Source organism: Pseudomonas sp. BIGb0558 (assembly GCF_024807515.1).
In the GTDB taxonomy this organism is placed as follows: domain Bacteria; phylum Pseudomonadota; class Gammaproteobacteria; order Pseudomonadales; family Pseudomonadaceae; genus Aquipseudomonas; species Aquipseudomonas yamanorum_A.
In genome coordinates, this window is sequence record NZ_JANUEW010000035.1 from 1 (window position 1) to 57,671 (window position 57,671).

The 57,671-nt window shown below is 61.4% G+C and carries 40 protein-coding genes and 3 pseudogenes (1 of these 43 running past the window's edge); 22 read left to right on the top strand and 21 right to left on the bottom strand.

All coding sequences use genetic code 11. From position 1 onward, the window contains the following. Positions 1-103: 103 nt before the first annotated feature. Positions 104-361 carry a TolC family protein gene (locus M2400_RS33670; RefSeq protein ID WP_405046214.1) on the top strand — a complete coding sequence of 86 codons (258 nt, stop codon included), beginning with the start codon at positions 104-106 and terminating at the stop codon, positions 359-361. Between the two features lie 318 nt (positions 362-679). Here M2400_RS33670 and M2400_RS27265 read toward each other — a convergent pair whose 3' ends face one another. Further along, positions 680-1,180: a GNAT family N-acetyltransferase gene (locus tag M2400_RS27265; RefSeq protein ID WP_259199039.1), complete on the bottom strand. Its 501-nt coding sequence runs from the start codon at positions 1,178-1,180 to the stop codon at positions 680-682. A 758-nt stretch (positions 1,181-1,938) separates the two neighbouring features. On the opposite strand from M2400_RS27265, the gene M2400_RS27270 reads away from it, so the two are divergent. Then, the gene (locus M2400_RS27270) at positions 1,939-2,670 is read left to right on the top strand and encodes an SDR family NAD(P)-dependent oxidoreductase (protein ID WP_177130853.1); all 732 of its coding nucleotides are present in this window, start codon (positions 1,939-1,941) and stop codon (positions 2,668-2,670) included. Between the two features lie 321 nt (positions 2,671-2,991). Here M2400_RS27270 and M2400_RS27275 read toward each other — a convergent pair whose 3' ends face one another. Then, complete coding sequence (locus M2400_RS27275; protein WP_259199040.1) at positions 2,992-3,993, bottom strand: GlxA family transcriptional regulator; 1,002 nt, start codon at positions 3,991-3,993, stop codon at positions 2,992-2,994. 68 nt (positions 3,994-4,061) lie between these two features. Here M2400_RS27275 and M2400_RS27280 point away from each other — a divergent pair, with 68 nt between their 5' ends. From M2400_RS27280 to M2400_RS27295, 4 genes are all read left to right on the top strand, one after another. After that, on the top strand, positions 4,062-4,793 hold the full coding sequence (locus tag M2400_RS27280) for a DJ-1/PfpI family protein (RefSeq protein WP_259199041.1): 732 nt from the start codon (positions 4,062-4,064) through the stop codon (positions 4,791-4,793). A 164-nt stretch (positions 4,794-4,957) separates the two neighbouring features. After that, positions 4,958-5,344 (top strand): nuclear transport factor 2 family protein, encoded by a 387-nt coding sequence (locus M2400_RS27285; protein ID WP_177047476.1) that lies wholly within the window; start codon positions 4,958-4,960, stop codon positions 5,342-5,344. A gap of 234 nt (positions 5,345-5,578) precedes the next feature. After that, positions 5,579-7,849, top strand: a complete 2,271-nt coding sequence (gene katG, locus M2400_RS27290) for a catalase/peroxidase HPI (protein WP_259199042.1) — start codon at positions 5,579-5,581, stop codon at positions 7,847-7,849. Between the two features lie 234 nt (positions 7,850-8,083). Continuing rightward, positions 8,084-9,397, top strand: a complete 1,314-nt coding sequence (locus tag M2400_RS27295; RefSeq protein WP_259199043.1) for a chloride channel protein — start codon at positions 8,084-8,086, stop codon at positions 9,395-9,397. A gap of 13 nt (positions 9,398-9,410) precedes the next feature. Here the strand turns inward: M2400_RS27295 and M2400_RS27300 are convergent, their stop codons facing one another. Beyond that, positions 9,411-11,189 carry a sensor domain-containing phosphodiesterase gene (locus M2400_RS27300; protein WP_259199044.1) on the bottom strand — a complete coding sequence of 593 codons (1,779 nt, stop codon included), beginning with the start codon at positions 11,187-11,189 and terminating at the stop codon, positions 9,411-9,413. Between the two features lie 389 nt (positions 11,190-11,578). On the opposite strand from M2400_RS27300, the gene M2400_RS27305 reads away from it, so the two are divergent. The 7 genes from M2400_RS27305 (at position 11,579) to M2400_RS27335 (ending at position 19,876) form a co-directional block, all read left to right on the top strand. Next, on the top strand, positions 11,579-14,512 hold the full coding sequence (locus M2400_RS27305; RefSeq protein ID WP_405046215.1) for a PAS domain-containing protein: 2,934 nt from the start codon (positions 11,579-11,581) through the stop codon (positions 14,510-14,512). 190 nt (positions 14,513-14,702) lie between these two features. Continuing rightward, complete coding sequence (gene pstS, locus M2400_RS27310) at positions 14,703-15,734, top strand: phosphate ABC transporter substrate-binding protein PstS (RefSeq protein ID WP_177047468.1); 1,032 nt, start codon at positions 14,703-14,705, stop codon at positions 15,732-15,734. 77 nt (positions 15,735-15,811) lie between these two features. Then, complete coding sequence (gene pstC / locus M2400_RS27315; protein WP_177047466.1) at positions 15,812-16,780, top strand: phosphate ABC transporter permease subunit PstC; 969 nt, start codon at positions 15,812-15,814, stop codon at positions 16,778-16,780. Continuing rightward, positions 16,777-17,670, top strand: coding sequence for a phosphate ABC transporter permease PstA (gene pstA / locus M2400_RS27320; RefSeq protein ID WP_177047464.1), 894 nt, complete (start codon positions 16,777-16,779; stop codon positions 17,668-17,670). The genes pstC and pstA overlap by 4 nt, the downstream gene beginning before the upstream one ends. 76 nt (positions 17,671-17,746) lie before the next feature. Continuing rightward, positions 17,747-18,508, top strand: coding sequence for a phosphate ABC transporter ATP-binding protein PstB (gene pstB / locus M2400_RS27325; RefSeq protein WP_218171024.1), 762 nt, complete (start codon positions 17,747-17,749; stop codon positions 18,506-18,508). Between the two features lie 31 nt (positions 18,509-18,539). Then, positions 18,540-19,238 carry a hypothetical protein gene (locus M2400_RS27330; protein WP_259199045.1) on the top strand — a complete coding sequence of 233 codons (699 nt, stop codon included), beginning with the start codon at positions 18,540-18,542 and terminating at the stop codon, positions 19,236-19,238. Further along, positions 19,238-19,876 carry a hypothetical protein gene (locus M2400_RS27335; protein ID WP_259199046.1) on the top strand — a complete coding sequence of 213 codons (639 nt, stop codon included), beginning with the start codon at positions 19,238-19,240 and terminating at the stop codon, positions 19,874-19,876. The genes M2400_RS27330 and M2400_RS27335 overlap by 1 nt, the downstream gene beginning before the upstream one ends. 74 nt (positions 19,877-19,950) lie before the next feature. On the opposite strand, the gene M2400_RS27340 is transcribed toward M2400_RS27335, so the two are convergent. From M2400_RS27340 to M2400_RS27355, 4 genes are all read right to left on the bottom strand, one after another. After that, on the bottom strand, positions 19,951-20,175 hold the full coding sequence (locus M2400_RS27340; RefSeq protein ID WP_177078819.1) for a hypothetical protein: 225 nt from the start codon (positions 20,173-20,175) through the stop codon (positions 19,951-19,953). A 108-nt stretch (positions 20,176-20,283) separates the two neighbouring features. Next, the gene (locus M2400_RS27345; RefSeq protein WP_177078818.1) at positions 20,284-22,701 is read right to left on the bottom strand and encodes an ATP-binding protein; all 2,418 of its coding nucleotides are present in this window, start codon (positions 22,699-22,701) and stop codon (positions 20,284-20,286) included. Positions 22,702-22,703: 2 nt separating this feature from the next. Then, a complete protein-coding gene (locus tag M2400_RS27350; RefSeq protein ID WP_259199047.1) occupies positions 22,704-23,363 on the bottom strand; it encodes a response regulator transcription factor in 660 nt (219 codons plus the stop codon). 160 nt (positions 23,364-23,523) lie between these two features. Then, positions 23,524-24,828 carry an EAL domain-containing protein gene (locus tag M2400_RS27355; RefSeq protein WP_177078816.1) on the bottom strand — a complete coding sequence of 435 codons (1,305 nt, stop codon included), beginning with the start codon at positions 24,826-24,828 and terminating at the stop codon, positions 23,524-23,526. 467 nt (positions 24,829-25,295) lie between these two features. Here M2400_RS27355 and M2400_RS27360 point away from each other — a divergent pair, with 467 nt between their 5' ends. Together M2400_RS27360 and M2400_RS27365 are read left to right on the top strand one after the other, a co-directional pair. Continuing rightward, positions 25,296-30,281 carry a YadA-like family protein gene (locus M2400_RS27360; RefSeq protein WP_259199048.1) on the top strand — a complete coding sequence of 1,662 codons (4,986 nt, stop codon included), beginning with the start codon at positions 25,296-25,298 and terminating at the stop codon, positions 30,279-30,281. Between the two features lie 795 nt (positions 30,282-31,076). Next, entirely contained in the window at positions 31,077-35,630 is a 4,554-nt protein-coding gene (locus M2400_RS27365; RefSeq protein WP_259199049.1) for a YadA-like family protein, read from the top strand. Here M2400_RS27365 and M2400_RS27370 read toward each other — a convergent pair whose 3' ends face one another. Then, a complete protein-coding gene (locus M2400_RS27370; RefSeq protein ID WP_259199050.1) occupies positions 35,631-36,470 on the bottom strand; it encodes an EcsC family protein in 840 nt (279 codons plus the stop codon). A gap of 163 nt (positions 36,471-36,633) precedes the next feature. Here M2400_RS27370 and M2400_RS27375 point away from each other — a divergent pair, with 163 nt between their 5' ends. Together M2400_RS27375 and M2400_RS27380 are read left to right on the top strand one after the other, a co-directional pair. After that, positions 36,634-37,761, top strand: a complete 1,128-nt coding sequence (locus M2400_RS27375) for an alpha/beta hydrolase (protein WP_259199051.1) — start codon at positions 36,634-36,636, stop codon at positions 37,759-37,761. Positions 37,762-37,864: 103 nt separating this feature from the next. Beyond that, positions 37,865-38,686 carry a DeoR/GlpR family DNA-binding transcription regulator gene (locus M2400_RS27380; protein WP_177047448.1) on the top strand — a complete coding sequence of 274 codons (822 nt, stop codon included), beginning with the start codon at positions 37,865-37,867 and terminating at the stop codon, positions 38,684-38,686. 88 nt (positions 38,687-38,774) lie between these two features. On the opposite strand, the gene otnI is transcribed toward M2400_RS27380, so the two are convergent. The 5 genes from otnI to ltnD all read right to left on the bottom strand — a co-directional run bounded on the left by otnI (position 38,775) and on the right by ltnD (position 44,149). Beyond that, entirely contained in the window at positions 38,775-39,557 is a 783-nt protein-coding gene (gene otnI / locus M2400_RS27385) for a 2-oxo-tetronate isomerase (protein WP_177130829.1), read from the bottom strand. A gap of 10 nt (positions 39,558-39,567) precedes the next feature. Next, a complete protein-coding gene (locus tag M2400_RS27390; RefSeq protein WP_177047446.1) occupies positions 39,568-41,028 on the bottom strand; it encodes an SLC13 family permease in 1,461 nt (486 codons plus the stop codon). A 184-nt stretch (positions 41,029-41,212) separates the two neighbouring features. Continuing rightward, positions 41,213-41,851, bottom strand: a complete 639-nt coding sequence (locus M2400_RS27395; RefSeq protein ID WP_259199052.1) for an aldolase — start codon at positions 41,849-41,851, stop codon at positions 41,213-41,215. After that, a complete protein-coding gene (gene otnK / locus M2400_RS27400; RefSeq protein WP_259199053.1) occupies positions 41,848-43,140 on the bottom strand; it encodes a 3-oxo-tetronate kinase in 1,293 nt (430 codons plus the stop codon). The genes M2400_RS27395 and otnK overlap by 4 nt, the downstream gene beginning before the upstream one ends. A 10-nt stretch (positions 43,141-43,150) precedes the next feature. Then, positions 43,151-44,149 (bottom strand): L-threonate dehydrogenase, encoded by a 999-nt coding sequence (ltnD, locus tag M2400_RS27405; RefSeq protein ID WP_259199054.1) that lies wholly within the window; start codon positions 44,147-44,149, stop codon positions 43,151-43,153. Between the two features lie 191 nt (positions 44,150-44,340). Between ltnD and M2400_RS33675 the strand changes: the two are divergent. Both M2400_RS33675 and M2400_RS33680 read left to right on the top strand, forming a co-directional pair. Further along, a pseudogene (locus M2400_RS33675) lies at positions 44,341-45,036 on the top strand (PAS domain-containing protein); the annotation flags it as partial. 117 nt (positions 45,037-45,153) lie between these two features. Next, a pseudogene (locus M2400_RS33680) lies at positions 45,154-45,627 on the top strand (methyl-accepting chemotaxis protein); the annotation flags it as partial. 104 nt (positions 45,628-45,731) lie between these two features. Here M2400_RS33680 and M2400_RS27415 read toward each other — a convergent pair. Next, positions 45,732-46,775 carry an LLM class flavin-dependent oxidoreductase gene (locus M2400_RS27415; protein ID WP_177047441.1) on the bottom strand — a complete coding sequence of 348 codons (1,044 nt, stop codon included), beginning with the start codon at positions 46,773-46,775 and terminating at the stop codon, positions 45,732-45,734. A 260-nt stretch (positions 46,776-47,035) separates the two neighbouring features. Here M2400_RS27415 and M2400_RS33685 point away from each other — a divergent pair. Together M2400_RS33685 and M2400_RS33690 are read left to right on the top strand one after the other, a co-directional pair. Continuing rightward, positions 47,036-48,052: pseudogene (locus tag M2400_RS33685) on the top strand (cache domain-containing protein); the annotation flags it as partial. 129 nt (positions 48,053-48,181) lie between these two features. Then, a complete protein-coding gene (locus M2400_RS33690) occupies positions 48,182-48,910 on the top strand; it encodes a methyl-accepting chemotaxis protein (protein WP_405046216.1) in 729 nt (242 codons plus the stop codon). A 42-nt stretch (positions 48,911-48,952) separates the two neighbouring features. Here the strand turns inward: M2400_RS33690 and M2400_RS27425 are convergent, their stop codons facing one another. Further along, entirely contained in the window at positions 48,953-49,438 is a 486-nt protein-coding gene (locus M2400_RS27425) for a flavin reductase family protein (protein WP_177047437.1), read from the bottom strand. A 322-nt stretch (positions 49,439-49,760) separates the two neighbouring features. On the opposite strand from M2400_RS27425, the gene M2400_RS27430 reads away from it, so the two are divergent. After that, a complete protein-coding gene (locus tag M2400_RS27430) occupies positions 49,761-51,167 on the top strand; it encodes a cytosine permease (RefSeq protein ID WP_177078804.1) in 1,407 nt (468 codons plus the stop codon). Here M2400_RS27430 and M2400_RS27435 read toward each other — a convergent pair. The 6 genes in view from M2400_RS27435 to purU are tightly spaced (at most 14 nt apart) and all read right to left on the bottom strand, a layout consistent with a single transcriptional unit that may run on beyond the window. Then, positions 51,155-51,721, bottom strand: a complete 567-nt coding sequence (locus M2400_RS27435) for a sarcosine oxidase subunit gamma (RefSeq protein ID WP_177130814.1) — start codon at positions 51,719-51,721, stop codon at positions 51,155-51,157. The genes M2400_RS27430 and M2400_RS27435 overlap by 13 nt on opposite strands. 3 nt (positions 51,722-51,724) lie before the next feature. Then, a complete protein-coding gene (locus M2400_RS27440) occupies positions 51,725-54,622 on the bottom strand; it encodes a 2Fe-2S iron-sulfur cluster-binding protein (RefSeq protein WP_259199057.1) in 2,898 nt (965 codons plus the stop codon). Beyond that, positions 54,619-54,918, bottom strand: coding sequence for a sarcosine oxidase subunit delta (locus M2400_RS27445; protein ID WP_177047429.1), 300 nt, complete (start codon positions 54,916-54,918; stop codon positions 54,619-54,621). The genes M2400_RS27440 and M2400_RS27445 overlap by 4 nt, the downstream gene beginning before the upstream one ends. 14 nt (positions 54,919-54,932) lie before the next feature. Beyond that, entirely contained in the window at positions 54,933-56,174 is a 1,242-nt protein-coding gene (locus M2400_RS27450; protein WP_259199058.1) for an FAD-dependent oxidoreductase, read from the bottom strand. Then, positions 56,156-57,061 carry a bifunctional methylenetetrahydrofolate dehydrogenase/methenyltetrahydrofolate cyclohydrolase FolD gene (folD, locus tag M2400_RS27455; protein WP_259199059.1) on the bottom strand — a complete coding sequence of 302 codons (906 nt, stop codon included), beginning with the start codon at positions 57,059-57,061 and terminating at the stop codon, positions 56,156-56,158. Before folD ends, M2400_RS27450 begins: the two co-directional genes overlap by 19 nt. After that, positions 57,058-57,671 carry the 3' portion of a formyltetrahydrofolate deformylase gene (purU, locus tag M2400_RS27460; RefSeq protein WP_177047423.1) on the bottom strand. The gene runs 253 nt beyond the window's last position, so the window shows 614 of its 867 coding nt (coding positions 254-867); its start codon lies off the right edge, out of view — the gene reads right to left on this strand; it ends in the stop codon at positions 57,058-57,060. Before purU ends, folD begins: the two co-directional genes overlap by 4 nt.

Below are 57,671 nucleotides of genomic sequence, written 5' to 3' on the forward strand. Positions count from 1 at the left end.
TTGAATTCTTCGGGGTAACGCGGGTTGCTCATGGCACCTCCTAATTGGCCTCAGTTTAAGGCATGGAGGTGTCTACGAAACCCGGGGCGATTCAGATCTGAGGTTGCTCGATGATCAGAAAGGTAATCAAAGCGAAGCTGTTGCAGCATCAATACGGACAGAGCGACTTTCTAAAACTCAGTATGAAGAGGGGCAAATTAGCTATTTGGAAGTTATCGATGCTCAGCGCCAGGTCTTACAAACCGAACTGCAACTGAGCCGTCTGACGGGCACTCAGGCCATTGCAACGGTGAGCCTGATTAGAGCCTTAGGTGGGGGGTGGGACCGAGCCGACGCTAACATTGCCTCCAATGGGCGTTAGCGGTAATCACGCAGCCTGAACGGCTTTGAATTGCTCATAAAAAGCGGGTCAACTTGGCCCGCTTTTTATGCTTCAAACCCAACGGAAATTTCCCGACCAGAGCCAAACCGCAGTAAGCGTCCGCTCAACACACCTTGCCTAATTAGACGGGTGCCTACCTGTCGCAAGATTGCACTCCAGTTGACTACGCGTTTGCATTCGATTTGACCTTTCATTGTGAGCGTCCGGCGACCTGACCTAGGTACTCGGCACCGATCGCCTGAATGCAGGAGTCTCGCAATCTGTTTTCCCGGAACGCTTACGCAAAAAACCGCAACCCTACAGTTCACGTACCATCACCAAGTCTCGGTGGACATCATCGCCGCATTGAAAACTGGTTTCTCCTACTGTCAAAAATCCATTACGCTGGTAGAAGCCTATTGCGCGGGCATTCTGATCATTCACCGTGAGCCGGATACGTTCTGAAATACCAGCAAGCGTCTCAGTTAAGAGGAGCTGTGCGGCACCGGTTCCATGGTGTTTTGAATCGACATAGCATCGTTTCAACTCAGGGATGCCATCCGCCAGTAGGATGTTTAATCGATCTGGTTTGTAGTCGACCAAACTGAAACCCACAATATCTCCGGCTTTCTCCAACACTCGCACCTCTTGGCTTGACGTATCCAGCGCGATTTGAAAACAACGCGCGGTCAGATTTTCGCTGATGTAGCGCTCCAGTTCTTCTGCTGGAGTGTCTGCTGGGCACGCCAGTGAAAAGGTAGCCTTCGCGATTCTACTCATGCTCTCAGAGTCACCCATTATCGCTGGACGCACACGCATTCATCGCTCCTTGGATTGGTAGATATTAGCGCGTACCGACGACTGAGGAGGCAGCTACGCAAATCAAGTGTTACGAAATGAGCCTATGGAATGCAAGCCTGTCGAGAGCCCATGAGCGCGAATAATGACCAAACAAGTAGCCTCGGCGGGACTACAACAGAGCTGTGAGGTCAGTTCGTATGCGTCCGCCGAAGTCACGTTGCATGACTAAGCAGATATGCGCCGCCGATCCTCATCGCTCATATCCCGGGCGAGTAGCTCAACTTCGTACAAGCCGCCAATCGAGTGCAGTGCCTAACAAACCGCAGCCAGCCGGGACCGGTTTTGGACCCTTCGCGAACTTACGATTCTGGGCTAGGGCCCCAGCTCCCCGAAGCAGCGATTCTTGACGGAAGAAACCTGCAGTTTGGTGCCGCCGTAAGTGGACCATCCTGTGACCGGTAATGAGGGAAAAATGTCGTTTCCGCCTCCTGTAGTCAGACGTAGAGTCGAACGTTCGAACGGCAAGATTGACTCATCCTCATCCAGGAGAAGGACGCTCATCACTGTTCAGGCGCTTCAATGCAAGGAAACGAGAAATGGCCAAAAAGGGCTTGGGATCCCAGCGAATCACCCGATGTTTGCAGCGAACAAAAGCGGCTATGAGAGTCATGGCCACTCATGACGCCCTGCCCAAAAGTAGCACATTGAAGATCGCGATTTTTTTGACCTAGACCGCTAAAAAACAAAGCGAAACTTTCTAACAGGTAAATGCATGTATGAGCGAAAAGACATTGTTATTGACCGGTGCCAGTCGTGGCATAGGCCATGCCACCGTCAAACACTTTCAAGCCGCTGGGTGGAGGATTTTCACCGCCTCTCGCCAGGACTGGGTCGCTGAATGCCCATGGGCCGATGGTTTGCTCAACCACATTCATCTTGATCTCGAAGATATTGATAGCGTCAGTGACAGTCTGGCTTCCATCAGGGAAAAGTTGGGCGGGCGCTTGGATGCATTGGTAAACAATGCCGGAGTTTCGCCTAAGGGGCCTGAGGGGACACGTCTTGGTGTTCTGGAGTCCGACTATGCAACCTGGATCAAGGTCTTCAATGTCAATCTGTTTTCTACGGCCCTCCTTGCGCGGGGGCTGTTTGATGAATTGAAAGCTGCAAAAGGCAGCATCATCAACGTTACCTCTATTGCAGGATCCAAGGTGCACCCGTTCGCAGGTGTCGCTTATTCCACATCCAAAGCTGCGCTCTCCGCCCTGACTCGGGAAATGGCTTTTGATTTTGGCCGACATGGCGTAAGGGTCAACGCTATCGCACCTGGAGAAATCGAAACCTCAATACTGTCCGCAGGCACTGCGGAAATCGTTGAACGGCTAGTGCCGATGAACCGGCTGGGCAAACCTGAGGAAGTTGCTTCGCTCGTCTACTTCCTTTGCACCAGTGGCGCTTCTTATGTAAACGGCGCAGAGATTCACGTTAACGGTGGCCAGCATGTCTAACGTTAATGGCCGGATCTGGGCGTTCACCTTACGTATCCGCGTAAGCGTTGACGTAGGGAACTGACGTTTAATGCACAAAGCCGGTAGCGCGGGATTTAGGTGTGTCTCGATGATTCACCTACTGACGATCCTACGCAGTTACCGTCCAAATTTGCTCTTGAAATACCCAAAAAACAAGTCCAGAATTGAGTCTTTTCCTGCCTCGGCAAGAAAAGAAACCCCTTAGATTTCAATGGGTCGGACGCCAGATGCGAGTCTCGTTTCCCGCTCCAAACACAAAGAAAAAGCCACTCTAACGAGTGGCTTTTTTTTGCCTGTGATTTAGTTGGCCGGGCTGAAACGACGACGGTACTCAGTTGGCGTGAGGCCAACGACTTTTCGGAACCGCGACCGGAAGGTCACTGCAGACCCGAATCCGGAAAGAAATGCTGTTTGATCAATCGATGTCTCGCTCTCCTCAAGCAATGCACGCGCTCGATCAATACGAGCGGTGAGAAGCCACTGTAAAGGAGTAGTACCGGTCTGTTCTTGAAATCGCCGAGCAAAGGTGCGGGAGCTCATGTTGGCGCGAGCCGCAAGACTATCGACCGTGTGCGAACTGTTCAAATTGTCCCGTATCCATTCGATCAAGGGCATCAAGCTCGTTGGAGAGCCTGGAAGCTCCTGACGAATAAACTGGGCCTGACCACCATCACGGTACAGTGGCGCGACCGCTAGGCGGGCAGTGTTTGCCGCAACAGACTGACCATAATCGCGTCGCACGAGATGCAAACACATATCCAATCCTGCTGACGCACCCGCCGAAGTCACGATGCTACCTTCATCAACGAATAGAACATTAGGTTCTACTGTTATCTCTGGGTGAAGCCTGGCCAAGTCCTCGGCGAAGCGCCAATGCGTCGTGACGCGCTTTCCGCTTAGAAGACCGCTCGCGGCAAGGATAAAAGCTCCTGTGCAGATTGACGCTAATCTTGCACCACGAGCATGTGCCTCGCGAAGAGCAATTCTTACCGCCTCTGGAACCTCTCCAAACGGGTCTTCACACCCGGGAATAACAATGGTGTGGGCCAGCTCAAGACGGTCGAGGCCGTACCGCACATTCATATCAAAGCCAGTGGCCCGAATTGTCCGCTCGGGTGCGCACACCTCCACCTCGTAAGCTTTGCTCCCATCAACCTGAGAAGCCAAAGCGAAAACCTGATAAGCGATACCAAAGTCCAACGGCACCACGTCATTCAATACCAGAACCGCAATTTTATGCACGGCGTCGACCTCCGCTCTCACAATCAAAATAACTGGCAGAAAACGATCGCTTGATGTCATTTAAGCCACTCACGTGCAGCGTCCGGCAGGAATACTCTTTTAGTCAAGTACGACGAGAGGAGACGGTAATGTCTGATGAGATGAGCAATGAGAGTGAAGGCCGCCAACTGCAGATTGGCATGGTGATTTTTCCTGGTTTCACTCTGCAGGACTTGGCCGGCCCACAGACGGCATTCGGCCTTCATGCCAAAACCCACATAATCTGGAAGACCCTGGAGCCCGTTCCCACGGATATGGGCGTCACCATGAACCCCACGATCACGATTGATGACGTTCCAGATAACCTGGACGTGCTGTTTGTCGCAGGTGGCGGAGGAACGCCTGAGATCATGAAGGACCAGGAGCTGCTCGATTTTATTGCTCGCGCAGGCAAGACTGCCACCTATGTCACCGCTGTATGCACAGGCTCTGTACTTCTTGCTATGGCGGGACTATTGGAGGGCTACCGTGCAGCGACCTATTGGCCTTTCTACGAACCCCTTATCGCACTGGGTATCGAACCGAGCTACGAACGGGTATGCGTCGACAGGAACCGAATCACAGGCGGCGGTGTAACGGCAGGTATCGACTTTGCGCTGCAGGTCATCGCCGAACTCAAAGGTCGGGACGCGGCTGAGTTTACGCAACTCGTGCTCGAGTACGACCCGCAGCCGACAATGAACTCGGGGAATCCACGTACCGCGCGACCAGAGATCGTCGCACAGATAACGGGGCTGTGGGGGCGGACTGACGAAGCGGTGAGAGTCGCGAATGAGCATATGGTGCGTCGAGCGCAATTATCAAAACTGGCTTTCACCTGATCTTGGCTTCGTTGCACTGTTCTCGGCGGACCATGCGGCGGACATATTGCGGTGAATATCCATGCAGCCGAACGAATGCCTGACGCATCCGTCCTGGGTCAGTAAAGCCCACCGCCTGAGCAACTTGCTCGATCGGCTCGCTAAGTAGCTTTCGAGGGTTCAACATGACTTTACATATAAAACCAGTGGACACCACTGAGTACGATGATGTGATTCAGGCAGCACAGGCTTATATCGACGGCTATCGCTCTGGGGATATCGCCGGAATTGAGAAGGCCTTCCACGCAGATGCGATCATGTGGGGCTATAGCGGCGACGAGCTGCTGCAAGGTCCAGCTATTCCGGCATTTGCGGGCTTCTTCAACGCACTGGGTGCCTCACCCGACGCTCGCAGTCGTCTGGATATCCTGGCTATCGCACCCACAGCGGCAGTCGTGCGCGTGGACATGGAGAATGACGTTTTGGGCGCGAGCTTCCATGACTTTCTTTCGCTGCTCAAAATAGAGGGTCAATGGAAAATCATCTCGAAGATTTTTCAACGGTACGACTAAGTCAGCGACGGTGTCGCATCCGATGAAATCGCCTGCCCGATGAGGAGGTCACTCGACACCTTGAGCACCTGCCTCTTTGTTGGGCATTCAGTTAACGTTGCCTATCGAGCGATAACGTTCTGGCTATTAGAGTTTTCTGCGATCAAGGCTAATCTTGAAACTCAGCCATCAATGTCTGAAGTGCTGCAGTGGGCGCGATGGTACGGATGAACATGACGAAAAGGTATATCAAGCATGTCAACTGAATCGAAATGCCCGTTCAATCACGCTGCGGGTGGCGGCACCACCAACCGGGACTGGTGGCCACAGCAACTGAATCTCAAGATCCTGCACCAGCATTCCTCCCTCAGCGACCCCATGGGGGAGGGGTTCGACTACGCCAAGGCGTTCAAGAGCCTTGACTTCGAAGCCGTCAAGCGGGATTTGCGCGATGTCATGACGCACTCCCAGGACTGGTGGCCGGCGGACTTTGGCCACTACGGCCCGCTGTTCATTCGCATGGCCTGGCACAGCGCCGGGACCTATCGTACGGCTGATGGTCGTGGCGGTGCCGGTGCGGGACAGCAGCGCTTTGCACCGCTCAACAGCTGGCCTGACAACGTCAGCCTGGATAAAGCGCGTCGCCTGATCTGGCCGGTCAAGCAAAAGTACGGCCGCCAGATTTCCTGGGCCGATCTGATCGTACTCACCGGTAACGTTGCGCTGGAGTCCATGGGCTTCAAGACTTTCGGGTTCTCTGGCGGTCGCACGGATGTGTGGGAGCCGGACGAAGACGTGTACTGGGGCTCCGAGACCACCTGGCTGGGGGGAGAGGAGCGTTATGGCGCGCAAAAGAAAATGCAGCAGCCGGGCGACGGTACGTTGGTGGCCGAGCCGCAGATTCATGGCAGCGAAGAAAGCCGCACCGGGAGCGGTGAGCGCAATCTGGAAAACCCCCTCGCGGCGGTACAGATGGGCCTGATCTACGTGAACCCGGAAGGGCCGGAAGGTGTTCCGGACCCGGTTGCCTCGGCGAAAGATATTCGTGAGACCTTCGGTCGCATGGCGATGAATGATGAAGAGACCGTTGCGCTGATTGCCGGCGGTCACGCCTTTGGCAAGACCCACGGCGCAGGCCCGGCTGATAACGTCGGCCCGGAACCGGAGGCGGCAGGCCTGGAAGAGCAGGGGCTTGGCTGGAAAAACACATTCGGCAGCGGCAAGGGCGGTGACACCATCACCAGCGGGCTGGAAGTCACCTGGACGTCTACACCGACGAAATGGAGCAATGAGTACCTCGAAAACCTCTTTGGCTTTGAATGGGAGCTGACCAGAAGCCCGGCGGGTGCACATCAGTGGACACCGAAGAACGGGGCGGGCGCCGGCAAGATTCCGGATGCCCATGACGCCGGCAAGCGGCATGCGCCGAGCATGCTCACATCGGACCTGGCGCTGCGTTTCGACCCGGCGTACGAACAGATTTCCCGACGTTTCCTGGCCAACCCTGACCAACTGGCCGACGCGTTTGCTCGCGCCTGGTTCAAGCTGACCCACCGTGACATGGGCCCGCTTGCTCGTTATCTCGGCCCGCAAACCCCGACGGAAGAGTTGCTGTGGCAGGACCCGATTCCCAACGTCGATCATCCGCTGGTGGACGAACAGGACGTCGCTGCGCTCAAGCAAAAGCTGCTCGCATCGGGGCTTACGGTTTCGCAGCTGGTTTCGACGGCATGGGCGGCAGCTTCCACCTTCCGTGGCTCCGATAAACGCGGGGGCGCCAATGGCGGACGCCTGCGCCTGGCGCCGCAGAAGGATTGGGCGGTCAACCAGCCTGAGCAACTGTCGGGCGTGTTGAAGCGTCTGGAAGCTGTTCAGAGCGACTTCAACTCCGCACAGGCGGGGGGCAAAAAGATTTCGCTGGCCGATTTGATCGTGCTGGCGGGCAGTGTGGGTGTTGAGCTGGCGGCAAAAAATGCGGGCCGTCAGATCTCGGTGCCTTTCACGGCCGGGCGTACCGATGCTTCTCAGGAACAGACGGATGTCGAGTCGTTCGGCTTCCTTGAGCCGGTCGCCGATGGCTTTCGGAACTACCAGAAGGGGCACTACAAGGTGTCGGCTGAAGCGCTGCTGGTCGACAAGGCGCAACTGCTGACATTGACCGCACCCGAAATGACTGTGCTGTTGGGCGGTCTGCGGGCCTTGAATATCAATGTCGGGCAGAGCAGGCACGGCGTCTTCACGGATCGCCCGGGGACCCTGAGCAATGACTTCTTCAGGAACCTGCTGGACATGGGGGTTGAATGGAAGCCAGCCCCAGGCTCCCACGATACCTTTGAGGCCCACGACCGCAAGACCGGTGCAGTCAAGTGGACGGGTACACGTGTCGACCTGGTGTTCGGTTCCCATGCCCAGCTGCGGGCGCTGTCGGAGGTTTATGGCAGTGCCGACGCCGAGGACAAATTCGTCGAGGACTTCGTGTCGGCCTGGACCAAAGTGATGAATCTGGACCGTTTCGAACTGGCCTGACATTCACGCGTTTCTTGCGAAGGCCCACGATGTGGGCCTTTTTTCTGCCTGGCCTGGCAGCTATCCCGCCGCGTCATAGCTCCCAAAATCGATCGGCCGTTGCGGGATAAACTCGTGACACCATTGCTGCGCGCACACTAGAGTGGTTGCGCCTGGATATCGGCGCGTCTCAAGCAAGGGCATCCGGGGTTTTTGACGCTGCATGCCATCGAACCTCAACGGGAATCTGCTCGGGTGATCAAGCCGTTATTGTTGCTACGCCGTCGCTTTACCTCTATCCGCTGGCGCACCCGCGTGACGCTCTGGGCGGCGGCTACCTGTGCGGGCCTGCTGGTGGTGATGTTTGCCCGCTTGGCCGACCTGGCACTGATGCAGTTTGCTCAGCAGACGACAGGGCGCCCTTGGCTGCCATTTATCTACACACCGCTGGTCGGCATGCTGGTGGTGTGGCTGACGACCCGGTTTTTTGCCGGGGCCCAGGGCAGTGGTATTCCCCAGGTGATCGCTGCCACGCGGCTGGCCCACCAGAGCAAACCTGTCAGCCAGCTGGTGTCTTTGCGTATTGCGTTTGCCAAGATCGGTCTTGGAACACTGGCGTTGACGGGGGGCTTTTCGGCGGGGCGCGAAGGCCCCTCGGTTCAGGTGGCCGCGTCGATCATGCACTTCTTTCACCGTTACCTGCCCAATGCGCGGATTATCCGCCCCGAAGACCTGATCCTGGCCGGAGGCGCCGCGGGCATTGCTGCCGCATTCAACACGCCGTTGGCCGGTGTGGCCTTTGCGGTAGAGGAGCTGGGGCGAAAGCTGGAAACCCGGACCAGTGGCGTGCTGCTCAGCACGATCATCCTGTCGGGGATGGTCGCGATCGCTTTACAGGGCAACTACAACTATTTCGGCCACCTGGACGTGCAAGATCTCAGCCTGGAGATCATCGTTCCGGCGCTGGCATCCGGAATCGGTTGCGGCCTCCTCGGAGGATTATTCAGCCGGATGCTGCTGTGGCCACAACGGCATCATCGGTTCGTGCTCTGGGAGTGGCGCCGCTTGCACCCGGTGTGGTTCGCCGGTGGCTGCGGGCTGATTGTGGCCGTGCTCGGCTGGCTCAGCGGCGGTATGTCATTTGGCAGCGGCTACGGCATCACTTCACAGATCATCGTGTCCGACATCGGCCTGCCATGGCATGCGCCCATCACGCGTTTTCTTGCCACTGTCGTGACCTATTTTTCCGGTATCCCCGGCGGTATTTTTGCTCCGTCCCTGGCAGTAGGCGCGGCCGTGGGGGCCAATGCCGCCGACTTTTTCCACGTGGCGGCCCAACCGATGATTGCGCTGTGCATGGTGGGTTTCCTGGCGGCGGTCACACAGTCGCCGATCACGTCCGCCATCATCGTCATGGAGATGATCGACAGCCATGGGATGGTGATCAGTCTGATGGCCGTCGCCCTGATTGCCAAAGCGGTCAGCGCGCGGATGGGGCCGGAGTTATACCAGCAGTTGGCGCGGGGCTTTCTGCAAGCGCCCGCCAGTGCAACGCCGAGCAAACGTTAGCGTCTGAGGGTGGCTACTGTGCCGATTCGCGGTCGCTGACTTGATCGATCCAGGTTTCCAGGTGCGTTGCGCTCATGGGCCTTGCTATCAGGTAGCCCTGTGCTTCGGAACATCCCCACTGTATTAAAAGGTCCAGGATTTCCTGATTTTCCACGCCTTCGGCAACGATGCGGTAGCCGAGCCCCTTCGCCAGGCCGATCAGGGTTTTGACCAATTGTTTGTCATTTTGATTGCTGCCCAGCCCGCTGATCAGTGACTGATCAAGCTTGACGGTGGTGGCCGGAAGTTCCTTCAAATACGCCCAGTTACTGTAGCCCGTTCCGAAATCATCCACGGCAACCTCTACGCCAAACCTGCGCACACGCTCCAGCTGCCGGATGACTTCTTCAGGGTTGGTCATCAGCATGCTTTCGGTGAACTCAAGTTCAAAGCCGGCCGGGTCCAGGCCGCAGGTTTGAATTTCATGAATCATGGCGTCCACGAACTCGGCGCTTTCCAGATCGCTGACGGTGATATTCATCGCGATCCGCAGGCGCAGGCCTTGCGCCTTCCAGACAATCGCTTGCCGGATGATTGCGTTGAGCACCCATAACCCAACGGAGGGTATCAGGGCGGTTTTTTCAGCCAAGGGTATGAATTCGGCAGGGCTGATGGGACCAAGCAACGGATGGGTCCACCGCAGCAATGCCTCGACCGAATGACAGGTTCCCGAAGGCAGTTTGATCTTGGGCTGATACACCAGGCTGAACTGTTGGTCGGAGCTGACCGCCTCCGGCAACGAACTCAACAACATGAACGCGCGTTGTTGAGCAGCGTCAAACTGGGGTTCGTAGAGCGACCATCCCAGCTTGCGGTCACGCGCCTCATCTGCCGCGCTCACCAGCAGGCGCAGCCAGTCTTGCTGCCCTGCACCATGAATAGGCAGCACACCAATCCCCACTTGCATGAGTATGGGGATGCCGTGGCATTCAACCGGCATTTTGAAGTCGGTGAGAATACTTTCGCAGATGTGTCCGGTGGTTTGATCCTCCTCAAGGAGGAAGCCAAACCGGGTCGGGCTTATTTTGTAAAGCAGGCACCGCGCGGGTAAGAGTTTTTGCAAGCGTGATTTGATCGCCAGCACCAAGTCTCCCGCAAAGCTATAACCCAGGGCCTTTACAATATCGTTGAGGAATTTTGGCGAGATAATGTCAACGGCATACACCTGGCACCGGTTGTTAAGCTTGACCGCTTGACGGATATCCTCCTCAAGCCTGAGGCGATTAAACAGCCCCGTGGGTTGGTCCACAAAATTGCGCGAGCGCATGCCCTGTATGCGCATCATCACCAGCTCAGCGAAGCCGTTGAGCATTGCACTGTCACGCTCGCTCATGGGCGGGCGGGAGACGGTGTCAATGATGCAAAGACTTCCCAGGGTAAAACCATCCTCGGTGATCAAGGGGGCGCCCGCGTAATAACGAATATGCGGCGGGCCTGTTACCAGGGGATTGTCTTTGAAGCGGGCATCCCGCGTTGCGTCCGACACCTCCAACAGCGAGTTGTCCAGCGTAGAGTAGGCGCAGAAAGACACTTCTCGCGGAGTCTGCGTTTCTTTAAGACCCACCCGTGCCTTGAACCATTGCCGGTGTTTTTCGACGATTGAAATCAGTGCGATGGGGACGTTGTAGTAGGCAGCCGCCATCTCGACGATTTTATCAAACACATCATCTTCATCGCTGTCGGTTGGACAAAATCTTGCGACCTCTTTTAGCCGTTCAATTTCGTTCGGCGGAATAGGAGCGCCTTCGCCCATGACAATCCTCGGAGTGGCTGTATTCGTACGATAAGGTATCAGACAGTGCCATCATTATGATGTTGTTTTTTTCTATGCCCCGAATAGCTCAAGGGGATGCATTCGGGCAATTTCTCCCGGCGAACCTGCGTGCGAGGGAGGGGCAGGCGCCAGGCGGAGTCGCGCTTTTGCAAGCTTCGCAAGAAACTTGCAGCGCTGAGTTCTTGTCACAACGCTGAGCGACGTCACCAGGACGATTGATCATGGGCAATCGGCATCGCCGGGGTTTCAAGCTGCCAATGGCCTTGTGAGTCTATATTTCAAACCTGGCTGTATTCCGTGACGCCTACTGATTCAGGCTTGCCCCCCAAAAAGCCAATAATGAACGAGCGGTGAAAATCTTGAAAAGTATGACCCGCGAGGAGCTTGAGTCAGAGATCAAGCGCTTACGATTGGCTCTCAGTAACGCCGGGATCGAGGCCCCTGACACTCAGGACATGGCGGCTCAACTGAAAGCCAGTCGAGCGGCACTTGCCGGAAGCGAGGCACGCCAGAGGGCGATCTTCGACAGTGCGGTCGATTTCGCGATGGTCGTGATCGACCCGCTCGGGTACATCACCGATTGGAATTCGGGAGCCACTCATGTCATGGGCTGGACCGCCGAAGAGGTGCGCGGTCAGAGCGTTGCGCTGTTCTTCACCCCCGCTGATCGCGAAAGCGGGCAGGTTGAGCGGGAAATGCAAAATGCGCTCCTGGAGGGCCGCGCCTCGGATGAGCGCTGGCACCTTCGCAAGGATGGCCAGCGGTTCTGGGCTTCAGGCGAGTTGCTGCCACTTTATGATGACGCCAGGGCCCACCTTGGTTTCGTGAAAATCCTGCGTGATCGCACCAACGAGCACCTGGCCGGCCGCGCGATTGTCGATGCACAGGAACGCTATCGATTGGCCGTCAAGGCCACCAGCGACGCGGTCTGGGACTGGGACCTGAATACCCACCAGATCATCTGGAACGAAGCACTGCAACAGGCCTACGGATTCCCGCTGGAGACCGTCGATACCACGGCTGAGTGGCGCTTCAGCCAAATTCACCCTCAGGACCGGGAGCGTGTAGAGAGCTCGATCCGCACCGCGCTTGAGGGGCATGGCACCACGTGGAGCGCCGAATATCGCTTTTGCTGCCAGGACGGTTCCTACGCCGAGGTGCTTGACCGAGGACACGTGATCCGTAACACCGACGGCCAGGCCGAGCGAATGATCGGTGCGATGCTGGACATGACCCGTTCCCGCAGCGCCGAAACGGCCTTGCGCCGCAGTGAAGAGCGCTTCAGCACGATCCTGGAAACGATCGAGGCGGCGTTCGCCATCGTCAAAGTCAAATTCGATGCCGACGACCGGCCGGTGGACTACTGCTTCGTCGAAGCCAACCCGGCTTTCGAGCGTCAGGCCGGCGTTAACCTGCGTGGCAAATGGGTCACCGAGTTTGCGCCCAATCTGGAGAGCTTTTGGTTCGAGAAATACGGGCACGTCGCCAAGACCGGAGAGCCGGCCAATTTCGAAAGCTACGCCAATACGTTCGAACGATGGTTCGATGTTCGCGCGGTCCGTGTCGGCGACCCAGCCGACCGGCAGATCGCAATCTTCTTCAGCGACGTCACTGAACGGCGAAATGCCCAGGAACGCCTTCTGGCAAGCGAGGCGGTTGCGCGCGAAAACATTGAGCGCGTCCAGCTCGCCCTCGCAGCGGGTGCCATTTTAGGCACGTGGCACTGGGACCTGCCCACCGACTGCTTCACCGTGGACGAAGCCTTCGCCAGGGTTTTTGACCTGGACCCAACGCTGGGCCTTGAAGGCCTCAGCCTCAATCAGATCGTTAGAAACGTGCACCCTGACGACAGAGAGGGACTTTCGGGGGCCTTGAATGAGGCCATTACGCGAGGAGGCGCGTATTCCCACCAATATCGCGTGCGTCGCGCTGACGGGAAGTACTACTGGATTGAAGCGAACGGACGAATTGAATGCGCCGAGGATGGCAGCCCGCTGCGCTTCCCCGGCGTGCTTATCGACGTAGAAGAACGTCGCGCGATGGAGGCCGAGCGAGATCGGGCGACGGCGGCGTTGAGGACGCTCAACGAAACGCTGGAGCAGCGGGTGTTGGCAAGAACGGCCGAACTGATGCAAACCGAAGAGAAATTGCGCCAGTCTCAAAAAATGGAAGCGGTTGGACAACTGACCGGTGGCATCGCGCATGACTTCAACAACCTGCTGGCCGGGATTTCAGGGGCATTGGAGCTGATGGGCACCCGGATAGCCCAAGGCCGCTTGATGGAGGTCGACAAGTACATGACGACTGCACAGGGCGCCGCCAAGCGAGCGGCGGCCCTCACGCATCGCCTTCTGGCCTTCTCCCGGCGACAGACACTCGACCCGCGGCCCACCGATGTGAATGCGCTGATGGAAGGGATGACTGAGCTGATTCAGCGCACGGTGGGCCCCGGCATTGTGGTGGAAACCGTCGAAGCCACGGGGCTTTGGCCCGCGCTTGTGGACGCAAGCCAACTGGAGAACTCGCTGCTGAATCTCTGCATCAATGCACGCGACGCCATGCCCGATGGCGGGCGCATCACCATCGAGACGGCCAATCGGTTGATGGCCCCTGAGGCTGCAAGCGCCCACGACATGCCCGAAGGCGAATACCTTTCTCTGTGTGTCACCGACACCGGCATGGGCATGACCCCCGATGTCATTGCAAAGGCATTCGACCCGTTCTTCACCACCAAACCCCTCGGCCAGGGCACCGGCCTCGGGCTTTCGATGATCTACGGGTTCGCCAAACAATCCGGCGGTCAGGTCAGAGCCTATTCGCAAGTGGGTCAAGGCACGACGATGTGCATCTACTTGCCACGCTACTTCGGGGAAGCCGGGCAAAACCGCGACGATAAAGAAAAAAGCCTAGCCACGGTCAGCAAAACCGGGGGGACGATCCTGGTGGTGGACGATGAACCCACCGTTCGGCTGCTCCTGACGGAAGTGCTGGGTGAACTGGGCTATACGCTGATAGAGGCGGCCGACAGTATCGCCGGGCTGGAGATATTGCGCTCCAACACACACATCGACTTGCTCATCACCGACGTGGGCTTACCAGGCGGAATGAATGGCCGGCAAATGGCGGATGCGGGCAGGGACGTCCGGCCAAACCTGAAGACGCTGTTCATTACGGGTTATGCGGAAAACGCCGTCATCGGCAACGGCCAGTTAGAAGCAGGGATGCAGGTGCTGACTAAGCCGTTTGCGGTCAAAACCCTGGTTTCCCGTGTCAGTGAACTCATGTCCTTGAGCACTGAATGACCGGCGACGCCCCATGAGTCAAAGGGGCGTGATTGAGCGTTAGTCGCAACTTGTTACAACTACCAGCACGCGCAAACCCTGTCGCTGAGGCGAAAAACAGGGACAAAAGCACGTCGCCACTCAATTTTCATAAAACTGTAACAACCCTATTGCAGAGTGCGGAGGCCAATTATCACAAGGAGTTTCCTTAATGAAGAGCTTGATGAAGTCCGCTGCACTCGCCGTTTCGGTATCTCTTTGTGCCAGCTCCATGGCTTTTGCTGCCGAAAGCGTTCGCCTGACCGGTTCCGGTGCAAGCTTCCCGGCACCGATCTACCTGACCTGGCTCAAGGATTTCAGCAAGAAGACCCCAGGTGTCACGGTGGATTATCAGTCCAAGGGCAGCGGCGCGGGCGTGCAGGACTTCCTGAATAAAACCGTCGATTTCGCCGCCAGCGACTCGGCCATGAAAGACGAAGACATCGCCAAGGTTGCCGAAGGCGTGCAGTTGCTGCCGATGACCGCGGGTGAAATCGTGCTGGCCTATAACCTGCCAGGCAACCCAAAAGGGTTGAAGTTGCCACGTGATGTTTACTCCAACATCTTCCTGGGCAAGATCACCAAGTGGAACGATCCACAGATCGTCGCCGCTAACCCGGACCTGAAGCTGACCGATACGCCAATCACCGTGGTCGTGCGTGCAGACTCCAGCGGTACCACCGCGGTATTCACCAAGCACCTGGCAGCGATCAACCCGACGTTCCAGAAAGAACTGGGTGAAGGCAACACCGTTAACTGGCCAGCCAGTGACAAATTCATCAAATCGCCTAAAAACGACGGTGTGACCGCCACCGTACGCCAGACCCCTGGCGCCATCGGCTACATCGAATACGGCTTCGCCAAGCTGGCCAAGGTTGACTTCGCCCAGTTGCAGAACAAGGCCGGCCATTATGTTGTACCGAACGCCGAAAGCGGTGCCGAGGCACTGGCAGCGGTGAAGATGCCGGAAAGCCTGGTGGCCTGGCTGCCGGACCCGGATGGCGCCAAATCCTACCCGATCACGTCCTATACCTGGATGATCTTCCGCAAGGACAACGGCAACCCGGCCAAGGCCAAGGCCATGCGTGAAATGGTCGAATACAGCCTGACCGAGGGGCAGAAAATCGCCGACTCGATGGGTTACATCCCTCTGCCGCAATCGGTTGTCGATCAGGTTCGCAAAGCGTCCGCCAACATCCAGTAATGCGCGTGAGGCCTCTCCCGGTGTGTGCTGTCATCAGCCACGCCGGGAGAGTTTCCCCCCTGGTCCGGAATTAGCCAATGAACAAACCCTTCGTCGTACCGGTTAACCCGGATTCTGCCTGCCAACCCCCCTCCGCAAAGGATTTCCTGGTTGACCGCACCTTCCGTGCGCTTGCCCGAATCGGGGTGGTACTGATTCTGGCATTGGTCGCCGCCTTGGTATTCGAGGTGGGACGCAAGGCTCTTCCCGGCATGGAGAAGCACGGTTTTGACGTGCTGTTCGGCAGTGTCTGGGACGTTAACCAAGGCAAGTACGGCATTCTGCCGGCCATTTGGGGCACGCTCTACAGCGCCCTGATCGCGCTGCTGATTGCAGGCTTTTTCGGCGTCAGCATGGCGATTTTCCTGACCCAGGATTTTCTGCCGGCAAAGCTGGCAGCTGTGTTTCGCACCATTGTCGAATTGCTCGCAGCCATCCCCAGCGTCGTCTACGGCCTGTGGGGTATCTACGTCGTGATCCCGGCGATTCGTCCATTGACGGCTTGGCTGAACAGCGAGCTGGGCTGGATACCTTTTTTCGGCACGTCCTTGAGCGGGCCAGGGTTACTCCCTGCCGCGCTGGTACTGGCCATCATGATTCTGCCGACCATTGCCGCGGTTTCCCAGGACGCCCTCACCAGCGTCCCGATGAAAACCAAACAGGCCGCCTACGGCATGGGGACCACCCACTGGGAAGCCATTCTCAAGGTGATGGTGCCATCCGCTGCCACCGGTATTTTCGGCTCCCTGGTCCTTGGCCTCGGCCGCGCACTGGGTGAAACCATGGCCCTGGCCATGTTGGTGGGCAACGCCAACAACATTTCGCTTTCCCTGTTTGCGCCGGCCAACACGCTGGCCGCCTTGTTGGCGCTGAACTTCCCCGAAGCCGGGCCCAACGAGATCGAGGTGTTGATGTACGCAGCCCTGGTGCTGATGTTCATCACGCTGCTGGTCAACGTCATCGGTTCGATGATCATGCTCTACGCCCAGCGGGGTACTAAACAATGACAGACCTCACGTCCCCAATCAGCGCTGTGCCCAGCCTGCAGCGCAAATTTGAAGGTCGCGCCCTGCGCAGCCTGGTGCTGACCACACTGGTCTGGCTTGGCGCACTGGTGGCCAGCGTGCCGCTGATCTCCGTGCTCTACATGCTGATCACCCGTGGCGGCGCACGCCTGAGCCTGGAAGTGTTCACCGAACTGCCGCCGACCGGCTTCGAGACCGGCGGCGGTTTCGGCAACGCCATGGCCGGTACCTTTGTGATGGTCGGCATCGCCGCTGCCATCGCGGTGCCGGTGGGCATCATGGCCGCCGTCTTCCTGGCTGAACTGGGGCCGGACAGCAAACTGGCGAACGCCTCGCGCTTTGCCGCCAAAATGCTCACCGGCCTGCCTTCCATCCTGGCCGGGGTATTTGCCTACGCCCTGGTGGTGATGACCACCGGTACCTACTCCGCTCCGGCGGGTGGCGTTGCATTGGCGGTACTGATGCTGCCCATCGTGGTGCTGACCGCCGAAGAGTCGATGCGCATGGTGCCCAAGATCATGAAGGACGCCGCCTACGGCATGGGCTGCACCCGCTCCCAGGTCATCTGGAAAATCATCTTGCCAACCGGCATGCCGGCGATCCTCACGGGCGTCATGCTCGCCGTGGCACGTGCTGCCGGCGAAACCGCGCCGTTGCTGTTTACCGCGCTGTTCAGCAACTACTGGATCTTCCACGACGGCAGCCTGGAGGTGATGAATCCCACGGCATCCCTGGCCGTGCTGATTTACAACTTCTCCGGCATGCCTTTCGACAACCAGCTCGAGCTCGCCTGGGCGGCCTCGCTGGTATTGGTGATGATCGTGCTGGTCGTGAATATTGTCAGCCGGATTTTCGGCAAGCCCAAGTATTGAGAACGGGAGCACCTGAATTTTGAACGTATCAACTGCGCAAATAGCCGCTCCGTTTGTCACCCAGGAGCCTGTGGTCATGGACTGCAAGCTCGACAAGATTTTCTACGGCAACTTCATGGCGGTACGTGACAGCCATGTGCCGATCGAGAAGAACAAGATCACCGGCTTCATCGGTCCTTCCGGCTGCGGCAAAAGTACCGTGCTGCGCAGCCTCAACCGCATGAACGACCTGGTGAAGGGCTTTCGCTTCGAGGGCCATGTGCATTTCCTCGGCCAGGACGTGTATGGCAAGGGTGTCGACCCGGTGGTCGTACGCCGCTACATCGGCATGGTGTTCCAGCAGCCCAACCCGTTTTCCATGAGCATCTTCGACAACGTCGCCTTCGGCCTGCGGCTGAACCGCTACAAAGGCGACCTGGGCGACCGCGTCAAGCACGCCCTGCAAGGTGCTGCGCTGTGGGACGAGGTCAAGGACAAGCTCAAGGTCAGCGGCCTGTCCCTCTCCGGTGGCCAGCAGCAACGGCTGTGTATTGCCCGTGCCATCGCTACCGAGCCCGAAGTACTGCTGCTGGATGAGCCGTGTTCGGCACTCGACCCGATCGCCACCCGCCGGGTTGAAGAGTTGATGGTCGAGTTGAAGAAGGACTACACCATCGCCCTGGTGACCCACAACATGCAGCAGGCCATCCGTGTGGCGGATACCACCGCGTTTTTCTCGGTGGACATCTCCCAGGGCACGCGCACCGGGTACCTGGTTGAAATGGGCCCGACTGCCCAGATTTTCGGCAGCCCGCGTGAACAAATGACCGAGGATTACATCAGCGGCAAGTTCAGCTGACCGGCCCCTTTACCGTTTCCCAGGATTGCCAATGCCCGCTCCACGTCGCCTTGATCTGCCTGCCATTGAACGCGCACTGCGTGAGGTACAGCGCCGCTTTGCCGAGCTCAGCCAGCACTTTACCGAGCAGCGCGACCCGTTGACCGACGAAGTGCTGCTCAATGTGCTTGAGGGCTACGCGCTGATTGACGATTATGTCGCTCGGGGTGTCGACCTGTTTGACCTTCAGCACCTGGACCTGATGCTGGAAATCAATGCCACCGTGCTCTGCGGCAAGGACCCGGCACGTCGCCAGGAGTACAGTCACCACCTGGCGGCCACCGAGCAGCACTTCTTCAACAACGTTGAGGGCGGCATCAAGGACTTGTACAACTGGTACTGCGCGTATCGCAGCGAATCAGTCTGGAAGCGCGCAGCCGGTGTGTATGTGCGAATCCTCAGCAAGCCGCAATTGTTCATCGAAGGCAACAACCGCAGCGGCTCGCTGATCGTCAGCTACTTGCTGATGCGCGCGGGTTTGCCGCCGTTCGTGCTGACACTTGAAAATGCCGAGGGCTACTTCAATCCCTCCTCGGTGATACGCAACTCTGCCAAGCATGGAGTCAAGGCGTTGTACGAATTGCCCAAGATCAAGAAAAAATACGCCGCCTTCCTGGAGGAACAGGCACCGGATCCCAAGGCGTTTTTCTTGAGCGACACACCGCAGCCCATCTATCAGGGAGGCCATTAATGAGCGGGTATCCAACGCTTGCCAGCAAATGCCGGACCTCCGGCAGGCGAGTCTTGCAAGCCGTGCGGCATGCCATGCCCACGGGTGTGCTCAAGCGCCCGCGCGTGCGTATCTCGTTTGATATCGATGACACGCTGGCCTGCCAACTCCATCATTCTGCCGTCGAGGCAAGCTGGCTACCCAATTGCGTTCATCGCTGGTGGGGTGAGCCGCTGCGTAGCGGCACCCGTTCCCTGACCCGGGAGCTGCGCCGCCAGGGGTGCAGTATCTGGGTGTACACGTCGTCTGGCCGGGCGCCTTCCTACATCAGGCGTTGGTTGATGCTGTACGGCATCCGCGTCGACGGGGTGGTGAACAGCGTGCTGCACACCCGCGCCCTGACGGTGCGCGGGCTGTCGAACACACCTTCGAAATTTCCGCCGGCCTTCGATATCGACCTGCACGTGGATGACTCCGAGGGCGTGCGGGCCGAGGGGCATGATCACGGCTTTCGCGTGGTCGTGGTTAATCCGCAGGATGAGAACTGGGCCCAGGCTGTTCTGGATGCGGTTGCAGGGGTGCAGGCGCAGCTTGTGAGGCAGCAGGCGCCCAGATGCAAGAACTCTGTGCGACCGCGGGGTGAGGTTTTTTCGTCCTGAGCTGTTTGATCTGAAAGGCAAACCTCCCGCTTCTCGGTCAATCCTCCCAGGGCATTCGCAAACGTGTGATCACGCTAACCCGCCAACATCCCGTAATCACGGATGGCCATGTCTTTCGCAAGCCTGCGCAGGAATTCCGCCTCGTTTTGCAGCAGCGCGACCATGTTCAGGACGGTACTGGCGTCGGCCGCCGTCAACCTGCGCAGCACGCCCAGCAAGTCAATCGCGCAGGCTTCGTTAACGGAGGCTGACTCGATCAGCCTGAGTTGCCGTCTTTGAATCTCGTGCAATGGGTCCATCAGTCAAACCTTGAGTGCAGTTGAGTTTGTCGTTAGCTGACAAAGCCGATTTTCAGGGGGGAGGGCGGGAGATCCAATCAGACTGCTCTGAATTCGCACACCCGAATCTCAATCTGCCGGAGGGGGAGCGGATGGTTCGAAAACAGGATGACTGAAGCTCGTAGTGCGAAACCCATGAAGCACTGCCTGCAAGGACGTGGCGTAGCTTGGGTCGTTCCAAGGCGTGGCTGCTCTGAGCAGGGCCTCCAGCCGTCCTGCTTCGCGGGCCACCTCTGGCCACTCGACACTGAGTGCCGCGCCGTGAAGACGGTGGGCTGCGTGGAGGGCCGGCTCCAGATTGCGTAGAACCATACCTTCAAGCAGCGCCAGTAGATCCCGTTCCAATGCTTCAAGGATCTGCTGATGGCCCACAGGCTGCCGGTCAGAGAAGGGGTGTGGCAGTAACGTGAGCGTCACGCCACACCATAACTCGATGGCATCCTGCAACTTGCCAAGGCTGATCGGCTTGCTGAGGATGCCGTCCATGCCGGCATCAAAACAGCGGGCGACATGCTGGTTGCCCGTAGAGGCGGAGATCGCAATGATGGGGCAGCGTGTTTGGGCGGCATCCTGTTCGATCATGCGGAACAGGCGCGTCAGCGAATAGCCGTCCTGGTCCGGCAGGTCACAGTCCATCAAGATCAGGTCATAGGTGCCTTGTTCGAAGCAATCCACGGCCTGGGCGCCGTCTCTGGCGATCACCGGCGTGCAGCCGAAGCCCTCGATCTGTGCTTGCAATACCGCCTGGTTGGCGACGGTGTCCTCCACGACCAGAATGCGCAAGGCCTTTGGTGCGGATGTGGCTGACCAGTTCGTGGTGGGGAGCAAGGTTTCAGCCTCTGTCGAGTCGGGCGGTGCCAACTCCGCGGTCAGCGACAATTCAACGCGCGTTCCCTTGCCCAGCGAGCTGTCCAGCGTGAGGGTGCCGCCCATGAGTTTAAGCAGGTCGCGACAAATGACCAGCCCCAGGCCTGTGCCACCTGAGCGCTTATAGGATTGTGCTGCCTGGCTGTAAGGCTGGAACAGGCGCACTTGGCTTTCCGGGCTCAGACCGATTCCGGTATCAGTGACGGTCAACCGCAACTGTTTGTTGCGCGACGAAGCCAGGTCACTGATCGCATAGGCAACTTCCACACCGCCGATTTCGGTGAACTTGATGGCATTGGACAGCAGGTTGTGCAGCACCTGCCCAACGCGGGTGCTGTCGAGCATCAACAGTGGCAGGTGGGATTCGCCGTCGACGCTGATTGATAAATGCTTCTCCCGGGCCCGCAAGCGATGCAGGTCAACGACGTTATTCACCAGGGTGCCGAGGTTCACCGGCTCGTATTCGAGCTTGACCTGCCCGGCATCTAGCTTGGAAATATCCAGTACGTCATTGAGCAGCCTCAACAACGATTGCGCGCCGTGGTTGGCCAGGTCGGCAAAGTGCTGTTGCTGCTTGTCCAGCGGTGTGTTGCGCAACAGTTCGACGGCCGCCACCACCGCATTCATCGGCGAGCGGATTTCATGGCTCATGACCGCCAGGAACATCGCCTTTTCCTGCTCGTTGCGCTCGGCACGCTGGCGCATGCGGTGGGTTTGGTAAATCGTGATGAGCAATAGCACTACCACCAGGACAATTAACGCGATTTCATGAGGGTAGTGGGACATGACTTCCCTGAGCGGCAGGTCCTGGGTGGCATGCTCGCGCAGCCAATTGGCGTGCAGGACGCGAACTTCGTCAGGGGTGACTGAATCGAGCGTCTTCTGGATGATTGAGTGCAGTAAAGGCTCGTTTTTCCGAGTGCCCATGCCAATTTGCGACGCCATACCGGTGAGCACCCCGGATATCTGCAATTGGCCCTGGAACTCTCGATAGAGAAATGGCAGCAGGTAGGCTTCGGTGGCAACTGCAGCATCAGCGGTGCCTTCGGCAACTTGCTGCAGCATCGTCAGGGCGCTGCCGCCGATGATCAATTTCGCCCCAGGTGCCTTCGTCGCGAGGAAGTCACTGTAGCGATCGAAGTAGGGCAGGGTCACGGTCAGCCGGTCCAGCTGTTCGGCCTCGAAAAGAGGCGGGCGCCCGATTCGGGTAATGATGACCGTGGTGGTATTCAAATAGGCTGAAGTAAGCAGCAGCCGGGGATCCTTACCACCGGGCCCATTAAGCCTGATGGTGGAGATAAGGTCCGCCTGACCGGTCATCAGCAGCTCTATGCGTTCCTGGATCGAGTGAGCGGAAACATAGTCGATCTTCAAGCCGGTTTTGTGGGCAATCAACTGCAGGTATTCAGCCGACAGTCCCTTGAGGCGGCCGTTCTCCACGTATTCGATTGGCGAAAGGCTGCCGACGACGGCGATTTGTAATACCGGGTGCTGTTCGATCCAGGCGTGTTCTTCAACGCTTAGATCCGGCCCGGGCGGCAGGGCACCGGCGTCCGCCCATGTCGCAGCCATCAGCAAGAGCAGGCTGGCGACCCAACGAGCGTGGCTCCTGATCATCATGTCTAGTCCAGAGTTTTCATGATCTTGAACAAGCCGTTATTGGAGGTGACCCCAAGCTTGCGAAAAGCGGTGGCCTTCTGCGTACTGATGGTCTTGATGCTGCGATTGAACTTTTCGGCGATCTCCGTCACCGTCATGCCTTCCAGATAGCAGCGGATCACTTCCTGCTCGCGAGCCGACAATGCCGCTCGCTGCAAGGCGTTGTCACTGATCGGCGTTTGCTCTGATTCGCCGGGCCTGGCTGCGTCGGCCACTTGATAAGACATGTCGGCACTCAGATAGATGGCGCCCGAGGCAACGGTACGAATCGCCTTCACCAGGCTTCCCAGCCCCTCATCTTTACCTACAAAGCCTCGCGCGCCGACACGCAAGGCAAGCGACACGGTGGCCGACTCGTGATGGCTCGACAGCACCAGGATACGACAGTCAGGGAAGCGGCTTCGCAAGGCGCGAATCAGGGAGACGCCGTCCAGTTCATCCCGTCCCAGAGCAAAGTCCAGCAGGAGGACGTTGGCAGGCATTGTCGCCATCCCGCGTATCAGTTCACGGCTGGTTTCATAGACGCCAACGATCTCGATGTATGACTCTTCGGCGAGGTGGCTGACAAGGCCGTGGCGTACCACTGCATGATCATCAAGGATCGCTATGCGTATGGTTTTCATGGTTGCCAATGGACACTCGAAAGTAGCCGGGTAACTAATCGATTAAAGACCATCTATCAATTCGGCTCCAGCAAAGGTGTAAATATCGTTAAACCGTACCGTGATAGTTTCCGGCACGCGCGGGGTGACGTTTACAGGTTCAATGGATGTGAACGCATCTCTATGCGGTGATCATGCTCAGGAAGACATCGCTCTCCATAGGCCGGGCCAGGGCGAAACCCTGCCCGGTGTTGCAGCCCAGCTTGTTCAGCAACTCGATACTCTCGGTATCTTCAATACCCTCGGTGATCAGGTTGATATTGAATAACTGAGCCAGACCGACGATACCCGAGATGATTTCCGACGAGTGCGCGAACTGGCCCACCGCACGCACCAGGGTGCCGTCAATCTTCATCTCGTCGAATGGCATGCGCGACAACAGTGACAACGTTGCAGCACCTGCACCGAAGTCGTCCAGGGACACTGGAAAGCCTTTGGCGCGCAAAGCGGTGATCGAGGCTAAAAGGGCAAGTTCGCTGTCGGGCGCCAGATCTTCGGTTAGCTCGATTTTGAGGCGCTTGCAGGGCAATCCCGCCCGGTGCATCTTTTGCGCGAGCCGTGTGGCCAGGCCATAGGCGCAGAGTGTTCGCGCCGACGCGTTGATGGCGATGGGGATCTCAATGCCCGCACGGTTCAACTTGCCCAAGGTGTCGATCACGGTCTTTTCGATAAAGCTGAACAGCAAGAGATCCAGCCCGAGCTGATTGATCATCGGGATCAGGATCGAGGGAGGCACATCCCCATGCTGCGGATGGTGCCAGCGAATCAGGGCTTCCGCGCCGACGATCGCTCGTGTCGCTAAATCGTATTGGGGCTGATAGACCACTCTTAATCCATCTCCGGTGGCGAGGGCCGCAATCACTTCATCGTCATTTAGCAATTGCTCCAGCTTTTCCTCGTTTGGGCTTCGCGGCGCCGGATGGGCGGTGTTTGCCAACTGACTGATAATTGCCAGGAGCTGTTCGGATTGTTGTTCAGCAGCGATCTCGACCTGGATACCTGAAGCCTTGGCAAGGCGCGCATGGGAAGCCAGCGCCGCCGTCGAGACGCCATTAAGGGTGTGCGTCCAGCCCTGCTCAAACCCTGCGGTAAGCAGTCCGGGCGGGAACGAAAGCTCGGATTGTGGCTGTGCGGTCCAGACGATATGCGGAATGCTGCACAGCAGCCCGGAAGCATTCAGGTCGCTGACACAGCACGGCAGCATCAGGCTGTCGACGTGGTCGGCGTGAACTTGCGCGACGATGATGTCGACAGGCTGATTGCGCAGGTGCGTCATCAATTCACTCAACGAGTTGATGTGTTCGATCTGAAATAGATGGCTCCCGCTGAGCTGCATGGCTACGCGGTGGGCGTACTGCTCGTCACTGGCCAGGATGACCAGGCTTTGCAAGGCTCGTTCGGAGGGGGCGACAACGTGGGCTGCCATCTGCGGATGCTCGGTGGTTGTGGTGAGTCCACATTTGAGCAAGGCGCAGGTGAGAGAACTATAAGACTGGGACTAAATCGTGGCCTAACCTTGTGCAGGTACCTGCCTCGGTCGATTCGAATTTTAAGAGCAGTCCGATATCGGCATTTTCGGATGCTCTACAGAATTCATCCTGATTCATAGCGGCTCGCAGCAACTGCGGGCATTACAGAACGAGTGCACGCACGCTGTCGCCGACGGTTCCTGCCTCTGCACTTCAATGCCACGTCGTACGGGTTCATACCGGCGATGTGTGTGCTACAGGGTGAGTTATTGTGAAAGTTACGTCGCGTTCAGTCTTGCCGTTTGCGTTCCTGCGATCAGCCCCGCTCAATCCGATTCGCTACTGGGTTCGCATGCGTTATTGCCATGCGCCTGACGCTTGTCAGTCCCCACGCCGTCAACGGGATTGGGCGCTATGGGGGGTGATGACCCTGACCGGCATCACGGCATTGCTGAGTGCACCTGCCCATGCGGGCAATGGTGTCCACATCAACGCGAATGCGGATGGCCAGTGCGTCAGTTTGAATGACCCGCAGAACAACGATGGCAATGCCACGACGTATCTTGCGCAAACCCTGACCTTCAAGGACCAGGCGTCGAACAAGTGCGACTCCGCGACCAAGGGCTCCCAGACCGATTCGGTACTGTTTTACCGCCCAGGGGGCGTTTCCGGCGTAGGGGCAACCTCACTGACCCTGGGCGGCGAACTATACGTCAACAGCGGCCGGGTGATACTTGGGCAGCCAAGCGGCAGTATGGCGATCGGTAACGAGAGTACCAAAGCCAGCGTCAACGGCGCGGCCATTGGTCATGGTGCCCAAGGCATTGGCGGCTGGGGCATGGCGGCGGGCTTCCAGGCCAAGTCCCTGGCTGACTATGCCCATGCATTTGGCTATAACGCCCAGGCCACGAATCAGTACGCCACGGCTATCGGCGCCAATTCGGCGGCGGCGGGAGAGCGTGCTACTGCCATTGGTGCCGGTGCATCGGCCAGTGGCGGCGGGGCGTTTGCCGCGAGTCGTGACGCCAGGGCGGATGGCACCCACAGCGTGGCGGTGGGCTCCGAGGCCAGCGTGACGGCCAGTAGCAATGAAGGGGTTGCCTTGGGGAACAAGGCCAGCGCACAACACAATTACGGCGTTGCACTGGGCAGTGGCGCCACAACGCAGAACCTGAAGGCGGTGACGCCGGTGACGATCAATGGCACGCCCTACAGTGTCGACAGTACGTCGGCAATGGGCGTGGTCAGCCTGGGTAATGCCAGCCAGACTCGCCAACTGATCAACATGGCTCCGGGGGCGGTTGGCGCCACCAGCACCGATGGCGTCAATGGCGCCCAGTTGTTCGTCGCCTACGATGCGATCCAGAAACTTGGGGATCGGGAGCTGGCGGCCACTCAGTCGGTGGCGGATGCCCTCGGCGAGGGTACTGCGGTCAAGGACGGCAAGGTGCAACTGCCGGCCTTTTCCCTGATCAGCCTGGGCGCTGGCGTGGCGCAGCCCACGTCGGTGGTGGGGGCGATCAAGGCCTTGGATCAGGCCCATAAAGGCACGCAGGAAGCCTTGAGTGACGTGGATCAACTGGCCAACAACACGGCTGAGCAAGTCCGTTTAGCGATGGCCGAGAAATACTTGCGCTGGGACGAGGGTCAGCGAGCCTACACCGCCAGTGAAGGTGCCAGCCCCGAGAACCGCATTGCCAATGTGGCCGCCGGCGTGGCCGCGACGGATGCGGTAAACAAGGGCCAGTTGGACGCTGTGGAAAGTACGGCCAACAATGCAAACAGCCTTGCCGGTAGCGCGCTGGCCGGTGCCAGTGCGGCGCAGGCCAGCGCTGACGATGCCCGCAAAACGGCAAGCGCAGCGCAACAGGGTGCCGACGCAGCCCTGCAAACGGCGGCGGGAGCACGGGCAACGGCGGATAATGCGCAGAGCACCGCCAGGGACGCCGCCAGCTCGGCCGATGCCGCACAAAAAACGGCAGACACCGCGCAAGGCTCTGCCACAGCCGCGCTGGGGGCCGCAGAAACTGCGCAGGCGAGCGCTGATGCCGCCCAAGGCACGGCCAACTCGGCACTCGGTTCGGCAAGCGGCGCGCAGCAAACGGCCCAGGCCGCACAGGCGGCAGCGGCCGTGGCGGAAAATTCGGCAACGACGGCGCAGCGAACGGCCGAGACCGCAGAAGGCAAGGCCAGCTCTGCGTTGGCCGGGGCGGATGAGGCCCGTAAGGTGGCGGACGGCGCGCGAGGTGCTGCCGATGCCGCGTTGGTCAAGGCTGACAGCGCTGAGAAGAGCGCAGGCGCGGCGCAAGGCACCGCCAGCACCGCGCTGGGCTCTGCGGCAAACGCCCAGAAAACCGCCGACTCCGCCCGGGGAACTGCCGAGCGGGCGCAAGGCGCCGTTGCGGCTGCACAGCAGACGGCCGAAAACGCACAGGGTGTCGCCAACACTGCCCTGGGTTCGGCAGCCACCGCACAGAAGACGGCCGATGCCGCACAGGGTGTCGCCAGCACAGCACTGAGTTCGGCCTCTGAAGCGCAAAAAGGCGCGGCAGCAGCCCAAGGCACTGCCGACACCGCGCGGGCCACGGCCTCCAGCGCCCAACAAGCCGCGAATGCTGCGCAAGGCACTGCCGATACGGCGCTGGGCACGGCCGTTCGGGCTGGGGATGCCGCTACGGCCGCCCAAGGCTCCGCCGACACCGCCTTGGCTGCAGCCGCCACCTCCCACAAGGCCGCCGACGCGGCCCAAGGCACCGCGAACGCGGCGCTGGACAAGGCTGCCGTGGTGCAGAAAGGCGCCGATGCCGCACAGCTCACTGCCAATCAGGCGCTCAGCGCCTCCGAGGGTGCGAGGCACTCCGCCGACGCTGCACAAACCACTGCGGATTCCGCATTGGCAACGGCGACAGGTGCGCAGACGGCCGCTCAATCGGCCCAGGACCGTGCCGATACCGCCGTCAGTTCGGCGGCTGGCGCACAACAGGCCGCCAATGCCGCGCAAGGCACAGCGGACACAGCCCTTGGCGCGGCCTCCACGGCACAGCACAACGCCGACGCCGCCAAGTCCACCGCAGACCAGGCGCTGAGCACGGCCTCGACGGCGCACCAGGCGGTCGAGACGGCCCAAGGCACGGCCGACGCGGCACTGACTGCTGCAGTCAACGCACAAAACGCGGCAGGCAACGCCCAGGAAACCGCTGACAACGCATTGACCTCGGCGAGCCGGGCGCAGCACACCGCGGAGGCGGCCCAAGGCACAGCTGGCGCCGCACTGAGTTCAGCTTCCGGTGCGCAGGCAACCGCTGAAAAAGCCCAGGGTGCTGCCGATACCGCCCTGGCTTCGGCATCGTCGGCGCGCAACGCGGCGGACAAGGCCCAAGGCACGGCGGACGCCGTCGGGCGCTCGGCGAGCGATGCGCTGCAGGCTGCGGCCACGGCACAGACCCGCGCCGACAACGCCATGGACGCCGCAAACAGTGCCCAGCGAGGGGCGGACGCGGCTCAAGGCACCGCCGATGGGGCCAAGGCCACTGCGGATGTCGCCGCCGGCCAGCTCAAGGGCCTGGACGGCGGCCAGACCGTCGTCCAGCGCATTGACGCGGCGATCCGGGGCGCCGCAGGTGTGGCCAGTGAGTTCGTCGCCAAGGCACTGGGAGGAGGTTCTACCGTGGACGCCGATGGCCAGCCGACAGCGCCGGCCTATGCAATCAGTCAGATCAATGCGGACGGCAGCGTTCAGCCCGCGCCTCAAACCCATGACAATGTGGGCGATGCTCTGACTGCCCTGGACCGTAATGCCGGCGCGGTCAACACCGCCGTGAACCGCCAGGGTGCGGCACTCGGCGCCTTGGGTGAGGACGTCCGGGCGCTGCGTGACGACAGCGTTGTGTGGGACGAGACTAGCGGCGCTTATACCGCGGGTCGCGGCGCAGATCGCAGTGAGCCTGCCCGCATCGGTAACCTGGCGGCCGGTATTGCGCAAACCGATGCCGTCAACAAGGGGCAGCTCGATACCGTCGCGCTCACCGCATCGCAGGCGGGCAACGCCGCCGACGCGGCCCACGCCGCTGCGGTGAAGGCCCAGGATACGGCGGATGGCGCGGTGGTTGCTGTTGCCTCCGCCCAGACTGCCGCTGATACCGCGCAACAAGCCGCCGATACCGCAGGCGGCACTGCTGCCGGCGCACGTGAGGCGGCAAACGCTGCCCACACACTGGCCAGCCAGGTTGGCCAGGTGGCCGACCGTGCTGCAGCACAATTGCAGGGGCTGGAGGAGGGTGAAACCGTGCTTGATCGCATACAGGCAAAGAGCCGCGCAGACCGACAAGCATTGGCCGATGCGTTGGGCGGTGGCGCTGCTGTCGACGCGAAGGGCGCCGTGAAGGCACCAGCCTACGCTGTGACCCGAATCGACCCTGAGGGTGGCCCTACCGATCAGGTCCGGGCAGGCAATGTCGGCCAGGCGATCGAGGCGCTCGACACGTCGCTGAATGCGGTCAACACCAAGGCCGGCAAGGCCACGGCGGATGTGGGCAGCTTGCGCGAGCAGGTGAGCAATGGCCAGGTCGGTCTGGTTCGCCAGGACTCCCTCAGCCGGGATATCCAGGTGGCGCGGGACACTGACGGCGTTCGTGTCGATCTCAGTGGTACCCAGGGGCCCCGGATTCTGACGGGTGTGAAGGAGGGGGCCTTGAGCGCCGACAGCACCGATATCGTCAATGGCCGACAACTCGACGCCGTCAACCGGCAGGTCAAGCAGTTGGCGCAACAAGCCTCCGGCATCGCCGTTGACACCCAAGGCAATGACAAGGCAACGGTGACGCCGGGTAGCAAGGCCGTGGCGGTAGGGGCCAACGCCCAGGCCGGCAGCGAGCGCAGCGTTGCGGTGGGGGCTGGTGCCGCGGCCCAAGCGCCTCGCAGCACCGCACTGGGGGCAGGTGCCAGGGCCGATGTGCCAGGCAGCGTCGCGCTTGGCTCCGGCTCCCAGGCCTTGCGGGCGAATACCGTCTCAGTGGGCGCGCCGGGTGCGGAGCGGCAAATCACCAACGTAGCGGCAGCCAGTGAGGCGACCGATGTCGTCAATCTCGGCCAGGCTACGCAGATCTCCAACCAGGCCGCTGACCGCACGCTGCGGCAAGCCAACGCCTATACCGACAGCGAGATCAGCGCGGTGCGCCAGGACGCCTATGCCGGCATCGCGTCAGCGATGGCCATGGCAGCCTTACCTGTGGCGTCGACACCGGGCAGGAGCATGGTGGCCATGGGGACGTCGGTCTACGAGGGGCAGTCAGCCTTGGCCGTCGGCCTCTCGGGTCGCACCGAAGATGGCCGGTGGGCTTACAAGGCCAATGGCTCGGGCAGTGCCCAGGGGAGTGTAGGGCTGGCGGTCGGCGTGGGTTACGAATGGTAGAGCCTGAGCTCGGCAGGTCGAGGGCCTGGCCATCGGCCTGCCGATTTAGGAGCAGTCCGATAGTCCCAGCCGGCGTTGCTACCCACAATAACCCTCAGTAATCATTGCCCGCTATCGCAGCAGGCACCACCCGTAGAACCCGTCTCAGCCATCGGATTGCCGTGGCGCCTGGTTTCGGTTCCGCGCACCCGTCAATGTCTCAGGTAAGTCATCGTGAAAGTCACATTGCGTTTTGATTCGCAGGTCGCTTGTCTGCATGCTGTTCCTCTCACTCCACTTCTTTCCCTCATTCGCGCCTTCTACTGCCCCGAATTCACGTCGACATCACGGGGTTGGCCGATCGCCGGCCTGCTGACGCTGACCGGTGTTTCGGCGCTGCTGGGAGTGTCTGACGCACAGGCAGGCAACGGTGTCCACGTCAACGCAAATGACAGCGGCGAATGCGTCAGCCTCAATGATCCCCAAACCGCTTACATTGCAGGTTCGGGGGCCGACAGGGCCTATTTGAACGAAAACCTGAACTTCAAGGACGGTCAATCGGGGCGGTGCGATTCGAGCATCAGGAGTGGCCAAACCGACAGCGTGATGTTCTATCGCCCGTCAGAGACGGCGGGTGTTGGCGCAACCTCGCTTTCCTTGGGCGCGGAGTTATATGTCAACAGCGGGCGGATGATATTGGGCGGTGCAAACGGCAGCATCGCGATCGGCCAGTCAGGCGATAAGACGGGGAACGCAGTGGCCACTGATGGCGGCTTTGCCTTTGGCCGCGGGGCCCAGAGTACGGCTTCTTGGAGCATGGCCTTCGGCCTTACCGCCAGGGCACAAAATCCGTATGCGCTGTCGTTCGGCAATACCGCTTTGGCCTCCAATACGTTCAGTACGGCGTTTGGTGCGGCGTCCACGGCTTCAGGTGCGTACGCCACTACCCTCGGCGCCAGCGCGCAGGCTGGCGGTGCAAACTCGTTTGCCGGCGGGCGATTCGCGGTATCGCGAGGAGACAACGCGGTTGCTATCGGCAGGAACTCGACCGCATCCACCGTCGAAAGCGTGGCGATCGGCTACAGCGCCCAAGCTCCCCACAAGTCGAGTGTCGCACTCGGCAGCTTCTCGGCCACTGATGACCTGCGCGAAGTTGCGCCCGTGACCCTTAATGGACGTGCTTACTCCTTCGATCGCAGCCGTGCTGTCGGTACGGTCAGCGGCGGCAGCGCGGGACGCTTGCGTCAATGGATTTTTGTGGCGCCAGGCGCGGTGAATGCCACGAGTACCGATGCCATTAACGGTGCCCAGTTGTTCTCGGGATACGAGGCGATTCGCCGTCTCGGAGCACGTGAGACCACGGCCGGTGAATCGGTGGCGCAGGCCTTGGGAACCGGCCCGCTGGCCCAGGGCGACCGGGTAGTGCCGGCACCGCTGGCGCTGATCAGCCTGGCCCCGGGAACGCCACAGCCTACCACGCTGTTGGGGGCGCTGACGGCCTTGGACAAGGCGCACAACTTCACCGATGACCGCATGGGTGGCGTGTTCGATGCCGTCCAGGATGTCTCGGACAAAGCCGAGGTGTTGAGGGCGACCAGGAAGTTCTACTGGAACCCGCAGACCGGCGCGTATGACGCCGACAGGGACGCCGGCGTGCCCACGTCGATTATCAATCTGGCAGCTGGCGTGGCGGCAACCGACGCTGTCAACAAGGGCCAGTTGGACGGTGTTGAAAGCAGTGCCTTGCGTGCACAACAGGCGGCCAGTGCAGCCGATGCTGCCGTGGACAAGGCGCAGCTGGCGTCGTTGGCGGCAAAGGAAGCCGCCGACGCTTCGTTGGCACGGGCCAACAGTGCCTCCCGGGAGGCAGCGGGCGCCCTCGACGCCGCCACGCTCGCCCAGGGCAGCGCCGGCGCCGCGGCAAGCGCCGCCAGCAAGGCCGGCGCGACCGCCGCCAATGCGCAAGCGGCGGCGGAGCGTGCCGACATTGCCGCCGCCAAGGCTCAGCAGTCGGGCCAGACCGCCCAAGGCTCCGCCACCCAAGCGCAAGGCAACGCAACGACGGCGCAGGCACTGGCTACCGCCGCGCAAACCCGCGTCAAGAACGCGGTAGATGTCGTAGACAGGGCCACGGTTGCCGCGACAGCGGCCCTGGGCTCGGCTGACGCAGCCTCCACCTCGGTGACTTCGGCGCAGGCCGCTGCCGCGGATGCACAGGGCCGGACGGACCGGGCTGCCACTGCGGCCTCACGTGCACAGGCGGTGGCCGAGGGTGCACAGCGCGCTGCGGATGCGGCCTTGCTTGCGGGCAAGGACGCCGACGCGGCCGCTGATGCCGCGCAAACCACTGCCGGCCAGGCCCTGAACGCGGTGAACACCGTACAGGATGCGGCAGCTACCGCTCGGGGAGTCGCCGATCAGGCTGCGGGTGCCGCGTCGACCGCACAAGGCGCCGGTGAGGTCGCTAAAGAGATGGCTGACAGAGCCCGGGGCACGGCTGCTGCGGCACTCAACGCGGCGGGTTCGGTACAGACTTCAGTCAACGCGGCACTTGTCGCAGCCACGGCCGCTCAGGCAACCGCCGCCACCGCCCGGCAAACAGCCGACTCGGCAGGTGCGGCGGCCGCCACCGCGCAAACCCATGCGCAGAACGCCCAGGGCACCGCAGAAAACGCCCACGACACCGCCGCTTCCGCCCAAGGCCTGGCCGATGCCGCCCAGCGCGGCGCAGACAGTGCATTAGGCGCACTGGACAATGCTCAGGCCAGCACCGACAAAGCCCAAGGCACCGCCGACCTTGCGTTGTCCTCTGCTGTGCAGACGCAGCGTTCTGCAGATACCGCGCAGCGCACCGCAGGCGCTGCGCAGGGCTCGGCCGCCAGGGCGAACAATACCGCCCTGGTCGCTCGCAACAGCGCCGACACTGCACTGGGTGCCGCGTCGACAGCACGCGAGGCTGCCAACGCCGCCGACGCTACCGCCAGCCGCGCCCTCAACCTCGCCACCGGAGCGCAGGCTTCTGCTCAGGCTGCCCAAGGCACCGCCGATAGCGCTGCCGCTGCGGCGTCTGGTGCACAGCAAGCCGCGCTGCAAACCCAGGTCAAGGCTGGCACCGCGCTGGGCGCCGCATCCGCTGCGCAGACGGCGGCGCAGACTGCTCAAGGTGCCGCCGACCAAGCATTGCTGAGCGCCTCGCAGGTCAATCAGCAGGCCCAGGCCGCCCAGGGCAGCGCAAGCGCGGCTCTGGACGCGGCAAACACAGCCCAGCGTACGGCCGAGATTGCCCAAACCTCGGCACAGCAAGCGAACAGCGCAAGTATCGATGCGATGAGTGTTGCCGCCGCAGCGCAGTCGGGCGCCGACCAGGCGCAAGGCGTGGCCACCGAGGCGAGTCATCGTGCCGCTGCCGCAGACACGACGGCCGGCACGGCGTTGAGCTCGGCGTCAGTCGCCCAGGGAGCGGCTGAGCATGCCCAAGGTGCCGCCAACGCCGCCCGGTCCACCGCTGATGTGGCTGCGGTTCAGCTCGCCGGCCTGGACACTGGGCAAACCGTGGTAGAGCGCCTTGATGCGGCAGTCAAGACGGCTGCAGGTCTGGGGCGCGCTGCCAACACCCGGCTGCTGGGCGGCGGCTCCACCGTGGACGCCGAAGGGCAGCCCACGGCACCGGCCTATGGCATCCCCGTGATCGCAGCCGATGGCAGTGTTCAGCCCGCAATCCGCCACGACAACGCAGGTGATGCGCTGCACGCGGTGGCGGGCAATCTCTCCACCCTCAACGATGCCGTACGTACCCAGGCCACGGCGCTTGACGTACTGGGGGGGAATATCCAGGGTCTGCGCGATGAAACGTTGCAGTGGAGTGGCATCGACGGGGCCTACAGCGCCGACCGTGATCATTCAGCCCGCATCGCCCAACTGGCCTCCGGTAGCACACAGGCCGATGCAGTGAACAAGGGCCAGCTGGATGAGGTTGATCGCGTGGCGGTGGCGGCCCAGAGTGTTGCCCAGGCTGGGAACACTGTGGCCGACCAAGCGCAAAACGCAGCCGTCGGTGTGACAGGCGCCGCAGCCCTTGCACAGTCCCGCGCGGACGCGGCCAAGGGCAGTGCAAGGGCCACACAAACCGTGGCTGCCACTGCCCGTGAGGACGCTGGCGCAGCGCACGCCAGCGCGACGCTCGCCGGGCAGGTCGCGGACCAGTCAGCCGCAAGGCTGCAAGGTATCGCCCCGGAAGAAACCGTACTCGGGCACATCCAGGGTGTTGCTCAAGCTCAGGAGTTGGCACTGGCCAGCGCCGTGGGCGGCGCCGCGACTGTGCACGCCGACGGTTCGACGAGTCCTGCCACCTACACCGTGACGCAGCCTGGCCAGAAGGATACAGGGCCCCATTCGGTCAAGGCCGCCACCATCGGCCAGGCGTTCGGTCTACTCAATGACCGTGTGGTGACTGCCGACGAACAATCAAAGGCCGTCAGTACGCAAGCCGACACACTGCGCGAACAAATGGACAGTGGTGAGGTGGGGCTGGTCCGCCAGGATCCGGTCAGTCGTGACATACAGTTGGCCGGCGCCGCTGATGGGGCCCAGGTTGATATCAGCGGCAACCAAGGCCCGCGTACGCTGGGTGGCGTTGAGGATGGCGAGGTCAGCTCCACCAGCCTTGATGCCGTCAACGGAAGACAACTGCAGGCAGTGAGCCAGCAGGCCGAGCAATTGGGCCAGCACTCTTCCGGCATCGCCGTGGATGCGCGCGAAGCCGGCGACCACCCATCCATTCGTTCAGGTAACCGATCCGTGGCGCTCGGGGCACAGGCTCAAGCCGAAGGCGAGCGCAGTGTTGCCACCGGTGCTGGTGCCGCTGCGCAGGCTGAACAGAGTACTGCGCTGGGTTCGCAGGCAAGTGCCAATGCAGCAAACAGTGTGGCGCTGGGAGCGGATTCCCGAGCAGATCGGGCCAATAGTGTGTCGGTAGGTACGTATGGCGCCGAGCGTCAAATCAGCCATGTAGCAGAAGCTGCGAAGGGCACGGATGCGGTCAACTTCCGCCAGGCGACGCGGCTGTCGAACCAGGCCGACAATCGTTCGCTAAGTGAGGCCAATGCCTATACCAATCGCCGGATTGGCAGCTTGCGGCAGGACGTGTACGCCGGTATTGCGACGGTAATGGCCACCGCCGGGTTGCCGACGGCCTCTTCGCCGGGCAAGTCGATGGTGGCGGTGGCAACGGCTGTGTACGAGGGCGAGCCCGCTTTGGCCGTCGGGCTGACGGCGCGTTCCAGAGGGGGAAAGTGGAGCTACAGTGCTACAGGAGCGGGCACTGCGCAGGGCGATTTCGGCCTGACCGTAGGGCTTGGGTACCATTGGTAATTATCCCGTTTGTGTCACACGATTGAGGGCCATGTACTCACTCTTGACCGCCTCAAACCCATACTTCTCCTCAAGCCGTTTGACGATGAAATGCCCCCGCGCCATGTCCTGATAGAAATGCGTAAACAGCGCATTGATCGTCGCCCCGGTAAACGCGCCCATCACCGGCACGGCCTGCGCCGCGAACTTGCTGGAAATGGTAAAGCCAAAGCGTGTCGCGACCTTGTCGATCAGGATCGCCAGCCATTTCCCGGCTTGCCCCGGGGACAGGTTGCCGATGGCCTTGGAACCCTGCTTGGCGGCGATTCCCGCCAGCTCCTTCGACAGCTGTTGCATGGCCTGGGTGGTGAAGCTGCGGGTGATGTAGTAACCGGTCTCTGTGGCATCGTCGGCCTGGCTGTTACCGCCCATGGCAAACACTTCGATGCACGCCTGCTTGGTGGCAAAGTCTGCCAGGTCAAAACCTTCGCTGCGCGCGACGTCGGCGACCGAGCGCATCATGATGGTGGTGGAGATTGGCAGCTCGATAAACAGCGCCGCAATACCGAAGGCTCCGCCGATGGCGCCCGAGGTTGCCGCATAAAACTTGTGCAACCGGGTCGAGGCGGTTTTTTTCGGATTGTTCTCCAGGCTCCACAACGCCGCGTCAGCGGATGAATGCAGGGCCGCTGCCACTGCGCCATTGATCCGTTTTGAAACCACTCCCGGCAAGGCCTTTACCGCGCTTTCGATGGGGGAGCCGATGATGCCGGACAGCCTGGCCGTCAGGGAGGGGGATTCCAGCAAGCCGACGGCCCGCTTGAGATCCTGGTAGTCCTCGGGGTTGTTTCTGATGCTCACAGGCGTCTCCTTGAAAATTTTCCGGCGTTCATAAAACAAAGACCTGCGAGGAAGGCCATCGTGCCGTCACGCTTTACCCATTCTTTACCCGCGCTTGCGATTCGTTAACCCGTGGGTCGGTTAGGCTGCCACTCATCTTGAACTGAACGGCGGTGTGAATCGAATGAACCTTCAACCTCGGTACTGGCTGGCGGTGGGCGCCCTGGTGGGCAGCCTGGGATTGATCGCGGGGTGTGCGGGCGATCCGCCCAACCCGCGTGCAGCCTTCAGCGAGCGGGTCGATAAAGAGTTGAGCACCGCTTATCAACCCGCCCACCACGAAACGGCCGGCTGGGGCGCGACCTGGCAAGTCGACCAGCAATCGGTGAATGTGGCGTGGCTGGCGCCGGTGACCCAGGAGCGTGTGCCGCTGATTATCTATTTGCCTGGCCTGGGTGAGTCGGCCTCGGGCGGCGTGGCGTGGCGCAAGGCTTGGGCACAGGCCGGGTATGCGGTGCTGTCGGTTCAGGAGCACGCCCACGATCAGTCGGTGTTTGCCTCGCAGCAGGCGACGTATGGCGACTTTCGCGGAATGGCGAGCCCCCATTATTCCGCCGCCGCTTTGCGCGAAAGGCTGTCCACGTTGCAGAAGGTCCTGACCGAAGTTCGGGCACGGGCCGCCAAGGGTGATGCACAGTTGGCAGCCATCGACTGGAATCAGGTGGTGGTAGCCGGCTTCGACTTTGGCGCACAGACCGCCGAGGCGCTCGCCGGGGCGCTGGAGCCTGGCGCTACGTCGGGCGTCGCGATCCAGCCCAAGGCGGTGGTGTTGCTCAGCCCTTACGTGGACGCCGACGCCCGTCCAGACATGTACGCCCGAATATCGGCCCCGGTGCTGTCGATGACCGGCCAGCAGGATGAAGACCCGTTCAACTGGGTCAGTTCCTATCGCCAGCGGGAAGTCCTGGGTGACTCGGTGACGGTGGCCGGCAGTGTCCGGTTGGACCTGAACAGCGCGACTCACAAGACCTTGGCGGGCAGCGAGTTATTCAGCCGACCGGCAAAGCAGGCCGAAAAGGGCGGTGATGCGACCGGCGATGCGCCCAAAGGTCGAGGCCACAAGCGCGGCCCCAAACCCGGCGGCAACAGTTCGATGGCGGGCGAGCCTGCCCCCGATCCCAAGCAGGTCGCAGCGATCCAGGCCATTGGTGTGGCGTTCCTGGACAGCCGCGTCAAACACAATCCTGCGGCCACTGAGTGGCTGCAGAAAAGCGCACCCGCCTGGCTGGGCGAGGCAGGGCGGTTGAAGTAGTTGCGTGGGGCGACTGTTTTTTTGCCAGGCTCGCGCGGGTCGCGGTGGATTCGCTACTATGTGGTTCACCCGAACCCACCCGCCGTACCCGTTGGAGCCTTGAATGCCAAGCCAGAAGGACATCACCGCCGAGAGCGGCGCACCGATGATTCCTGATCAGCGCCGTGAGCTGATATTGCGTCAGTTGCGCAAGCATCAAGTGCTGAGTGTTCATCAGTTGATGGAGATGTTCGACTGCTCCCACATGACCGTGCGGCGCGATATCGCGTTGCTGGAGCAGGAAGGCCGGGCTTATTCGGTCACCGGTGGGGTGCGCATTGCGAGCCAGCTTCACAGCGAGCCGAGCCATCAACTCAAGGCGGTGGTGGAGTTGCCGCAGAAGCAGGCCATGGCCAGGCTTGCCGCGCGCTTGCTGCGGGCTGACATGACGGTTTACCTGGACGCCGGCACCAGCACGCTGGAGATCGTTCCCTACATCAAGGCACTCGCCGGCATGACCGTGGTGACCAACGACTTCGGGGTGGTGCAGGCGTTGATGGATGCCCCGCAGGTGACGGTGATTCACACGGGTGGGCAGTTGGATCACTCCAACCATTCGTGCGTCGGCGGGCTTGCGGTGGCCACCTTGCGCCAGGTGGTCACCGACATCGCCTTCATCTCCACCAGTTCCTGGGACCTTCTGCGCGGCATCACCACGCCTTCGGCGTTGAAAGTGGAGGTCAAGCAAGTCGCCATGCAGTCGGCGTCGCAAGCGGTGCTGGTGGCCAGCAGTTCCAAGTACGGCACCTTCAGCATGTACAAGATTGCCGGGCTGGAGCAGTTCGATATCGTCATCAGTGACGCCGCGTTGGCTCCCGCCGCCGCAGACGGCATCCGCAAGCAAGGGGTCGAACTGATGTTGCCGTCCGACCACGAACCGGCCTAGCGCGCTTTTTCGGTCTGCTGCATGAACTGCCCCAACTCTTTCGCATAGAACTTCGCCATGCCCGTGGTGCCATGGCCACGGGTTTGGCTTAACGTGCCTTCCAGTCCCGCAACCATTGCAGGCCGGCCGAGGTGTCGCCCCGCGGTCGGTATTCGCAGCCTATCCAGCCGTCATACCCCAGTTCATCGATCAGCGCGAACAGGTATGGGTAATTCAGCTCCCCGAGGTCTGGCTCATGCCGGTCAGGCACGCCGGCAATCTGGATATGGCCAATGCCGCCCATGTCGCGCCGCAGCTTGACGGCCAGGTCGCCCTCGACGATCTGGCAGTGATAGCAGTCGAACTGCACTTTCAGGTTGCTGGCGCCGACCTCCTTGCAGATGGCCTGGGCCTGGTCCTGGCGGTTGAGGAAAAACCCCGGCATGTCCCGGGTGTTGATCGGCTCCAGCAGCACCGTGACGCCGGCTTGCTGCGCCTGGGCGGCAGCGTAGGCGAGGTTTTCCAGGTACACGCCGTGGTGACGCGCACGCTCACTTTCCGACGGCAGCAAGCCAGCCATCACGTGGACGCGGGTGTTGCCCAGCACGGCGGCGTATTCCAGCGCCCGGTCGAAACCGGCGCGAAATTCGTCCTCGCGGCCCGGCAAGGTCGCAATGCCACGCTCGCCTGCGGCCCAATCACCGGGCGGCGCGTTGAACAGGGCTTGCACCAGGCCGTTGTCGGTCAGGCGTTGTTGGAGATCCTGTGGGCTGTACTCATAGGGAAAGAGGTACTCCACCGCTTCGAAACCATCGGCGGCGGCCGCGGCGAAGCGTTCCAGAAACGGGTGTTCGGGGTAGAGCATGCTCAGGTTGGCAGCAAAGCGAGGCATGTGAACTCCTTCAGACAAAAGGCCAGATCAACAGGGTGATCAGGAAACCCAGGGTGCCCAGGAGGGTGGTGATCACCGTCCAGGTGCGCAGGCCGTCAGCCACGTTGAGCCCGGCCAGTTTAGTGAAAATCCAGTAGCCGGCGTCGTTGATGTGCGACATCGCCAGCCCGCCACCGCCCATGGCCAGGCACAGCAGCGCCATATGGTTGGGCGTGAGGTTGAGCGTGGCAATCAGCGGGCTGATGATACCCGCAGTCGTCACCAGTGCCACGGTGGTCGAGCCCTGCACCGCACGCAGCAGCATGGTCAGCAAGAAGCCCAGCGCCAGTACCGGCAGCCCAGTGGTGCGCAGCAGGTCGGAGACCACCGCGCCGATCCCGGTGTCCACCAGCACCTTGCCGAACACACCGCCGGCACCGGCGATCAGGATCACCATGGCCACGCCGGGTAATGCCGAGCCGATCACGTCGGACACCTGGGTACGGCTCCAGCCGCGACGGGAGCCGAGCAGCCAGGCACACAGCAAAGTGTCGAGCAGCAGCGCCACCAATGGTGCGCCGAGCACGGTCATGATCGCCCGCAGGGTCGATTCGATGGGCAGCAGCGACGTCGCCAGAGTGCCCAGCAGGATCAGAATGATGGGCAACAGGATCAGGCTGACGATCAGCCCGAAACCCGGCGCCGGGGCGGGTGGCAGCTTGGCAACGATGCTGCTGGTGGATTCCTCGAGCCCCATGTGTGCCACGGCGGCAGTGCTGCTTTCAACGTTTTGGGCGTTGCCGTCATGCCAGGCGCGCAGGTCATCGTTGGTCACGTGCGGCCCGTAGACTTCCGCACGGATATCATCCGACATCGGGTAGAAACGCCGCGTCATGTATCCCGCCACGCGGTAGCCGACGTAGCACAGGAATGCCGTGAGCGGCAGCCCGAACATCAGCACCCGGCCCAGGTCGGCGCCCAGTTGGCTGGCGGCTGCCACGGCACCTGGATGCGGCGGCAGGAACGCATGCACCGTGAGCAATGCCGCGCACATCGGCAAGGCAAACATCAGCAGCGGCTTGCGTGCCCGCCGGGCAACGCCATACGCCAGCGGCATCAGGATGATCACCCCCACTTCGAAGAACACCGGCACACCGATGATGAAGCCGGCCATGGTCAGCGCCAGGGGCGTGCGCCGGTTGCCGAAGCGTTCGATCAGGGTTTTCGCCAGCGCCTCGGCGCCGCCGGACAGCTCGATGATGCGACCGATCATGGCGCCCAGGGCGATGATGATTGCGATGTGGCCGAGGGTCTTGCCCATCCCGCCTTCGATGGTGGCGACCAGGTCAGCCGGTTTCACCCCGGCAACCAGCGCCACCAGGATGCTCACCAGCATCAGCGCCACAAACGGCTGGAACTTGTACTTGAGCACCAGGAACAGCAGAAGGGCGATCCCGAGACCGGCGGTTGCCATCAGAATAAGCGGGCTCATAGCATCCACCCGCCACGTTGAACGTGTGGAGGGTGAGTGCCACGGTAAGCGTCAACACTGCAGTAGGGCTGGGTCATGCTGGAATGTCCTGTTGTTTTTATTGTTCAGGCACGTTGTCGCGACAGCTTGGCTGCCTCTCGTCGCGAAGGCGTGCATCAAGGGGGTTGCGGGTAAATCTCGGGGCCTACCACTGGGCGCCGAATGTCTCCCGCAGTTCGTCCAGGGCGGCCTGGTCCAGTGGCGTCGGGCGCGGGTTGCTCATCAGCCAAAGCCGTGCGGTTTCTTCGAGTTCTTCCAGGGCATAACAGGCCCTGGACACGGAGCTTTCCCAGACCACCGGCCCCAGGCGCTCGAGCATCACGCCACGCACGCGGTTGGCGAACTGCGCCACCTGTTCGGCGACATTGGGTGCGCCAGGGCGTTGATAGTTGATCAGCGGGATATGGCCGACCTTCATCACTTGATACGGCGTCAGCGGCGGCAGGATGTCGTCCTGGCTCCACACGCCGGCAAGCGTCAGGGCCACCAGATGGGTGGAGTGGGTATGCACCACGCCACCGACCCCGGGGTTGCGATCGTAGACCTGGCGATGCAGGGCCAGGGTCTTCGAGGGCTTGTCACCCGAGATCCATTTGCCCGTCAGATCGACCTTGGCGATCGCCGCCGGGTCCAGGCGCCCAAGGCAGGCGTCGGTGGGGGTGATCAGCCAGCCGTCATCGAGCCGGGCGCTGATATTGCCGGCGCTGCCCACGGTAAATCCGCGCTGGTAGAGGCTGTGCCCGACCGTACAAATCTCCTCACGCAGAGCGTTTTCGCGACTCATTGCGCACCTCCGGCCAGTTGCTTCAGGGCCTTGTCGAAAAAGTCCCGGCCGCCGAAGTTGCCGGACTTGAGGGCCAGCGCCAGCGGCTCGGCGCTGTTGCTGACGGTGGCCGGTACGCCGGGGTCGATCTGTGCGCCAATCTGCAACAGGTGTACGCCGAGGGCTTTCACCACGGCACCGGAGGTTTCACCGCCGGCCACCACAAAGCGTCGCACGCCGCTGTCGCGAAGGGCGTGGGCGATGGCGCCCAGGGCGTTCTCCACCAGCTCACCGGCCCGCTCGACGCCCAGTTGCTGCTGGACTGCCTTGACCTCGTCCGGGGTGCTGGTGGCGTAGATCAATACGGTGTGTGGCGTGTTGCGCGCAAAGGCCACGGCGTTTTCCACCACCGGCTCTGCGGCCGCCAGGGCCAGCGGGTCGATGCGCAGCGCCGGACGCCCGGCCTCGATCCAGGCGGCAACCTGGCCGTTGGTGGCGATCGACGCACTGCCAGCCAGCACCACTTCGCCGCCTTCCACGGTTGGCAGCGAGGCCGGATCGAAGTCGCGCAGCTTGCCGGCACGGCGGAAGTTTTCCGGAAGCCCCAGGGCCAGGCCCGAGCCGCCGGTCAACAGGGGCAAGTCGGCGCAGGCGGCACCGAGGGTATAAAGGTCCTGGTCGGACAGGGCATCGGCAACCGCCATGCCGACACCCTGGGCGCGCAGCTCGGCGATCTTCTCGCGAACCTGCGACACGCCCTGGGCGATGCTGTCGTAGCGCAGCAGGCCGACCTTGTGTGAGGTTTGCGATTGCAGCACGCGCACCAGGTTGGCATCGGTCATGGGGGTCAGCGGATGGTGCTGCATGCCCGACTCGTTGAGTAACTGGTCTTGCACGAACAGATGGCCGCGGAAAATCGTCCGACCGTTTTCCGGAAACGCCGGGCAGGCGAGGGTGAAGTCACTGCCCAGCGCCTTGAGCAGCGCTTCGCTGACCTGGCCGATATTGCCGGCGGGCGTCGAATCGAACGTGGAGCAGTACTTGAAGAAAATCTGCTCGCAACCCTGTGCGCGCAGCCATTCCAGGGCCGCCAAGGAGTCGGCGACGGCCTCGGCAACCGGCAGGGTGCGGGATTTCAGGGCAATGACGATGGCATCGGCGTCCAGCCCGGCCGCGACTTCGTCGCTCGGGATGCCAATGCTCTGCACGGTACGCATTCCGCCGCGCACCAGCATGTTGGCGAGGTCGGTGGCCCCGGTGAAATCGTCGGCGATGCAGCCCAGCAAGGGGCGTGCGGCAGGTCGGTTCATGGAGCGGTCCTTATACGGAGTCAGGCTTGGCGGTCGGCAGTTCGATGCCCGGGAAAATCTTGATCACCGCCGAATCGTCTTCACGCCCGAACCCCGCGCTGGAGGCCTGCATGAACATCTGGTGTGCGGTGGCCGACAGCGGCAGCGGGAACTTGCTGGCCCGTGCGGTATCCAGCACCAGGCCCAGGTCCTTGACGAAAATATCCACGGCGGACAACGGCGTGTAATCGGCCTTGAGAATGTGCGGCACGCGGTTCTCGAACATCCAGGAGTTGCCGGCGCTGTGGGTGATCACTTCATACAAGGCATCGGCGTCGACCCCTTCGCGCAGCCCCAGCGCCATCGCTTCGGCGGAAGCCGCAATGTGCACGCCCGCCAGCAACTGGTTGATGATCTTGACCTTGGAGCCCAGGCCATGCACGTCGCCCAGGCGATAGACCTTGCCGGCCATGCCCGCGAGTACGTCGTCAGCCTTGGCATAGGCCTGGGCCGGGCCGGACGTCATCATGGTCATTTCGCCGGCGGCGGCCTTGGCGGCACCCCCGGAGATAGGGGCGTCGAGGTACAGCAAGCCGGCGTCGGCCAGGCGCTTGCCCAGCTCCACGGCGTAGGTCGGTGCCACCGTGGCGCAGCCAATCACCAGGCTTCCCGGGCGCAATGCAGCGGCCGCCGAGTGCTCGCCAAACAACACGGTCTCGGTCTGTTCGGCATTCACCACCACGGTGATGATCACATCGCATTCACCTGCCATATGGGCGGGTGAACGGCAGGCCACGCCGCCTTCGCTGGCGAACTGTTGGGTGACGGCTTCGCGCACGTCACAGGCATGCACATTGAAACCCTTGCGCAGCAACGAGCGGGCGATGCCCAGGCCCATCGCGCCAAGTCCGATAACGCCTACGTTTTTATTATTCATGGGGGTTCCCGTTCTGTGGTCAGGGTGTGTTGCGTGTAGGGCTGATAATCCACCAGTGATCAGATTATGTGAAGTTATTTTTTCAAATAACATATTTTAACATTGGTGCTGCAGCCGTTAAATTGACGTCAAATGAAAACTCAGCGAGCTGTGTTCAGTTCCGTGCCTGACAGCCGATAGCGCCTTTAGAGTCCACTGCTCTGAAGGGGTACGTCATGTTCAATAAAACGTTAAAAACGGAACTGGCGGCCAGGACGGCCGATGTTGCAGGGTACAAAGGACTGATGGCTGCACTTGAGCGCTCCATGGCCGTGGTCGAGTTCGACTTGAACGGCAAGGTGCTTCGCGCCAACGAAAATTTCTTGCAGGCGTTGGGGTATCGCGCGGATGAATGGAGCGCAAAGTCACACCGGGACTTTTGTTTGCCGGCGTTGACGAACAGCGCGGCGTACAGCCAGTTCTGGGCGGAGCTTCGGGCCGGCAAGTTCGTCTCCGGCACGTTTCAGCGGGTCAATAAAGAAGGGCAGACGGTCTGGCTGGAGGCCAGTTATAACCCGGTGCTGGACGAGCGTGGCCAGGTGTTGAGGATCGTCAAGTACGCGCTTGTCGTCACCGACAAAGTGGCGCAGGAGGCCGCTACCCGCAGCAAGCTCGTGGCGCTGGACCGAGCCATGGCGGTGATCGAGTTCGACCTGAGCGGCAATGTATTGGTCGCCAACGAAAACTTTCTGAATGTGATGGGTTATGGGATGGCGGAACTTCAGGGCAAGCATCACCGCCTGTTTTGCGAACCCGCCCTTGTTAACAGCAATGAGTACACGGACTTCTGGCGTCGCCTGAATGCGGGTGAGTTTTTCCGCGGGCAATTCAAGCGCCTCGGCAAGCACGGCCGCGTCGTGTGGCTGGAGGCAAGCTATAACCCGGTCTATGACGCCGACGGCAAGTTAACCAAGATCGTCAAGTTCGCCAGCGATATCACCGAGCGGGTCGAGAAATTCGAGGCCGATTCCCGCGGTGCCTCTCGGGCTTACCATATCTCTGCCGAGACGGAGAAGTTCGCCGAGCAGGGCACTCAGGTCATTCAAGAGACGGCCAGCGAGATGCGCCGAATTGCCGACAATATCGGTGCGTCCGCGCGATTGGTGGGGCAACTGGGCGATCGCTCCGAGCAGATCACGGCGATCGTCAACACCATTCGCGGGATCGCCGACCAGACCAACCTGCTGGCACTCAACGCGGCCATCGAGGCGGCCCGCGCGGGGGATCAAGGGCGCGGGTTTGCAGTCGTTGCCGACGAGGTCAGGCAATTGGCGGGGCGCACCAGTCGTTCGACGGCGGAAATTTCCGAGATGATCAGCAAGATACTCGCCGAGACACGCGACGCCGTCGTCAGCATGAATGCCACCCAGGAAGGCGCGCAGCGCGGCGTTACCCTGGCCGATCAAGCCGGCTCGGTGATTTTGCAGATTCGCAATGGCACCAGCGACGCGGTCGAGGCTGTGAGCATGTTTGCTTCCAAGCTGGATGAGTCCGAGGTGATCCCAAAGACTGCGATCAGTTGGGTGGGGTAGCGCTTCGAGCCGGGCCTTGGTCTTGACGTCCAGCAGGGTATGAAAAACGCCACTCATTGAGTGGCGTTTTTTTGCCGGCGCGGTGTGCGGCTCAGGGATTAACCTCAGCGAAATGCTGGCACCACGTGCTTGATAAACAGCTCAAGGGATTTTTTCTTCTCCGCGTGGGGCAGGCTGTTGTCACACCAGAAGCTGAACTCGTCGACCCCCAGGGACTGGTAATACTGGATGCGCGGGATGATCTCTTCCGGCGTGCCAATCATTGCGGTCTTGTGCAGGCTCTCCAGTTCAAACTCCGGGCGGCCGGCGAATTTTTCTTCCGGGCTCGGGTCGAGGAAGCCGTTGACCGGTACGGTCTTGTTGCCGAACCAGGCATCGAAGGTGCGATAAAACCGGGCGATGGCCTTGGCCCCGACTTTCCAGCCTTCAGGGTCGTCCACGGCGTGCACGTGGGTGTGGCGCAGCACCATCAGTTGCGGGCGCGGCACGTCCGGGTTGTTGTCCAGCGCGGCCTGGAACTTGTTCTTCAGGTCGAGCACTTCTTCGTCGCCCTTCATCAAGGGGGTGACCATCACGTTGCAGCCGTTCGCCACCGCAAAGTTGTGGGAGTCGGGGTCGCGAGCGGCAATCCACATCGGCGGGTTGGGCTGCTGGATGGGCTTGGGCACGCTGGTGGAGGTGGGGAATTTCCAGATGTCACCGTCGTGGGCGTAGTCGCCTTTCCACAAGGCACGCACCACCGGCACCATCTCGCGCAGGGCCTGGCCGCCGCTGGAGGCGGGCATGCCGCCGGCCATGCGGTCGAACTCGACCTGGTAGGCACCACGGGCCAGGCCGACTTCCATGCGTCCGTTGCTGATCACGTCGAGCAGCGCGCATTCGCCTGCCACCCGCAGCGGGTGCCAGAACGGCGCGATGATCGTGCCCGCGCCCAGGTGAATGGTGCTGGTCTTGGCTGCGAGGTAAGCCAGCAGCGGCATCGGGCTGGGCGAGATGGTGTATTCCATGGCGTGGTGTTCGCCAATCCAGACGGTGCTGAAACCACCGGCTTCGGCCATCAGGGTCAGTTCGGTCAAGTCTTCGAACAACTGGCGATGGCTGACACTTTCATCCCAGCGTTCCATGTGCACGAACAGGGAAAATTTCATGACGCTTACCTCGGATCTATTGTGATCGGCCTGTCGACTGCGGGCCCTTAAGTGCTCTCGCCAATGTGAAGCGTGCCAGTGATGACGGCTGTTCGGCGGATTGATTGTTGGTATACCATAATACGGAATATCCGCAAAACTTTTCTCTCCAACGGTCGCACACTTACCTCACAAGGAAAGCGAGCTCGATGAACATAAAACAAAAATTGATCCTGGCGTTTGCGGTGATCGCCAGCCTGCCGGTTATTCTGGTGGCGGTGATGATCATCCTCAACGTGCGCCATGAGGCACGGGACGGCTTTATCGACGGCAGCGAACGTGAAATTCGCCAGGTCGACAACGCCATGCAGCTGTTTTTCGAAGGCATCAGCCAGAACGTCGCCTACCTGGCGGCGCACCCGCAGTTGCAGGGCATCAATGGCGACGTGAAACGCTATCTGGCCAGCGATGCCGCCCAGGTCGCGCCCGGTGAACGTGACCAGCAGTTGTTCAAGCTGTTCGAGGGGTTGGCCAAGAGTCATGGGGCCTACACCTACTTGTCATTGGGTACCGAAGACGGCGGTTATGTGTTCTGGCCGGGCGATCCCAAACTCGCGAGCTACGACCCGCGCACCCGGCCCTGGTACAAGACGGCCATGGCGCAACCCGGCAAGACCCTGCGCACCGAGGCCTATTACTGGGCCGCTGATAACGTGGTGCTGGTCAGCACGGTGCAAAGCTTCAACGACCGCCAGGGCAAGGCGAGCGGGGTGGTGAACATTGATGTTTCCCTCAAGCAACTGACCGACCTGGTCAAACAGATCAAGTTGGGTGACAGCGGCTACCTGATGTTGATGGAAGCCAATGACACGGTGCTGGTGGACCCGAATGACCCGTCCCACAACTTCAAGCAGCTCGGCGAGTTGGGCGACGGTTACCGGCAGCTGAGCGAGGCCGGCCAGGGCCTGGTGCAGGTCGAGTTGGCCGGGGAACGCTACATGGCGTTTGTCTGGCCGTCCAAGGCGTTGGGCTGGCGGTTTGTCGGGGTGGTGCGGGAAAGCGAAGTGATGGCCGGCGCAGCGCGGCTCACCTGGCTGATTGCGGCCATCGCGCTGGTGTGCGCGGTGTTGTTTGCGGTGGTGGGCGCCTGGTTTGCCGGGCTGATCGTCAAGCCGATTCGCGGCGTGGCCAGCGGGCTGGAAGGCATCGCCCAGGGCGAAGGCGACCTGACGGCGCGCCTGCCGGTAAAAGGGCGCGACGAGACGGCGCAGCTCGCCGGCTGGTTCAACCAGTTCCTTGAAGCCATCCGCACGCTGATCCAGCGCATTGGCCAGGCGGCCGCACAGATCCACAGCAGCTCCGGCAGTGCCACCGAAGTCTCGGTGGAAATGGCCGAGGTCGCCGAACGCCAGCGCGAAGCGGTGGACATGGTCTCCACGGCGTTTCACGAAATGGTCGCCACCTCCAACGAAGTCGCGCGTTCCTGCAGCCAGGCCGCGGACTCGGCCGACAACGGCCAGCGCCAGGCGCACACCGGCCAGCAGCAGATCGACGCTGCGGTAAGCAGCGTCGGGCGCCTGAGCGAAGAAGTCGGCCACTGCGCGCAGTCCATGGAGCAGCTGGAAAAAGACAGCAACGACATCCAGTCGATCCTCGGCACTATCCGCTCCATCGCCGAGCAGACCAACCTGCTGGCGTTGAACGCCGCCATCGAGGCCGCACGGGCCGGTGAGCAGGGCCGTGGATTTGCCGTGGTGGCGGACGAGGTACGGGCCTTGGCCAAGCGCACCTCAGACTCCACCGGGGAGATCGACGGGCTGCTGGGCAACCTGGCGCGGCGCACCCATCAGATGGGCAAGCAGATGCATGCCAGCCTGGAGGTGTCCCAGGAAACGGTGGTGTCGATCAACGATGCACGGGCCAGCTTCGGCTTGATTCGCGAGTCGGTGGACGTGATCCGCGACATGAATACGCAAATCGCCACGGCCGCCGAAGAGCAGCACCAGGTGGCGGAAGACATCAATCGGCATATCAGCCAGATTCACGGGGATGCGCAGTTGGTGGCGAGCCTGGCCGATTCCACGCGCCAGGATGCGCAGCAGTTGACGGCGTTGTCGCAGACGTTGAATCAGTTGGTCAGCCGTTTTCGCACATGACCGATGGGCGCCCGGCCTGCCGGGCGCCTGCCAGCGCAACGATCAGGCAATGACGGGCAGGGCGCCCATCTTGCCGTGGCAATACACCAGTGGCCCGGCGTTCTGCTGGGGCACGATCAGGTTCTTCACCGAACCGACCATGATGGCGTGGTCGCCGCCTTCATATTCGCGCCACAACTCGCATTCGATCACCGCCGTGGCATTGGCGAGGATCGGGTTGCCCAGCTCGCTCAAGGTCCACTCGATACCCTGCGCCTTGTCTTTGCCCTTGCGCGCGAAGGCATAGGCTTCGCTCTGCTGCCCACCGGACAGCACATGGATGGCAAAGCGTTTGTTCTTGATCAGCACAGGGTAGGAGTCGGAGCTGTAGTTGGGGCAGAACAGCACCAGGGCCGGGTCCATGGACAACGAGCTGAAGGCACTGGCGGTCAACCCGACAATTTGCCCGTCGTCATCGAGCGTGGTGATCACGGTGACCCCGGACGGAAACGAACCCATCACTTGTTTGTAGATGGCGGCATCGATCATGGGGCAGTCCTCTGGCGGTGAAGCGGATTTTATGGATTTGTAGGTCTGATGGTATACCGTAATACAATCTAATCAAGGGCTTTTTCAAGCCGCCGACCAACGTCAGCCTTTGGTCTTATAACCAATAAATACGGGGGTAAAGGCGCGAAAACGCGAGAGGGCATGTGGCACAATTACGGATCAGATGCAGCTTGAGACTACGGATCAGTCTTGTGAAAATGTTGGAATACCATAATATGGTGTTCATCTGAGGGGCGGCCAGAGAGCTCCCCCGGTTTGGCGTCAAACAACTATAAGATCAGACAAACGCGAGTTCATTTCCATGCCCCAGATGTCCCGGCAAGATCCCCTGATCGAGAATCACACGGTCGATTACGTCCCCCTCGCGGAGCGCCATGGAAAGGCCCGCGACCTGTTCACCTTATGGTTCAGCACCAACATTGCACCGCTGCCCATCGTCACCGGCGCCATGGTGGCCCAGGTGTTCCATCTCAACCTGGTGTGGGGGCTGCTGGCGATTGCCCTCGGGCACATGCTCGGCGGCATCGTGATTGCCCTCGCCTCGGCCCAGGGCCCGCGCATGGGCATCCCGCAGATGGTGCAGAGCCGGGGCCAGTTCGGCCGTTACGGCGCGCTGCTGATCGTGTTCTTCGCGGCCCTGATCTACATCGGCTTCTTCATTTCCAACATCGTGCTGGCCGGCAAATCCATCGTCGGCATCGTGCCGTCGGTACCGGTGCCGGCCAGCATCCTGATCGGCGCGCTCAGCGCCACGGCCATCGGCGTCATCGGCTATCGCTTTATCCATACCCTGAACCGCATCGGCACCTGGGTGATGGGCAGCGCATTGCTGGCGGGCTTCCTCTACATTTTTGCCCATGACCTGCCGGCCGACTTCCTCACCCGTGGCGGCTTCAACCTGGCCGGCTGGTTGGCAACGGTGTCGCTGGGGGTGATCTGGCAGATCAGCTTCTCGCCCTACACCAGTGATTATTCGCGCTACCTGCCGGTGGATATCGGCATCACCCGACCCTTCGTCGCCACCTACCTGGGCGCCACCCTTGGCACCATTTTGTCGTTCTCCTTTGGCCTGGTCGCCGCCCTGGCAACGCCCGAAGGCACCGAAGCGATGGTCGCGGTCAAGCAGGCCACAGGCTGGCTGGGGCCGATCCTGATGGTGTTGTTCCTGCTCAATATCATCAGCCACAACGCGCTGAATCTGTACGGCGCGGTGCTGTCGATCATTACTTCGATCCAGACCTTTGCCAGCCAGTGGACACCCAGCATCAAGGTGCGGGTGATGCTATCGGGAGTGGTGCTCGCCGGATGCTGTGTGGTTGCGTTGGGCGCGTCAGCGGACTTTATCTCGCAATTCATCGGGTTGATTCTGGCGCTGTTGATCGTGCTGGTGCCGTGGGCATCGATCAACCTGATTGACTTCTATGTCATCAAGCGCGGCGTCTACGACATTGCCTCGATCTTCCAGGCGGACGGCGGGATTTACGGGCGCTTTAACCTGCACGCGATCGTGGCGTATTTCATCGGCATCATCGTGCAACTGCCGTTTGCCAATACGTCGCTGTATGTGGGGCCCTACGCCAACCTGGTGGAAGGCGCAGACCTGTCGTGGCTGGTGGGGTTGGTGGTGACGTGCCCGTTGTATTACTGCCTGGCGACACGTCAACGCAGCCAAAAGGTCAGGGCGGCACGGTTGGGCTACACCGACTGAGCCACCCCGCCGAACTCCTGCAACGCATCCCTCAACGCGCCATCGAAGTACTCCTTCGAGGCGCGATCCCACAGGATATGAAACGCCGGCACCTCCACACTTCCTGTGTGGATGACAATCGCATTCACCCGCGCCACCGATGTCTGCGCCACCGCCCCGGGCTTGAAGGCGGCAGCGCTGAGGTCGACACCACAGAGCTTCGCCATCACCTGGGCAATCACATCGCCGCTGAGCAATACGCAGGCATGGCTGTCCTGGCGCGGCAACAGGTAATTGGCGCGGTGGTCCAGTTCCCAACGCGCTTCTTCATCGGCAATCCGCTGCCCCTGATCCTGCGGGCTGCCCAGCACCAGGTATTCGTTCTGCGACAGGCGCACCACCCAACTGCCATCCGCTTGCGCGCTGGCCTGGTTGGGCGCGCCCGGCAACGTAAAGCCGCGCGCCGTAAGGTACTCGGCGCTCTGTGCGCCGCGAAAACCAACCCGGGGCAGGTCGGTCAGGTCCACCAGGCGGCACGCCGGCGTGATCATCTCGTGGGCTTTCAGACTGGTCATGGCTTAACCCTCCTGGCGTTGGTTGGTGGGGTCGAAAAAGGGCAGTGGCACTACCTCGGCCTGGACGACAATGCCGCCCTCGACACGAATCGCAATCCGCTGCCCCGGCGTGCTCTGGTCGATACCGGCGTAGGCCAGGCCGATTATTTTGCCCAGGGTGGTGGAGTACTCGCAGGAGGTCACGTTGCCGCTGATGTCCGGGCCGTTGAGCACCAGGTGGCCTTCCAGCGGTTGCACGCTGCCCTTGGGCAAGGTGAAACCCACCAGTTTGCGTTTCAGCGGCTGGGCTTCAAGGATGTCTACCGAGCGCCGGCCGACGAAGAACGGCTTGTTGCGGCTGACTGCCCAGCCCATGTCGATTTCTGCCGGGTGGGTCATGCCGTCGGTGTCCTGGCTGATGATCACGTGGCCTTTTTCCAAACGCAGCAGGCGCTGGGTTTCGACGCCGAAGGGGCGAATGTCAAAGGCCTTGCCGGCCGTCATCAAGGCATCCCATAACGCCAGGCCGTGGCGCGCAGGCACGTGGATTTCGTAACCCAGTTCGCCGACAAAACCGACCCGCAGCAACCGGGCCTTGATCCCGGCCACCGTGCCCTGGCGCACGCCCAGGTAGGGGAAGCCTTCGGCGCTGAGGTCGAGGTCGCTGCAGACTTGCTCCAGCACCTTGCGCGAGTCCGGCCCGGCCACGTTCACCGCGCAGATCGCTGCGGTGACGTTGGCCACGTCCACATCCAGGCGCCATTGTGCATTCCACTTCAGCATCTGCTGGTAGATCCGGTCGACGCCGCTGGTGGTCGCGGTGACGTAGAAGTGGTTGTCGCCCAGCCGTGCGCACACGCCGTCGTCGATCACCACCCCGTGTTCATTGGTCATCAGCGCATAGCGCGACCGGCCCACCGGCTGCTTGAGAAACGCGAAGGTGTACATCCGGTTGAGCAATTCGGCAGCGTCCGGGCCGCGCACATCCAGGCCGCCCAGGGTCGAGACGTCGATCAGGCCGACCTTGTTACGCACCTGCAGCGCTTCGGCCTGCATGCACGCCTCGCGATCCTGTGGCTTGCCGTAATACGCCGGGCGTTGCCAGATGCCGGCGGGCATCATTTTCGCCCCGGCCTGCACATGCCGGGCATGCATCGGCGTTTGCCGGTAAGGGTCGAAAGCGCGCCCGGCGACATGCGCCAGTTTCTCTGCCACAAATGGCGGCCGCGCGGTGGTAACGCCGGTTTCACTGATATTGCGCTGGGTTGCCCAGGCCACCAGCCGCGCCGTCGGCAGCGCCGAGTGACGCCCCTGGGACGGGCCCATGCCCACGGTGGAGTAGCGTTTGACCAACTGCACATCGCGGTAGCCGATGCGGGTCGCGTTGACGATATCCGCCACTTGCAGGTCTTCGTCGAAGTCGACGAAATCCTTGCCTTTGGGGTGCGGGAAGATCGGCCAGTTGAAATTCACCTGGGCTTCGCTGCGCAACGGCAACTGAGGGCTGGCGGCACTCAAGCCGAGGGCGAGCACGCTGTTGGCCGCGGCATTGGTCGCGTCCACCAGCACGTTGTCCAACTGGTGCCGACCGTGGACGGAACCCGCCACATTCAGGTTATGGGGCAAACCGCTGAGGCTGAACGCTGCACGCTGGTCGTCATAAGCCAGCTTGCCGCCGGCCTGGCACAGCAGTTGATAGACCGGCATATAGCCTGCGGACATGCACAGCAGGTCGCAGTCAATCAGTTGCCCACTGCTGCTGACCTGGCCCTGGCCAGTGATCTGGCGCACATCGACGCCCTTCACATGGCGCATGCCTTTTTCATGCAAGGCCTCGAACACCGTGCTGTTGTTCAGGCAACGGATGTTGCGTTGGGCCAGGGCGCCAGGCAGTGCCTGGTCGGCGGGGGCGTGACGCAGGTCGATCACGGCGGCCACGTCCACGCCCTGGTCGTGCAGGTCGAGGGCGGCGAGGTAACCGTCATCGTTGCCGGTCAGCACCACGGCACGTTTGCCGGGCTTGACCGCGTACAGTTTCATCAGGCGTTGTGCGGCACTGGTCAGCATCACGCCCGGCAGGTCGTTATTGCGAAAGATCACCGGCTGGTCGAACGAGCCGCTGCACACCAGGCACTGGCGCGCGCGCACCTTGTACATCCGCTTGCCCTGGATCACCGGCAGGTAGTTGTCGGTGAACCAGGCGTTGCAGGTGGCTTCGGTCAGCACCTGGATATTGGCGTGTTGCTGCACTGCGCCGAGCAGCTCGCGGCGCAGGGTGTCGGCGCGCGTGCCTTCGATATCGAAGCGGGCATAGGTCAGCGAGCCGCCCAGGATTGGCTGCTGCTCGATCAGCAATACCTTGGCCCCGGCATTCGCGGCGGTGAGGACCGCCTGCAAACCGGCGGGGCCAGCGCCGATCACCGCAAGGTCGGTAAACAGGTAGGCCTTGTCGTAGTACTCGGGCTGGAATTTCAGGTCGAGCACACCCAGGCCGGCCTTTTTGCGGATGATCGGTTCCCAGACTTTCCACATGCCCTTGGGCTTGTAGAACGAACGGTAGTAGAACCCCACCGGCATGAATTTGGAGAACTTGCCCAGGTAGGCATCCCGGTCGTGGTCCAGCGAGCCGTTGACGTTCTGCGCACTCACCTGCAAACCGCCGGACAGCGCGTGGGCGTCGGCCAGCACGTTCGGCTCCTGGGGCAACTGCACCAGGCTGTTCGCGTCCTGGCCGGCCATGGTCAGCGGGCCGCGGGGGCGGTGGTATTTGAACGAACGGGAGATCAGGAAACGCCCGTTGGCCAACAGTGCGCTGGCGATGCTGTCGCCTTGCAAGCCCTGGTAGCGTTGGCCATCGAAACTGAAATCGAGCAACTGATCACGCTGGATCAGCAAGCCCATGGGGGCGGGTAGGCGGTTCATCCGGCGATCTCCCTGGCGGTGTTGAAGTCGACGCGGGCACTGAACAGTTCCTTGGGATCGAAGGTGCGCAGGATCTCGTCGGTGACGGTGTGGCGCTCGGCAAGGAACCAATAGCTCGATGGCGTGTGCATCCACCATTCGCGCACCACACCGGCGAGGTTGTCGGTGTTGAACACGTAGTCGGCCCATTCGGCGTCGCTGCAGTTCACCGGATCGGGCATCGGCTTGAACTCGCCGCCATAGGTGAACTCGCTGATATTGCGCGGCCCGTTGAGCGGGCAAGTCATGATTTTCATAGTCCGCTCTCCACTTAGTGACTGGCCGCCGTGGCGCCCATTTCGTTGACTTGCTGGAAGGTTGAGAACCGTTCGAGCCCAAAGGGTTTGATCATCTCCGGCACCTTGCCGCCGCTGGCCACCAGTTCGGCCATGGTCTTGCCGCAAATGGGCGTGGCCTTGAACCCCCAGGTGCCCCAGCCGGCGTCGAGGTAGTAATTCTTCACAGGCGACAGGCCCATGATCGGGCTGTAGTCGGGCGTCATGTCGGTGATCCCGGCCCATTGGCGCATCAACTTGGCGTTGGCCAGGAACGGGAACATCTCGATGGCGTGGGCCAGCAGGCTTTCCTTCAAGTCCAGGGTCGAGCGCGTATTGAACAGCGGGTAAGGGTCGGAACCGCCGCCGAACACCACTTCGCCACGGCTGGTTTGCTGCACGTAGCAGTGCAGGGCCGAGGAACTCACCAGCGGGTCGAGGAACGGCTTGAACGGCTGGGTCACCATTGCCTGCAGCGGGAAGGTCTGGATCGGCGAGCGGATGCCGGCCTTGGCCATCAGCAACGAACTGTGCCCGGCAATCGCCTGCACCGCGCAGCCACATTTGATGGTGCCGCGATTGGTCTTGACCGCGGTGATCGCGCCGTTTTCGATGATCAGGTCCTGCACTTCGGTGAGCTGGTGGATTTCTACGCCACGCTTGGCCGCCTGCTTGGCGTAGCCCCAGGCCACGGCGTCATGGCGCGCGGTGGCGCCGTCGATGTGCCAGAGCCCGGCGATCACCGGCAAGTGGCCGGGGTCGAGGTTGAGGCTGGGCACCAACTCGCGGATCTGTTGGCGGTCGATCATCTCGGTACGCCCGCCAAAGTGCTTGTTGACCTCGGCCCGCTGGCGGAACGAACGCACGGTGGCATCGGTATGCGCGAGGGTCAGCTGACCGCGCTCGGAGTACATGATGTTGAAGTCGAATTCGTTGGACAGCGACTGGAACATCTTCACCGACTCAGCATAGAAACGGACGCCCTCGCTGGTCAGGTAATTGGAGCGGATCACCGCCGTATTGCGCGCGGTATTGCCGCCGCCCAGGTATGACTTTTCCAGCACGGCAATGTTGGTGATGCCGTGGTACTTGGCCAGGTAGTAAGCGGTGGCGAGGCCATGGCCGCCGGCACCGATGATCACCACGTCGTAGCTGGCCTTGAGTTCCTTGGGCGGTGGCAGGTCCACCTCCACCGGGTACTCCGAGCTCAGTCCGTATTTCAATAGATTGAATGGCATACGGCCTCCGATTGGCTGCGTAAGGCGTGGTGTTGCGCAAGGGCTGCGGCCACGGTGTTTTTCATCAGGAAGGCAATGGTCATCGGGCCGACACCGCCGGGCACCGGGGTGATGGCGGCGACATGGGGCAGGGCACCGTCGAAGTCGATATCGCCCACCAGACGGCTGCGGCCCTCGTCGTCGATACGGTTGATGCCGACGTCGATCACCACTGCGCCGGGCTTCAACCAGCTGGCATCGATCAAGCGCGGGCGCCCTACGGCGGCGATCACGATGTCGGCTTGTCGGCATAAGGCTTGTGCGTTCTGGCTGCGGGAATGCAGCACGGTGACCGAGCAATCCGCCTTGAGCAGCAGGGCGGCCATGGGCTTGCCGACGATGTTCGAACGGCCGATCACCACCGCATGTTTGCCTCGCAGGTCACCCAGGGTTTGTTCCAGCAAATACAGGCAACCACTGGGGGTGCAAGGCGTCAGCACCGCCCGACCCTGGCTGAGGCCGCCGACATTCTGGCTGTGGAAACCGTCCACGTCCTTCTCCGGCGCGATGGCTTCCAGGGCGCGTAATTCGTCCATCTGCGGCGGCAGCGGCAATTGCAGGAGGATCCCGTTGATCGCCGGGTTGGCATTCAACTGGCCGATCAGGATCAGCAGCTGTTCGGTGCTGGTGTCGCCGGGCAGCCGGTGCTCCAGTGAGCGGATGCCCACCTCTTCGGCGCGCAGGATCTTGTTGCGCACATAGACCTGGCTGGCCGGGTCGCTGCCCACCAGGATCACCGCCAGTGCCGGTTCAATGTCGTGCTCACGCAGGCGTGCCACATCCTCGCGCACTTGCAGCAGCACCCGGGCGGCGGCGGCTTTGCCGTCGATCAGTTTAGGGTCACTCACCGGAACACCACCGTTCTGTCCTGGTTGAGGAATACCCGGTGTTCGAGGTGGTACTTGACCGCCTTGGACAGGGCGACGGTTTCGGTGTCACGGCCGATGGCGACCAGGTCGTCAGGCTTGTACACGTGGTCTACGCGCTGGACTTCCTGTTCGATGATCGGGCCTTCATCGAGGTCGCTGGTGACGTAGTGCGCCGTGGCCCCGATCAGCTTCACCCCGCGCTGATAGGCCTGGTGGTAGGGCTTCGCGCCTTTGAAACCGGGCAGGAACGAATGGTGAATGTTGATCGCTCGCCCCGACAGTTGCCGGCACAGGTCGTCGGACAGGATTTGCATGTAGCGCGCCAGCACCACCAGTTCGGTGCGGGTGTCGTCGACGATTTTCATCAGTTCGGCTTCCTGGGTGGCTTTGTTGTCCTTGGCCACTGGCAGGTAGATAAAGCGAATGCCCTCGCGCTCGGCCATGGGCCGCAGGTCGAGGTGGTTGGAGACGATGGCGGTGATGGTCATGTCCATCTCGCCCTTGTGGTAGCGGTAGAGCAGGTCGGTGAGGCAGTGGTCGAATTTGCTGACCATCAGCATCACGCGCATGGGCTCGCGGGTGTCGTGCA

Coding starts and splice junctions, on each gene's coding strand:
- M2400_RS27265 (WP_259199039.1), bottom strand. CDS start 1,180: ATGCGTGTGCGTCCAGCGATAATGGGTGACTCTGAGAGCATGAGTAGA.
- M2400_RS27270 (WP_177130853.1), top strand. CDS start 1,939: ATGAGCGAAAAGACATTGTTATTGACCGGTGCCAGTCGTGGCATAGGC.
- M2400_RS27275 (WP_259199040.1), bottom strand. CDS start 3,993: ATGACATCAAGCGATCGTTTTCTGCCAGTTATTTTGATTGTGAGAGCG.
- M2400_RS27280 (WP_259199041.1), top strand. CDS start 4,062: ATGTCTGATGAGATGAGCAATGAGAGTGAAGGCCGCCAACTGCAGATT.
- M2400_RS27285 (WP_177047476.1), top strand. CDS start 4,958: ATGACTTTACATATAAAACCAGTGGACACCACTGAGTACGATGATGTG.
- katG (WP_259199042.1), top strand. CDS start 5,579: ATGTCAACTGAATCGAAATGCCCGTTCAATCACGCTGCGGGTGGCGGC.
- M2400_RS27300 (WP_259199044.1), bottom strand. CDS start 11,189: ATGGGCGAAGGCGCTCCTATTCCGCCGAACGAAATTGAACGGCTAAAA.
- M2400_RS27305 (WP_405046215.1), top strand. CDS start 11,579: ATGACCCGCGAGGAGCTTGAGTCAGAGATCAAGCGCTTACGATTGGCT.
- pstS (WP_177047468.1), top strand. CDS start 14,703: ATGAAGAGCTTGATGAAGTCCGCTGCACTCGCCGTTTCGGTATCTCTT.
- pstC (WP_177047466.1), top strand. CDS start 15,812: ATGAACAAACCCTTCGTCGTACCGGTTAACCCGGATTCTGCCTGCCAA.
- pstA (WP_177047464.1), top strand. CDS start 16,777: ATGACAGACCTCACGTCCCCAATCAGCGCTGTGCCCAGCCTGCAGCGC.
- pstB (WP_218171024.1), top strand. CDS start 17,747: ATGGACTGCAAGCTCGACAAGATTTTCTACGGCAACTTCATGGCGGTA.
- M2400_RS27330 (WP_259199045.1), top strand. CDS start 18,540: ATGCCCGCTCCACGTCGCCTTGATCTGCCTGCCATTGAACGCGCACTG.
- M2400_RS27335 (WP_259199046.1), top strand. CDS start 19,238: ATGAGCGGGTATCCAACGCTTGCCAGCAAATGCCGGACCTCCGGCAGG.
- M2400_RS27340 (WP_177078819.1), bottom strand. CDS start 20,175: ATGGACCCATTGCACGAGATTCAAAGACGGCAACTCAGGCTGATCGAG.
- M2400_RS27345 (WP_177078818.1), bottom strand. CDS start 22,701: ATGATGATCAGGAGCCACGCTCGTTGGGTCGCCAGCCTGCTCTTGCTG.
- M2400_RS27350 (WP_259199047.1), bottom strand. CDS start 23,363: ATGAAAACCATACGCATAGCGATCCTTGATGATCATGCAGTGGTACGC.
- M2400_RS27355 (WP_177078816.1), bottom strand. CDS start 24,828: ATGGCAGCCCACGTTGTCGCCCCCTCCGAACGAGCCTTGCAAAGCCTG.
- M2400_RS27360 (WP_259199048.1), top strand. CDS start 25,296: ATGACCCTGACCGGCATCACGGCATTGCTGAGTGCACCTGCCCATGCG.
- M2400_RS27365 (WP_259199049.1), top strand. CDS start 31,077: ATGGCCTTCGGCCTTACCGCCAGGGCACAAAATCCGTATGCGCTGTCG.
- M2400_RS27375 (WP_259199051.1), top strand. CDS start 36,634: ATGAACCTTCAACCTCGGTACTGGCTGGCGGTGGGCGCCCTGGTGGGC.
- M2400_RS27380 (WP_177047448.1), top strand. CDS start 37,865: ATGCCAAGCCAGAAGGACATCACCGCCGAGAGCGGCGCACCGATGATT.
- otnI (WP_177130829.1), bottom strand. CDS start 39,557: ATGCCTCGCTTTGCTGCCAACCTGAGCATGCTCTACCCCGAACACCCG.
- M2400_RS27390 (WP_177047446.1), bottom strand. CDS start 41,028: ATGAGCCCGCTTATTCTGATGGCAACCGCCGGTCTCGGGATCGCCCTT.
- M2400_RS27395 (WP_259199052.1), bottom strand. CDS start 41,851: ATGAGTCGCGAAAACGCTCTGCGTGAGGAGATTTGTACGGTCGGGCAC.
- otnK (WP_259199053.1), bottom strand. CDS start 43,140: ATGAACCGACCTGCCGCACGCCCCTTGCTGGGCTGCATCGCCGACGAT.
- ltnD (WP_259199054.1), bottom strand. CDS start 44,149: ATGTTATTTGAAAAAATAACTTCACATAATCTGATCACTGGTGGATTA.
- M2400_RS27415 (WP_177047441.1), bottom strand. CDS start 46,775: ATGAAATTTTCCCTGTTCGTGCACATGGAACGCTGGGATGAAAGTGTC.
- M2400_RS33690 (WP_405046216.1), top strand. CDS start 48,182: ATGGTCTCCACGGCGTTTCACGAAATGGTCGCCACCTCCAACGAAGTC.
- M2400_RS27425 (WP_177047437.1), bottom strand. CDS start 49,438: ATGATCGATGCCGCCATCTACAAACAAGTGATGGGTTCGTTTCCGTCC.
- M2400_RS27430 (WP_177078804.1), top strand. CDS start 49,761: ATGCCCCAGATGTCCCGGCAAGATCCCCTGATCGAGAATCACACGGTC.
- M2400_RS27435 (WP_177130814.1), bottom strand. CDS start 51,721: ATGACCAGTCTGAAAGCCCACGAGATGATCACGCCGGCGTGCCGCCTG.
- M2400_RS27440 (WP_259199057.1), bottom strand. CDS start 54,622: ATGAACCGCCTACCCGCCCCCATGGGCTTGCTGATCCAGCGTGATCAG.
- M2400_RS27445 (WP_177047429.1), bottom strand. CDS start 54,918: ATGAAAATCATGACTTGCCCGCTCAACGGGCCGCGCAATATCAGCGAG.
- M2400_RS27450 (WP_259199058.1), bottom strand. CDS start 56,174: ATGCCATTCAATCTATTGAAATACGGACTGAGCTCGGAGTACCCGGTG.